The sequence below is a fragment of the Paenibacillus sp. MZ03-122A genome (assembly GCF_024213325.1).
Taxonomy (GTDB): domain Bacteria; phylum Bacillota; class Bacilli; order Paenibacillales; family Paenibacillaceae; genus Paenibacillus; species Paenibacillus polymyxa_B.
The window spans coordinates 1-57,671 of the sequence record NZ_JANAVI010000001.1; the positions used below are offsets into that span (position 1 = coordinate 1).

Here is a 57,671-nt window from a genome sequence, read left to right on the forward strand (position 1 = left end):
GTGTGCTCTGTCTTCACGGCTGCTTTCCAGCGGTAGTAGGTCGCTCTTGCGATCCCGAGCCATGTACAAGCCTCAGAGACCGTCACTTCGTCTCGAATGGATTCGACCCAGGCAACGGCAACTTCTGGTTCCACCTCCTTTCCAGTTCCTTGTACTTTTTTAGTAGGTCCAATTGCTGCTTCAGGAATCGGTTCTCCGCCTTTACTTTTTCAAGCTCCGAAGAGTGCTCCGGACCTTTTCCGTAGCTGTATTGTTTACCCACAGGTTGCTCCAGACGATGTACTTCGCCTTTTCGATACCACCTCATCCATGTTTTTAGTTGTGTCTTATTCCGTATTCCCAACTGCTCCATAACCTCTCTTACTGGAACTCTTGCCAATCTCATTTCAATAGCTTTCATCTTCACTTCTACTGGATAGCTAACTCTCGTTGCCAACGTAAAAACACCTCCAAGGTTATCTCCATATCTTACGACATGGCTTGATTCTCTTGAAGGTGTTTTGATTTGTCTCACGTTATGGGGTCAGTTCCTATAGTGGTCAGGAGGCTTTTGACATTTGCATGCATTAGGGTACTAATATATTTTTTAAATCTCAAATTTTGAAAACGTGATTTATATAAAGAACTTCAGAAAAGCAAAATTGCATTGTCATTTTTATATTTATTTTTGTAAGATATTTTAGTAAACATCGTGAATAATTCAAATCAATCGATACTGCCTGTTATTTTGAAATCGTTGTTTGCTTCTTTTTGGTAAGCTTGGTATTGGGGTCAGCTACTAATTGGGTATTCAGAAAGAAGTAGCTCATAGCCATTAGTAAGAATATTTCCGAACAAAAAGTAAAAGAAACATCGGATGTTACGGTCATAGTCTAGTTTCAGTATTTTAAAACTAGAATTATAAATTTCAATACACAAGTGTTTTATTCATTATGTGCATTTTTTCTGATGTATTTACATTATACTCTTAGGCAAGCGATCTCAACATAGACCAAAGGTCTATGTTTTTCCCAACCTTATAAGAGCTAGAAAGAGGTAACTCCTTAGATCACCAAGGGATACAGCTATTTTTCTTAGCACTTGGCAAGAAGCGACCTCCGGTTGGGAAAAAATTGCGAAACACTTGTGGCTGTAGTAAAATAACGACATTGCGATTTTGGAAAGCTTGATTTTACTAGCTTTAACCACAACATGTGATGTATTGAAATCTTCCAATACGACGTTGATTTCTACTATTAAAATATACTTTAACCACAACATGTGATGTATTGAAATCTCCTTTGACGTTCCGACCTTGCAGCACCGCAGTACCTTTAACCACAACATGTGATGTATTGAAATGTTCATCGAACTCAGCTAAACATCTAGTAATTGATCTTTAACCACAACATGTGATGTATTGAAATAAAAGTTATACAAACCCACCTTAACGTCTTTTGTATCTTTAACCACAACATGTGATGTATTGAAATGGGTGTAATCTTTCTCTTTTCGCTTACCTGAAAGGTCTTTAACCACAACATGTGATGTATTGAAATTTGAATGATTCGGTTCCCTGTAGCAAACCGATGAAACTTTAACCACAACATGTGATGTATTGAAATGCATTAACAGCAGCAGGCATCATAGCCATAATTATCTTTAACCACAACATGTGATGTATTGAAATCAAATTTGGGGTATTGTATACGCCGGACAAATCCGGCTTTAACCACAACATGTGATGTATTGAAATTTGGTTGTTTACGCAGACTTTCGGACGGTGTGAGCTCTTTAACCACAACATGTGATGTATTGAAACTACGAGTATTTCTTTATTTCGAACCCTTTGTATTTCCTTTAACCACAATATGTGATGTATTGAAACAGCCATGCCTGCCAATAATCGGCGGTGATATCTCCCTTTAACCACAACATGTGATGTATTGAAACAGCACTGCAAACACCTCGTCCAGTACGGTTTGTGAACTTTAACCACAACATGAGGTGTATTGAAATCCGGCAGCTACTGACACAATAGGAAGACATTAGCCGCTTTAACCACAACATGAAATGTATTCAGTCCTAAGCAGCGAAGCGGGCAGAATTGTTCTGGAGAAGCGTAAGCGTTTGCCTTTATCCCCGGATTTTAACCTTTGATGGGTTTATACAATCCAGAAAATCCGGAGATAACAGCAATCGGAAGAACAATCTGCACGTGTAGCGGCCTAAGTACCGTCGAACCTTATTTTAAAATAAGAATTATAACGAGAAAAATATTTACAAATCACGGATTGAGGTCTATACTCTATATCAAGTTAGGAGGTGAATATTTTGTATTTTGAAATTCAGATAACAACGTTAATGAAACAATCATCTCACCATCTGGAGATACCGGAGCGTATCGGAGCCTGGATTGGTCGAGCGGGGCTGAAAGATGAAACATTAAAGCAGGCGCACTACGATAAGGAGTACAAGCATTATACATTCGGGGCGCCTTTTCCGCGTGAAAACGAGGGGATGTACAAGCAAGGTCGTGTATACGTCATTACGATTCGTAGTTCCATAGAGCTTACGTTACGTCGAATATCCGCAGCTTTGCAAGCCTTGCAGGAGGATGAGTATTTCCAGTTTATCGCGGCATCCCCTGTGCAGTCCAAGAAGCTGGCCCATATTACCGAGCTTACCACTGTTACTCCTGCTATTGTGACCATTGAAGGCAAGCCGTGGGTACCGGGTCTGAGTGTGGAGCTTTTACTACAACGGATTCATGCTAATGCGGAGAAAAAATACAATCATTTATACCCGGATCAGCCTGTTCGATTGGAACAACCTTTTGTCGAAGGGATTCAGGTGTTGAACCATAAACCGATTGCCTTGGCCTATAAAGGACGTAAGCTATTAGGTAATAAACTGCGCCTGCTTGTCAGAGAAGATGAATATTCACAGAAGTTGGCAAGTGTGGTATTAGGTTCAGGAGCGGCAGAAAAGAATAGTATCCTTGGGGCAGGCTTTTGTATCGCCAAAGGACTGGAATAACGTGGAAAGGAGGCGTAGGGTATGCTGAAGGATTTGACGAACAGCTATCTATTGGCGAAGAATGATTTTCCCAACATCACATTTCTAAGACACCAACCCAAGGAAGGGCTGTATATTCGACTGCGACTAGATCAAAGCTGGAATGAACAGGTCAGCGTGTTTGATAGCGAGCATATGATTATTACCAAAGAAGAACCCGATCTATCACGCAAGGAACTTTTTGAATGGTTCCAACAAAAAGATTATGTGAGTTCTCTGATCTCTATGAACAAAGCTGTAGATCCCGGCAAACAGCTTCATTCTAATAACCCGTACACCCTATACGCAAAAAGGGATGTATTTTTAGCCGAGCCACTGGCAGATGGAACCACCGGGATGAGCACGCATCTTGCCCGTTTTCTGGACAAGACTCAGGCATCTGAGGTGCAGAAAAAGTGGGATGAGCTGATAGGTACCAAGAAGACTAGCAGCAAGAAAACCAGTAAGAAAAGCAGCACCGAGACTATCATCACCAGTCCTACGCAGCAATTTTTCTCTGATACGGATTATGCACCTGCACTGGAATATCTCGTAAGTGAGGAGCGCCGAACACGTATTGCACAGATTGAGCAATGGTACGCTACAAACCTGTCGGCTCTCATTGAACATATCCGAACCATTCCTTTTAAGAATTACGTTAAAATCTTTTTCACCTCAGAATCTACTCCACTTCACTCATCAATGGATCACCCATCTAACGAATCTTTCAGCTTTTACTCATGGGACGAAATGTATGGCTATGAATATTTGTTATATACCATCCCAAAAATCTTTAATAGTAATGACTACAACCAAATGGTAGAAGGAACTTTGACAGGTCTTCCCGGTTTTAACATGAGCATGAACAGTAAGAAGCCCTATTTGGAGCATAAAACAATGCGCGTTGGTGCGCCTGTCCGCTTATCATTGGAGGAAGCATTACGGGTAAAGGAAGCGACCGAATGGCTTATTTCTCAACCTAAGTTCAGAATGAACAAGTTTAGCTATTCTACGGATTTTTCCAAAAGTATCTCGGACGTAGCAGAAGGCTACTTTTTTGTTTACGTGGAGGGTAAGGATAACGAGGTACAAGACTTTGAAAATGTACCTTTCTCCAAAAAAGTTCATGTCAATATCCGACTCAAGAATGTATTGGGTGTGATGACCAAAAATAACGATGGCGAAGCGTTTGTGAAGGATTACGGCTATCTGGAAAATGTGGAGCAACTGCAAAAGGAAATCAGCAGACGCTTTTTTCGCGGACGGATGAACGGTGATTTTCTTCAAGATGAGCCGAAGGTGAGAGAAAAGGATTTTACCAGTGGGATGGTCGCGTTGTTTATGCAGAGCAAAAAGGGCTTTTATGACTGGATTTTCAAAGGAACGACCGCCACGATCCGCTCTCAATTTGCACGCGTGACGCTTCGACTCATAGAGGAACAGCTATTACGAGTAGAGCCAGTAGGGCAAGAGAAGTCGAAGCTGGATCTGAGTGGGTTGGCCGATGCGATGAATGTAAGGCTATCGTTAATGGCATATTTGGATGGGGAGGAATACACAGCTATGGGAAATCGTCTGATTGCAGTGTCTAATAAACTCAAAGAAAAGCTGGACACCTTGGATAAGCGAAAACAGAAGGAAAACGCAGATGGAGCAGGACAAACGGAGCAAACAGCCTATTCAGAGCCGATCTATGTAGTAACAGATGATGAGTTTTATTATTTGGCAGGGCAGCTTGCTTTTTATTTGAAAAGTCAGTCTGAAGCCCAGCAGAAAAAAGGAGATTTACTCGGGCCTTTTTTCATGGCAAAGCGCAGTGGACAGCTCAAAAAACGGATCGAAGAAGCGTATCATTTGCATCGTCACAAAATGCGATTACATCACACTAAATTAAATTGGGCTTTAGGCCAAGTGTACGGATACCAGCCGGACAAAGAATTCCAGCATGAAGATGCAAGGGAGATGTTCTTAGCGGGGCTATTTTCAGACAATTGGTTCTGGAAGAAAGGCGAGAGCGAGAAACCAAACAGCGAAGGGGAGAACGGATATGGCGAAGAAAACTAATCGTGTGGTGGGACTGATCGGGATTGTGAGCCGGATGGCTAACTGGAATGCGGACTTTAGCGGACAGCCGAAGACGACCAGCACAGGCGACATTTTTGGTAGCGACAAGGCGTTAAAATATAGCATCAAACGCTTATGGGCGGAGGAAGGACAGAAGGTACTGTATATTCGTTCGTATAAAGTAAGTAGCGGCAAGGACAAAAAGACGGACAAAGCGAAGGATGCGGACAAAGGGAAAGAAGAGAAGCTGCAGCCACGTAATCTTGCGGAACGCTATGAGTATCTCTTTGGTGAAGAGGTGTCCAAAAATTCACGTGAAGTGCTGAACAAGCTGTTTCAGTGTGTGGATGTGATGAATTTTGGTGCGACCTTTGCAGTGAAGGATCAGAATATCGGTCTGGCGGGTCCGGTACAAATTGGTCAGGGCTTTAATAAATATGAGTGGTCCAATCTGGAGGTGCAGGATATTTTGTCTCCGTTCCGTAACTCAAATGAAAAGAGCGAGGACAATGACGCCACCTCGATTGGTAAAAAAAGAACGGTGGACGAATCCCATTATATATATCCTTTTTCCGTCAATCCGAAGCATTATGATAACTATCTGGAACTGCTGGCAGCCGAGGGCTTTGAAGGGTATACGGAGGAAGCATATCAGGCTTTCAAAACAGGAGCTTTGACCGGGGCAACTTTGCAAAATACCAATAGTAAATCAGGTGCGGAAAATGCTTTTGCCCTATTTGTGGAATTTAAAGCGGGGAGCCCGGCGTATTTACCGAATTTGGACCCTTATGTGAAGGTAGATAAGGACAAGGATGGAAAGCAGACGGTTTATGATTTGTCGGCCCTTGCACCGCTTTTGAACGATGTAAACGAGGAAATTGAAACAGTAGAATTATACGTTAATCCGTATGCATCGCGTGTAGAGCTGGATTTTCCGGGGCTGCGGACGTTTAACATCTTTACGCGCAGCGAGCTTCCTCAAGGCTAGAGGATGATTACATCGGGGAAGGAGGGAAGAAAGCATGCAAGCGTTATGCTTTGAGTTGAGCGGAGAAACAGCGTTTTTTAAAAAGCCGGATGTTAACGTATATGCGTATTTTACATACAGTCATATCCACAAGGTTGCATTATATGGCTTGCTCGGTGCAGTACTCGGACTTGGCGGCTATACGCAGCAGTATGAACGGAATATGGCGTTGGGCGGTAAAGCCAAACAGGATAATCCGGCGATGCCGTACCCTGAATTTTATGAGGTGTTTCGTCATGCATCGGTGAGCATCGTGCCACACGGGGATCGAGGATATTTTTCAAAAAAAATCCAGATTTTCAACAACACAGTCGGTTATGCAAGCCAGGAAGAGGGCGGTGTGCTGAATGTGCGAGAACAATGGTTGGAGCGTCCACGCTGGACGATCTACGTGGCAGATGATGGGGGCGTAGATCGGGAGGTATTTGATCGGCTTGCAGATTATGTACAGCATTCCAAGGCTGAATACATTCCTTATCTGGGGAAAAATGATCATCCGGCTACGATATCCAAGGCTCGATTAGTTGAGTTGGAGCCAGCGAGTGAACCGGAATATATCGACTCCCTCCGAGCTGCACATGTACTTGTGGATACGGGAGGATATGTGAAAGATGATCAGATGCAATCCTACTTGCAAGAGTATCTCCCCGTAGGGCTGAATACAGCCAACAACGGTTACATTCTGGAGCCGCTTGTATTTTCTAATCAGGAAATAGATACAGATGAGCTGAAAGCCGAAGATCTACAAAAAATGTACCGGGATGCTGACAATGACCGCACCTTGTATTTTATCTAAAAAAAGGGCAGTCGCTTTCGTAGATGTAATCAACACCGGGTATTCTCCATTGTCAGGATGGGGAGCGCCTGGTTTTTTATATGGATTTTTTAAAATTGTACCCAAGAAAAAGAGGGAAGACGAATTGCGTATTCATGTATCCATACAACATTGGCTAACGGAGGAAGGGAAAGGGAGGCTGAAGGCGCACACGGCAAAAGAAGAGGGGCTTCAACAGGATGAAATGCTGGAGGAGCATAGCGATCTGGTCATGCATCATGCTAAGATACTGATGAGGGATAATGGTGTGGAAGCTGCTGTACATAGGGCGCTAGATCGTCTCGGCATAGATGGAGAACTGCTGGATGAATCATTAAGGCAAATGATCATGTACTATTTTAGACAAGCCATTTATTTGCATGATCTTGGCAAGGTGAACCCGGCCTTCCAACGTATCAAAATGAAGAACAATGAAGTTAAAAGGAACGCTGAGCTGGGAGACAGTAACCATTCCATGCTGTCTGCTGTGCTTTACTTGCATATTCATTTACGACAGGTGCAGGAATGGCATGATACAACAGAGCTGTATCCAAACCGTAAGAAGCATAAACGCAAAGTACTTGCATTCCTGCATCATCTTTTATATTCATTCGCATATACGATCTCCCGCCACCACACGTACCTGGGAAATATGGATGAAGATATGGGAGGGCAGGTAAACGAATTTGAGTTGAAAATAAAAAATCAATATAACCGGGTCAAAGAGAATCCTGATTATATTCGCTATTATCGTGATCAGCAGGACTTGCTACAGAACGATAACGTATTTGGGTGCATCCGTCTGGAAGGCAATAAACGTCAGAATAAAATACACAGCCCTTTTCCTTTCTATGTGTTGGTCAAGCTACTGTACTCCACGATGGTCGCATCGGATTTTCGGGCAACGTATCAATATATAGAGCAGCAAGTACCGGAGATGCATTATTTTGGAGAACGTCTACCACTGGAGCCCATGCTGGAGGCTTATCGTCAGACGGGAATTGTGCAGGGGATTGAGTCCTATCGCCAAAATGCTGATGCCTCTGGCTTGTCTGAGATGAATCAGCTACGGGCGGAGTTATTTATCGAAACAGAAAGACGGCTGTTGGAGCGACTACAAGAGCCTGTTTTTTATCTCGAAGCTCCTACTGGTTCAGGTAAAACCAACATGTCTATAAATTTGGCACTGCATTTGCTGAATAGCGGCTTGGGACTGAACAAGTTAATTTATGTATTTCCGTTCAACTCTCTGATCGAGCAGACAAGACAGACGCTAAATGGGATTTTCCACAAGGAGCAGGTAAACGACTATCGGGTGGAAGTTATTAATTCAATTACTCCGATGGTGACCGAGGAAGAACTAGAGGCAGAAGCTGCTTTGGAAGGGAAGAACAAGGAGCCAGACAACACGGATTTCAAAAGGGTGCTGTTGGAGCGTCAATTGCTGCAATATCCGGTGACACTGACTTCTCACGTGAACTTTTTTAATTATTTATTTGGGACAGGACGAGAGGCCAATCTAGCATTTGCCCATTTATGCAATAGTGTCATTGTACTGGACGAAATTCAGAGCTACCGAAATGAATTGTGGAAGGAAATTATTCATTTTCTGCGATCCTTTGCGGATATTCTGAACATTAAAATTATTATCATGTCCGCTACCTTGCCAAATCTGGATTTGTTACTGGAGCAGCGAGATCATGAGGAAGCAATACAAACCTATACACTGGTGCAGAACCGGGATCGTTATTTTACCCATTCGTTGTTTAGAGAGCGCGTGAAGCTGGATTTTAATTTGTTGAAACAGGGCAAGATGCAGCCGGAACAAGTAGTGGAGCATGTTGAATCTGTAATCAAGCAGCGAGAGCGGGATGGGCAAGGGAACAGGGTGCTGATCGAGTTTATCAAGAAAAAGACGGCACGCCAATTTTATAATTTGGTGCTAGAGCAGAATTTGGGCTTTGACGTCTATGAGCTTACTGGGGATGATAGCTTCTCCTATCGCCAAGAGCTGTTGCAGAAATTGGGGAAGGACGAACATGGGAGCTTTTATTTGAGTGATGTGATCGTTGTAGCAACACAGGTGATTGAAGCCGGGGTAGATATTGATATGGATGTGGGCTTTAAAGATATTTCTTTGCTGGATAGCGAGGAGCAATTTTTGGGACGACTGAATCGTTCTTGTCTGCGTGACTACTGCCAGGCTTATTTCTTTGATTGTGATCAAGCGAGCGGTATATATAAAAACGACTTGCGTGTTGCATTTGATCTTAAGGAAGAAGCGTATCAAAAAATGCTTGAAAATAAGGATTTCAGTGGATTTTATGAGAATGTTATTCATGAAATCAATAAGTCTCGTGAAAAGCCAAATCAGCAGTATTGGGGCGACTTTACCCAAAAAGTACAGAAACTTGAATTTCCAGATGTACAAAAGCATATGGGCCTCATACCTGATCAAAGTGTGACGCTGTTCCTGAACTATACCTGTCCAATGAAAGACGCTGCCCCGCTGAACGGTCAAGAGGTGTGGGATGAGTTTGTTAGATTGTCAGACAAGCGGTTGGAGATGGACTATTCCGAAAGAATGATTCGCTTGTCCGTGGTGCGTGCTCAAATGAATAACTTTACTTTTATTTATCCGGTTCCCCAAATGTATGCAAAATGGGGAAAGGTAAAGCCGGGGATATACACTTATAGTGTAGGTACTTTGTATTTCGTGGAGCACGGTGAACAATATATGGAATGGGATGAACTAACTAGAACTAAAAAGTTTAATCGTGCCAAGTATACCGAGGATGAAAGGGGGCTTTTCCTATGAGGATTACCGGAACGATGGTGAACTATTATGTACACTGTCGTAGACAATGCTGGTTATTTGCCAATGGAATGGGTTTTGAAGATGATAGCGAGGACGTGCGGATCGGCAAGGTCATGCATGAGCTACAGAGTGAGGGGAAGAAAAACCGCGAAGTCGCTATTGAGGGCATCAAAGTGGATAAGCTGACCAGTGATTATGTGACCGAGATTAAAAAGTCTGACGCCGATGTCGAAGCTACTAAATGGCAGACGCTGTACTATATGTATGTACTTAAGCAAAAAGGCATGGAGCGTAAGGGTAAAATCCAGTTCAGCGAGCGTAACAAGCAGGCTAGTAAAACTATAGAACTGGAGCTGGATGAAGCAACCGAACAGGCTATGACCCAGTTACTTTATGAATTGGAGCAATATTTGGGGCAAGAGCAGCCTGACCCAGCCGTAAGAGAGAAGAAATGCACTCGCTGCGCATACCTCGCCTACTGTTTTTTATAAGAAAGGAGAATAAGTATGTCCAAAACAGCGCCATCTACTAGATATATACGTACTCCGGGCACTTTGGGACGTGAAGATAATTCACTGACATTTCGGAGTGAAGAAAGAGGAATCGTACACCTGCCGATTCATGGATTGAAGGAGCTATATTTACTCAATGAGATAACGTTGAACAGCAAGCTCCTGTCTTTTCTGTCGATGGCGGGGATAACAGTCCATTTCTTTGATTACTATGGTCATTTTAGAGGAACCTTTTATCCGAAGGACGCAAGAGTGAGCGGTAAGGTTAAGCTATTGCAAGCGAAAGCCTGTTTGGAGAGAAGAATACCTATTGCTGCTGCTTTTATTGGTGCCATTGCAGCTAACATCCATGAAGTGCTGTATCACTATTATAAACATGGCAACAAGGAGATCAAACCATATCTGGACTGGCTGAAAAAAGATGTACCACGATTGTTAGATAAAATGGAGGATATTCCGAGACTGTTGAGTGTGGAAGGGGAGATTTGGAGACGGTTTTACGACACATTTAAGACGTTCCTGCCTGAAGATTTTAAAATGAATAAGCGGGTCAAGCGCCCGCCGGACAATCCGCTGAATGCACTAATTAGCTTTGGTAATACCATTTTGTACACGAAAACGATTTCGCAAATTTACCATACCCATCTGGACCAGAGTATCAGTTTCCTGCATGAACCGAGTGATCGACGATTTTCCCTCAGTCTGGATTTGTCTGAGCCGTTCAAGCCATTGTTGGTGTACCGTACTATTTTTGAATTGGTGAACAATCGAAGAATACAGGTTAATAAGCATTTTGAAAAGGATTATAATTACTGTATTTTAAATGGGACGGGTCGCGATGTATTTATCACCGCGCTTGAAGATCGGATGAAGCAGGTGTTCGATCATGGCACGCTTAAACGGAAGGTCAGCTATTTATCTGCTATTAAATATGATGCTTATAAGTTAAAAAAGCATATTGTCGAAGGAACGCCTTTTGTTCCCTTTTTGGAAAAGGAAAAGAGGTAAAGGATATGGAGAAAAATTATAACTATGTCATTTTGGTGTATGACATCGGAGAAAAGCGAGTGGGTAAGGTATTTAAAATATGTAAAAAGTATCTCGTTCATTTCAGAAATCCGTATTTCGAGGTGAAATTACCCCTGCTAATTTAATTCAGCTACGCGCTGAGTTAAAAAAGGTTATTGATGAAGGGAACGACTTTGTTGCCGTTTTTAAGATGACAGGTGATTATGTTTTCGACGAGGAAATCATCGGTGTCCGCATGAATGATTCGGAGTCCTTATTGCTGTAATTTTCCCAACCGCCCTAAAGAGGAGGAAAGCAATTAACCTTACAGCGCCAAGGGTTTGAGAGGATTTGTCAATTGTTTTTAACAAACCCTCTTCGGTTGGGAAAATTTTGTGAAACCCTTGCGGCTGTAGTAGAATAGGCATAATAGTATTTATAAGAACGTTGATTTTACTAGCCTTTAACCACAACATGGGATGTATTGAAATTTGCCGTAAGATCGGTTGGCAGGCTTTGTGACAACTTTAACCACAACATGGGATGTATTGAAATCAGAAGAATGACAAAGAGCATCGCAGCCTTATGGGACTTTAACCACAACATGGGATGTATTGAAATTAAGCTGTGTAACGGTGTATAGCTGCCTATCTTTGTCTTTAACCACAACATGGGATGTATTGAAATTAGGTGACTTCTGTTCCGTCTACACCATGACGGAACTTTAACCACAACATGGGATGTATTGAAATATCCGGTGGTGACATGTATCTGTCCACCCATGCGTCTCTTTAACCACAACATGGGATGTATTGAAATATGCCTTCCAGGATGCCATAACGTGCGTAATCCCAACTTTAACCACAACATGGGATGTATTGAAATGCGATGTAGATCTCTCCGCTGATTCTAATGTACCACCTTTAACCACAACATGGGATGTATTGAAATGAAACAGTCGATGGAGCATCCGTTGTCCAGTCTATACTTTAACCACAACATGGGATGTATTGAAATCCGTGATGAAGATACGTTCCATCGAATCGACCTCTACTTTAGCCACAACATGGGATGTATTGAAATTAGTTTAATTTTTCAAATAGCTCTTGCTTCCGATCCCTTTAACCACAACAGAGAAGTATTCAAAATGCTCTTAACCTGAAGGCACTGAAGTAGATTTTTTTCTCCATCCCCAGCGTAAGATGTAATCAAATTACTGGCAGCTGCTAGTCCCTATATTATACTGAAAGAGTTTATAATCCGATGTTTGGAATACAGTGTTATGATATCCGGGACATGCCTCATATGAGAGATTGGGTATGCGAATCACGCTGCGGTACAGGACCGTCAATAAAGGAGAGCGACGATGTTTGTCATACGAGGAACACAAAAACTGCTGAAGGAATGGGAGACTGAACCACTTCAAGTTGATATTTATCCGCCTTTGAATAGTTGGCATGCCAGCTTGTTTTTACTTAATCGAAGAAAAAATATAGTGTTTATGCATGATATATCCGGCTTAAGCATCACGCTTTTTGGGATTAAAAAATCGCAGTACAAAAACTTGCCAGCTCTTTTTATGCAAGCCTTGAAGGAATTTATGATCAGCGAAGGCTTTGATGAACAGATCGTAAAGGCCTACATACAGGAAGGCGAGCAGATGCTGGCTACTACGACGAATAGTCATAGTGTAATAAGAACCTTAGATGAGATTATTTTTATCATGAAGGAACTGGATATGGAGCATGGGTGCGAGCTGGAAAAAAACCAGTGGAATAACCGGATTGTTTTCAAAACAGTCGAATACAAGTACCCTGTTGATGTTTTTAAAGAAATGCTAGAAAAGCATTATAAACTAGAGAGTATTTGAGAATTTTATGATTTTACGAAATGAGTTCCATTTATTCCCTCTGTCCTATATAATCTAATATAGTTCTAAAAGACTATATAAAGAGAGGTAAGGGGTAAATGAAGATTAAATTGAGAAATAAAACTGGAATGATCAAGGAACGCAAAGTAGGTTTTTCATGGACTACGCTCTTTTTTGGTTTTTTCCCTGCGTTGTTTAGAGGGGATTGGAAGTGGGCTGTTATTATTTTTCTGGTGTCGATCCTTACGAGTGGGGCATCCAACTTTGTATTTTGCTTCATATATAACCGCTTACATATTAATGATTTGTTGTCCCAAGGCTATGGCCCTGCTACTAAGAAATCCCAAGCTATCCTGATTTCTAAGGGATTTATTGCTGAAAATTACGCTGCTAACTTTGCAGGTTAAATTGAGAGCTGTTTGTTAAACGAGACGTATCAAAAGAGCATCCACCAAAGTCCATGCGGGCGGGGAATGCTCTTTTTTTATAACTCACATGATAGCAACGCTTGCGATGAAATGAATCATAGCGCAATAAGCGGCACACTTTGGTAAAATAAAACGATACAGGGTTTGACACCATCGGTCAGACTTATAAAACGGGGGGTACATAACGAAAGATGAAGAGGATTATTGATATAGCCAAGGAAGCAGGCATTGAAGAAGAACATCTGGAGACGTATGGAAAATATAAAGCGAAGCTGAATCCGTCCCTGTGGGAGCAGTTAAAGGATCGCCCGAATGGAAAGCTGGTGCTGGTTACGGCAATGAATCCCACGCCGGCGGGAGAAGGAAAAACGCTGACAACCATCGGGCTCTCACAGGCGCTGAATGCGCTGGGACATAAAACCGTTGCTGCATTGCGTGAGCCGTCCCTCGGCCCTTGCTTCGGCATGAAAGGAGGAGCAACCGGGGGAGGACAAGCCCAGATTGTTCCGGCAGAAGACATTAACCTGCATTTTACAGGTGATATTCACGCGATTTCGGCAGCGCATAATTTGCTGGCAGCGATGATCGATAACCATTTATTTCATGGAAATGCTTTGCGGTTGAAACCGGAGCGGATCGTGTGGAAACGCGCTGTTGATATGAACGACCGGAGTTTACGAAATATTGTGACCGGATTGGGGTCAGGTAATGGAGCAGTGAGAGAAGGTGGCTTCCTCATTACCTCGGCTTCAGAAGTGATGGCGGTATTATGTTTAAGTGAAGATATGGACGATCTTAAAGTGCGATTGGGTCGGATGGTGATTGGTTATAACGAAGATGGCGAAACGGTAACAGCTGAGGAACTACATGCGGTGGAAGGTATGGCTGTGCTGCTTCGGGAAGCATTGAAACCCAATCTGGTGCAAACGTTGGAGGGAACTCCAGTTATTGTGCATGGCGGACCTTTTGCGAATATTGCGCATGGATGCAGTAGTTTGATCGGTACGAAGCTGGCCCTGAAGCTGGGAGAGGTGGTCGTCACGGAGGCTGGATTCGGGGCCGAGCTGGGAGCGGAAAAGTTTTTTGACATCAAGTGCCGTCAATCCGGTTTGCAGCCAGATGCGGCCCTGTTGGTCGTAACCGCCAAAGCGCTGAAATATAACGGCGGTGTAGCTAAAAATGAGCTGGACGCAGAAAATCTGGAGCAATTGCAACTTGGATTAGTCAACATGAATCGGCATGTACGGAATTTGCAAAAGTTTGGCGTGCCAGTACTAGTAGCAGTCAACCATTTTGTAACAGATAGCGATGCCGAGCTGGAACTGATTTTCTCGGAATGCCGCAAGCTGGGTGTACCCGTAGAACTGTCACAGGTGTGGGCACAGGGAAGCCAAGGTGGAGAGAAGCTGGCCCAAAGCCTGCTCAACCTGCTTCAGGAGAACAAAGCCCATTTTGCACCATTGTATGAGCATACACTTGATTTGCAAGCGAAAATTAGTGTTATTGCGAAGGAGCTTTACGGTGCGGCAGAGGTAGCTTACACTCCTGCGGCCAAACGGGCGTTGGCCGGTATGGAGCAGCTTGGTTTTGGACAACTGCCTGTATGCATGGCCAAAACACCGTATTCTTTCTCAGATCAACCTTCTCTACTAGGTGCACCGGAGGGCTTTACCATTCACGTGTCCAGCGTTTCTTTGTCCGCAGGGGCAGGCTTTGTGGTCGTGGAAACAGGCAATACTATGACGATGCCAGGATTACCCAAATCCCCAGCAGCTGAGCATATGTCGCTGGAGGCAGATGGAAGCATCCATGGTCTAATGTAGTATCTTTAGAAAAATGACAGCTTATCAGGTTGAAGTGACGAGCAGTTTGGGCAGTGCAGTAAGCAGTTTTTGCCGAGTCATGGCATCGCTCCAGATGAAGACGGAGGCTGTTTCTCCGGCTGTGATTTGCGTACCGAGCTGCTGCCACATTGCCAGATTACGGGCTGTGAAGGTAGACAACCAGCGTTCGGCCTCCCGCTCCTTACCGAGCCAGGTGCCAAGTGTACGCATCCGTTCCTCCAGCGTGGCGAAGGAGTTGAAGGTGACCGTGGGAGCGATACTGGCAATGCGCTCATATTCCTGTTCATCCGAATTGGCGATGATAATTAGATCAGGATCGAGAGCACTGGTCAAGCGGGTATCCAGTGGAAGGCCCACATCGGCGACATTCACAAGACGATGTTTATAGACGCTGTATTCACTGGGTCGCAGACTTCCGCCGATGGCTTTGGCCCCTAATGCCAATAGATCGCTCATCGTTTCTCCATGATAGATGATGCGGCTTGCTCGGCGCGGAATATGAATATGGTGACCCGTCCAATCCTTGACGCGCACAGAACCGGAGACAGAAAGCGCGTACTTGCACGGGGGAATCCCGGTTATTTGCCTAAACCGCCGATTAAAATAATATTCGTCAGAGAAACCAACCTGACGGGCAATTTCACGTAAAGGCCGTTTGCAATCCAGCAGCAGCCGCTTGGCATGATTCAAGCGCAGCTCAGTGAGGTAATGCAGCGGCTTTTTGCCTGTCATTTTACGAAACATTTGGGAGTATTGCCATATGGAAACGTTCGCCTGCTCGGCAAGCTGCTTGACGGTAATGGGCTTTTCATAGTTGTTTTCCATATATGAGAGAGTGCCTTCTACCGATGCTGGCAATGCCGGATTAGAGGTAGTATTTTGATCAATATGGGTGTGGTCTTCCTGCCACAACAAGAGCAACTCTTGAAACATAATTTGCTGCCGTAATACAGATATCTGGGTATGCGGCTGTATCGTTTGTTGGGTACTATGAAATAGCTCTTCAGTCAACTGAATAAGTTTGGAGGAAGAAGAGGAGACGATGCATTCGCGCGGTCTCGGCAGGACAGGTCCATGATATATGGATGGCATACGCGATGCGTGTTCACCTAAGGCCATGTCCGCTTGTGGTTCTGACGGCAAAGCGATGACCTCAAACGTGATTTTGTAGTATTCGGGCACAGTTCCATTCAGGGGAGCGATTTGATAGGATTCACCTGGAGCTAGCCAATATCCATGACCTGTATGGAATAGATACTGCTCTGAGCCAATGTCCACCATACCTGTCCCACCGATGAACATAAGCAGACAGTGATATGAATTGGGACGTGATAATAATTCATCGGTAGGCTCACCAATCAACGCAATTTCTTTAAAATGAAAAAGCAGTGAACTGAACGGGGGAGGTTCTCAGTCTTCAAAAGATTCTATAGCATTACACAAGGATACGTTCAAGCTTGTCATGCCAGTCTGCATAAATCGAACAAGTCCTTCATAGACATGTACTAATTCATTTAAAACATGTGCTGAAGGGGTTGATGACATGCGCCGGATTTCATGGATGCTTGCCATGGTCATGTGTGTAACGCTGCTGCTGGCCGGGTGCGGCAAGAAGAGCGCGGACGATGTGGTTAAAGATTTGAGTGACGTGGTGAGCGACCTGAACAGCTACCACGGTACAGCTTTGATGACGCTGCATACCGGCGACACGCCGCAGGAATACAAGGTGGATATTTCCTACCGCAAGCCGTCCTATTACCGAATTGCCATGACGAACGAGAAAAAGGATGTTACGCAAATCGTGCTTCGTAATGATGAGGGTGTATTTGTACTGACACCCAGCCTGAACAAAAGCTTCCGTTTCAAAAGCGACTGGCCAAACAATCAGGGTCAAGTATATTTATATGAAACGTTGGTTCGCAGCATTATCGGCGATGCCTCCCGTCAGTTGGCTACCGACGATAAATCCTATGTGTTTGATGTGGCAGCGAATTACAACAGCCATGCGCTGGTGAGACAAAAGATATGGCTGTCCAAAAATGACTATGCACCCACTCAGGTACAGGTGTCTGATGCGAATGCCAAGGTAGTTGTTGATCTGAAATTCGATCAATTTGCTTTTGATACGAAGTTTGACAAAGACTCTTTTGATATGGAGCGGAACATGGCTTCAGGTAAGACGAGTACGGGTAGCGAAGGGGCGCCATCTTCTGGAGCAGTTGAGCCCAGCGGTCAGCTTGATCCTTCCGGTGCGATGGATGGGACGACTGGCGTGACGTCTGGCGAACCCGGACAAGAGCAGGGAACAGCAGGGGATGCAGTCCAGCAGCCGTCAGGGGAAGCGAACGTGGACGGTACTGCCACAAATGATACGTCCAAACCGGACGCAGCAGCCAACGCAGATGCGCAGCAACAAACCCCGGGCACATCGGATGCCGCAAACGGAACGTCAGCGGGAACAGATGCGGCAGAAGCTGTGATGGGTGAGTTCGGCTTAATCGAACCGTCCTACACGCCAGCCGGAGTACAGATCAAGGATACGCCGGAGCTGGAGGATAATGGTACACATGCCGTGATGCTGCGGTATAGTGGAACGTATAATTATACCATTGTGGAGGCGCGTCCAAAAGATCGGGCAGTCGCACTAGCCGCAGGCGAACTGGTTGATATTGGAGGAAGCTTTGCCGTTCTGACCGGAAGCGAACAGCAGACGATGACCTGGATGAATGACGGAATCGAGTTCAGAATCACCAGTGCTGACCTGCCTGTGAGCGAAATGATACAAATTGCCGCTTCTATACAGGATCAATCGGGTAAATAAAACTTTATAGACGGATGCAGACGGTCTAGAGTGTAAAAATGCTCTGCTGCCGCCCGTATCCGTCTTTTGTTCATTCGCAGTCTAAGATGTGCATCGCTTGTATATCCTGTTCTATTGTAGATATGGTAGAGGAGGCTGGCAAAGTCCCCCTGCCATTGACAGCCACGTTTTTGAACATTACCATTAACCTTTGGAAGCAAGAACTTTGCCACACTCCGAATGGTAAAAGGTTATGTTACAGGCTAACAATTGAAGAAGGTGACTGGATTTGCAAGCACAATACAGATCGACCCGGGCCGAAATCAACCTGGATCACCTTGGCGCCAACTATGAAGCTTTTCGCAAGGCATTGCCAGAGGATAAGCTGATACTGGTCTGTGTCAAGGCTAATGCCTACGGACACGGTGCCGTGGAAATTTCAAAGGAATTGGAACGCCTTGGTGCGGATTATTTGAGCGTCGCTTTTCTGGATGAAGCGTTGGAGCTTCGTCATGCGGGGGTTCAGCTACCAATTCTAGTACTCGGTTATACCTCACCGGAAGCTGTACAAACGGCTTGGGAGCATGATATCTCATTGACAGTGTTCAGTGAGGAAGTGCTGGACGGTATCCGTAGACTGGACCGCCAAGGAAACGAACGCAAGTTGAAGGTGCACATCAAAATAGACAGCGGCATGGGAAGACTGGGTTTGCTGCCTGGAGAAGAGGCTATGGCTTTTGTCCGGCAGGCTTACGAATTAGAGCAAGTGCTGCTGGAAGGCATGTACACCCATTTTGCCCGCGCGGATGAAGAAGACAAAAGCTATACACTGCTACAATATGATCGGTTTCGGGGCGTGGCGGAAGCGCTAAGGGAACAAGGTATCACCATTCCCATTATACATACGGGCAACAGCGCCGCCACCATTGATACCCCTTCTCTTTCCCCCAATTTGGTGCGGATTGGTATCAGTATATACGGTCTGTACCCGTCTGATGAGGTTAACCGGCAAGCTATTGAGCTGCTGCCTGTATTGTCATTGAAGACGGCGGTGGTTTATACCAAGACGCTTCCTCCCGGCTGGGGAGTTAGCTATGGCACCCGGTATGTAACCTCCAGTGAAGAACGGATCGGTACATTGCCAATCGGCTATGCGGATGGATACTCCCGCATGCTGAGTGGGAAGATCGAAGTGTTGATACGCGGTCGCCGCGTCCCGGTACTCGGTACGATTTGCATGGACCAGTGTATGGTATCCTTACAATCTTTCGCAGAAGATGCGGAAGAAATCCAAACCGGCGAAGAGGTTGTTCTCATCGGCCAGCAGTCCGGCGAAACTATCGCGGCGGATGAGCTGGCATCCAAGCTTGGTACGATCCACTATGAGGTGATCTGCATGATCGCAGACAGGGTACCGCGTGTATACACACGAGGTCATGTTCCTGTTGTTCGAGTGAACTCGCTTCTTCCAACCCGCTGGAATTAATTTCATAACGCAAATTACCGAATAAAAGCAGGAGTTTTCGCAGAACGTCCCGAAATATGTACAAAGGAAAGAAAAGAGCGCTATAACTGTCAAAAGACGCATTAGGCTCCGCTGACACTTGTATTTCGGGGATCAAACGCCTGTACGAAAACGAACTGCGTAGTTTATAATGGAATGCAGCATAGATGATATACGAATGTCATATACATTCTCTTGTATTCCGTTTGAATAAATTACCGGGAATAACGTTATAATGGTACAATGGCGACAAGGTTTTGGGGGTGGAAGAGAAGTTGGCCAATTTGCAGAACACCAAAAGAATAATGATCAGTTTGCCAGATCATCTCTTGCAGGAAGTGGACGGGATCGTAGCTATGGAAAATTCCAACCGCAGTGAATTTATCAGGCAGGCCATGAAGCTGTATGTAGGTGAACGAAAAAAACGTTACATTCGTGAAGCTATGCAGCGTGGATACATGGAAATGGCTAAAATTAACTTAACCATGGCATCCGAAGCCTTTCACGCGGAGGAAGATGCAAACAGCACCTTGGGCCGTACAGTTAGCGGGGTGTAATCCATATTGATCGTAAAGCGCGGCGACGTTTTTTTTGCAGACCTTTCACCCGTAGTCGGTTCCGAGCAAGGTGGCGTCAGACCTGTGCTGATCATTCAAAATGATATCGGCAACCGGTTTAGTCCTACTGTGATCGTAGCAGCCATCACCGCCCAGATTCAGAAGGCAAAGCTGCCTACACACGTGGAAATCGACGCGGCGACGCATGGCTTTGATCGTGATTCTGTTGTTCTTCTGGAGCAAATTCGGACGATCGACAAGCAGAGGCTTACCGACAAAATCACCCATTTAGACGAAGAAACCATGCGCAAAGTGAGCGATTCGCTACAAATCAGTCTCGGTTTGATTGATTTTTAGCGTGATGGAACGACGAGTGAAACGGGAAAAGGGCAGCGCTTGGGCGCTGTCCTTTTGCGTGTCCAATGAAAAATGCAGGTAGGGCTTGCTTTAACGTCACCTGCTGGCGCTTTGAATCATTTTTTGTGATAATGAAAGACATGGTGTAAGACAAGAGCTGTGAGGAAGAAGGGATAGGTTTGTCTAACGAGGAAACGAAGACGGAAATCCGGCAGGAGCCGAACGAAGCAGAACGCCAAGAGCGGATTGTCAAACAAGTGGCGAGAGAGCTGTCGCTGGCACTCAAGCAAATCCGGACAACGATCAGTTTGTTGGATGAAGGGAATACAATTCCTTTTATCGCGCGTTATCGTAAGGAAATGACAGGAGAGCTGGATGAAAATCAGCTACGTGAAATTGAAGATCGTGTGGTGTATTTGCGTAATCTGGAGGATCGTAAGGTAGAGGTCATCCGCATTATTGATGAGCAGGGCAAGCTGACGGAAGACCTGCAGGCTGCTATCACCTCTGCGGTTAAACTTCAGGAAGTGGAGGATCTGTACCGTCCGTATCGGCAAAAGCGTAAAACCCGCGCCAGTGTAGCAAAGGAACGGGGACTGGAGCCGCTCTCCATCTGGATCTGGAGCCAGCCGAAGCAGGGCGATGCTTTGAAAGAAGCGGAATCCTATGTGAATGCTGAGCTGGGAGTTGAAAATCCCGAGGCGGCCATCCAAGGTGCCTTAGATATTTTAGCTGAAAATATAGCGGATGATGCGGCTATTCGCCAATGGGTACGCCGATATACGCTGGACCATGGTATGTTGACCTCCGAAGCGAAGGATGCGGAGCAAGAATCCGTGTATGAGAACTACTATAGCTATCGTGAACTTGCTAAGAAAATGCCACCTCACCGTATTCTGGCGATTAATCGCGGAGAGCGGGAGGGCATTCTTAAGGTTGGTCTGGAGGTAGTGCCAGATTCCATTTACAATTACGTGGCAGGTCAAGTGATTAAAGGATCATCAGTCGTGCAAGATCTGCTCCGCAGTGTCATTGAGGATGCGTACAAAAGACTTATTGCGCCGTCTATCGAGCGTGAAGTGCGCGCTGAAATGACGGAGAAGGGCGAGCAGCAGGCCATCTCCATCTTTGCAGGCAACTTGCGCAGTCTGTTGCTACAGGCTCCGATCAAGGGCCGACGTGTGCTCGGTGTCGATCCGGCCTATCGGACAGGCTGTAAGCTGGCGGTTGTCGATGACACAGGCAAGCTGCTGGAAGTGGCAGTGACGTATCCGACACCGCCGAACAACAAGAAGCGCGAGGCTGCTGAAAAGTTCAAGCAGCTGATTGCCCAATACGGGATCGAATTGATTGTCATTGGTAACGGAACCGCTTCGCGCGAGACAGAGCAATTCGTAGCGGAAGTCATCGCTGACATTGGTGACAGCAGTCTAGCGTATCTGATCGTCAATGAGGCGGGCGCGAGCGTATATTCTGCCTCCAAGCTGGCACAGGAGGAATTTCCTGATTTGGACGTGGCCGAGCGCAGTGCGGCTTCCATCGCACGTCGTGTGCAGGACCCGCTGGCTGAGTTGGTCAAGATTGAGCCGAAGGCTATTGGTGTAGGCCAATACCAGCATGATGTGTCGCAGAAACATCTGGATGAAAGCTTAAAGGACGTTGTCGAATCAGCCGTTAACCATGTCGGTGTGGATGTGAACACGGCTTCCTCTGCGCTGTTATCCTATGTAGCAGGGATCAATGCGACGATTGCCAAAAACATCGTTAAGTACCGTGAGGAAAACGGAAAATTCAGCAACCGTCGTCAATTGCAGAAGGTGCCGCGTCTTGGTGCAAAAACCTACGAGCAATCTGTAGGCTTTATCCGTATACCGGGTGGAGAAAATCCGCTGGACCGTACACCGATTCACCCTGAATCGTATGCTGTCGTAGACCGCCTGTTGGCGGAACTGAACATCAGCGCTCACGATCTGGGTACTAAGACTGCAATGGAAGCACTGAGGGTGTCCAACATTGACGAACTGGCCGCCAAGCTGGAAGTCGGCGTGCCGACACTGAAGGATATTCTGGACAGCCTCCAGCGTCCGGGCCGTGACCCACGTGACGAGCTGCCGTTGCCGGTATTCCGCAAGGATGTGCTGAAGATCGAGGATTTGGCACCGGGTATGGAACTTCAGGGAACCGTCCGCAATGTCATTGATTTCGGCGCGTTTGTCGATATCGGTATTAAAAGTGACGGGTTGGTTCATATTTCACAGCTGCGCAGTGGCTTTGTAAAGCATCCGATGGATGTCGTATCTGTCGGTGATAACGTAACGGTGTGGGTGTTGAATGTTGATTTGAAAAAAGGCAGGGTTGGTCTGACGATGAAACCTCCTGCAGAGGCGCAATCGCAGGCATAATACTTTAAATAATGCTGTACAACCTTCTTGTGAAGGTATAACAAAAGCCGGAATCTCCGAACTGTATCGGAGATTCCGGCTTTCATTTTTGGATGCCTTTAGCTTTTACCCGTTGTTGGCATCGAACTCCACGCCAGGTGCTTTATGATAAAAAAACCAACAATCGTTCAACAGTTTAATTTGACGCCGGTCCTTTTTGTAAAAGGCCCGCATGAGCTGGTTGCTGAGCCATTGAGGCAAGCCGATCTCCTCCTCTGCGTTACATCTGTATGTTTAGCATATGGGGTGGGTACCTAAAGTGTGCTTATGAATTGGGGGTTAGACTTCGGTCGTTATTTTATAATATGCTTGTCAGTAAGGAGCAAAGGAGGAGAGACCGTTAGGATGGAGTCCAAGTCCCTGAGCAATTCAATGAACCATTCAATGAGCCGTTCTATGAGTAATGAAGAGCTTCAAGAATGGGTAGAGCGCATTTCGCTGGAGAGCTTCGGCGTGCCGTTTCGACATCAAGCCACCTTTAATGCGCGCTTGTCTTCCACAGGTGGTAGGTATTTTATGAAAAGTCATCATATTGAAATTAATCCACATCAACTCGCAGCTTACGGACGTTCTGAGGTGGAGAAAATTATTAAGCATGAGCTGTGCCATTATCATTTGCATTTGCGCGGGATGGGCTATCAGCATCGAGATGCTGACTTCAAAGCATGGCTGGCCCGTGTAGGAGGAAGCAGGCATTGTCAGACTCTGCCGGGAAGAACGGAACGTAAGCCTCAGCCTTATCGTTACAAGCTAGTATGCGTTTCCTGTCAGCAGGAGTATATGCGCAAGCGTAAGATGAATCCTCAGCGGTATCGCTGTGGGAAATGTGGAGGGAAGCTTCGCCTGTTGGCACTTGACGGCACCCCCTGAATCATGGTAAATTAACCATACTGTAAGATAATTTACAGTAATGTTCCCTGATAGCTCAGTTGGTAGAGCACTCGACTGTTAATCGAGTTGTCACAGGTTCGAGTCCTGTTCGGGGAGCCATGGAGAGGTACCCAAGTGGCTATAAGGGGACCCTCTGCTAAGGGGTTAGGCTGCGAAAGCGGTGCGAGGGTTCGAATCCCTCTCTCTCCGTTGGTATTTTAAGTAGAAAAAGGACGCTCGTATGCATTGTAATGATGCTTGCGAGCGTCCTTTTCGTCTATATCTGCTTTGAGAATAACGGTGGACTGAAATCGTTTAAATGGAGAGGGGACGTGCTGCGTACAGCTTGAAGCGGCGTTAGCCTGTCTTGTACGCAGCCAATGACGTCTATTTCACGGTGTCAGCCTCGACTGTCTTGAGTATGTTCAACAGAGCATGAGCGACGCCATCTTCCGCATTAGTCAGAGTCACTTGGGAGCAGACGGCCTTGATGTCGTCTTTTGCATTGCCCATGGCAATGCCTGTTCCTGCCATTGTTAGCATGGAGATATCATTGTAGCTGTCCCCAATCGCTACGGCTTCCTGCATGGGAATGTTCAGATGATTCGCCAAATAACGCAATGCATTACCTTTAGACGCATCCCTATGCTCGACTTCAAAGTTACGGTCTGAAGAGATGACCATGTTCAGGCCCTGAAAACCTCGGTAACGCTCACGACCCCGCTCCAATTTGGCTTGATCAAAGGAGAAACAGAGCACGTTATAAATCTCTACATCCAGTGGAATGTCCTCATATGAAGCGATGCGGGTATGTCCGGTCTGTTCATATTGTTTTTCAGCTGCATGTAATAAAGTATCCAGCGAAATATCCGGGTTGGAGCTCAGCAAGCGGTCCATTTCAACAGCAAGCAGCTGATGTCCGTTTTGTGGAGAATAAATAGCGCGGTCTGTCATGACCTCATAGTAAAAGTCGTTGTCATGCAGCCAGCTCAGCACTTCAAACGTTTCACTGCGGCCCATAGGAGTAGAGGTTAACTGACGACGATGCACATCGTGTACGGTTGCGCCGTTTGCTCCAATGACGGGAGTTACAAGCTCTGCTTCCTCTAGCTTCGTCCAGGCGTCATAAGCGGCTCTACCAGTGGCGATTGTCACCTGAACGCCTTGCTGCTGTGCTTGGCGTATAGCCTCCGCGTTTACTTTGCTTATTTTTCCTTCCTCGTTCAGCAGTGTTCCATCCATATCAATCGCAAACAGTTTCATTTCTCTCCAACTCCTGTCTTTCGATATCTCTGTGATAAATCTTGAGTTCTAGCTAAGCAGTTTCATATTTTATGAGGGTACAACAACTTCAACATCATAATGTTGCAAAATTTCCAGCATCGCTGGTTCTGGCAATCTGTCGGTAATCACGATATTAACTTCAGACAGATCGGCAAAACGATATGGAAAATTGATTCCGAATTTCGAATGGTCCGCAAGGATGATCACCTGATCTGCCTGCTTCATCATCTGATGCTTCAGCATACCGTCTTCTTCATGAATTAGGCTTAGTCCGTGGGCAGATATACCACCAATCCCGATAAAGGCTTTGTCTACAAAATAGTGAGACAAAGTGGCGATCACGGAGGAGCCATATACATATCGGTGTTCTTTTTGCAGGCGGCCTCCCAACAGATGTATGGAGACACCGTCTTTTCGAGATAGCACGTCAGCCTGATTGATTGAATTGGTGATGACCGAACATTCCTGCACATTCAGTCTTTCTGCACACGCCTGTACGGTGGTAGAGGAATCCAATATAATACGATCCTTATCTCGTACCATGCTGGCAGCCAGCTGTCCGATCACTTGTTTCTCCTCGGATACAGTAAGCAGTCTTTCGTTATAATTTCCAATTGGATCGTGATGAAGTGTAGGGAGAAGAGCGCCACCGCGGGTGCGAATAATTTTTTGATGTTCTTCAAGTTTTACGAGGTCTCGACGGGCCGTATCTCGTGAAACATTAAAAAATTCACAAATATCATCCACCGAAATACGTTTATGAAGCTGTAAGTAATCAACGATTTTTAACATTCGTTCTTCCTGATACATAGAAAGCTCCTCTGATATATAATTATTTCGGTATCTTGTAAGTGATTATAAGTAAATACAAGTGATATTGCAATCATTTATCGCTATTTTCAGGATTTTAATGATTTGATATAAGGGATTGTAAGTTAATATGCATTTTGTACTTATAAAAACTGCTTTTTTTAAAATTTTAGAAATAAGTATTGCCATTCGTTATTCTATTTGATATACTCTTTCTTGTCGCCAAGTTGGCGCATAATAATAAGGCCCGTTGGTCAAGGGGTTAAGACACCTCCCTTTCACGGAGGTAACAGGGGTTCGAATCCCCTACGGGTCATTGTTGTCTTTATAGACTACATGTTGCATGCTTAAGGGAAATTCCTGAGGTCTGGTCTAATGGCGGACAGCTTGGATGAACAGCATGAGCCATTAGCTCAGTTGGTAGAGCACCTGACTTTTAATCAGGGTGTCGAAGGTTCGAGTCCTTCATGGCTCACCATTTATATTTTGTTATGCGGTCGTGGTGGAATGGCAGACACGCTATCTTGAGGGGGTAGTGAGCGTACGCTCGTGGAGGTTCGAGTCCTCTCGACCGCATCAATGGAATAAACGGAAAAGTCTCTCGCGGTAGAGGCTTTTTTTATTTGTGTAGTGATGTAATAAAGTAATGATTATGATGAAATAATGATTCCATAGTATAATATAATGCCATAATGTTATAGAATGATAAGTATAAACTTGTGAAGTGACGGTGAAAAATATGGACACTCAACTGTTAGGAAATATATCAGAAAATATTTTGGGCTTGTTTCCGATTGTGAAGAAGAAATTTTTCACCTACGGTCCGCTCGATTTCCCATTACATTTGTCGCCTAATAACTTTCAGGTATTACTGCTTCTGCGTGAGGTGCGCTTGTCTACGGTATCTGATTTATCCAAACAGCTCAATGTCTCACGTCCGAACATGACTCCTCTTCTGGACAAACTGGTGGAGCATGGGTTGGCTGACCGCCAGTCGTGTGATTCGGATCGCAGAGTCGTGAATGTGGCGATTACACAAGAAGGCGATGCTTTTTGTGAACAGGTATTTCATACCTTCTCCAATAAAATTCAAGAAAGACTGGTGTATCTGCCAGAAGAAGATTTATTGCATCTGAGTGAAACTTTGAATGAATTGAAGCATATCTTACTTAAAATCGACAACGCTGCTACGTGATTGGCGTAAGTGAACTGGCTTAAAGACCGCCCTTTCTTCGGAAAACAGGCGGTTTTTGTTGCGTGTTGTGGTATAATGGAAACCAACATACATAATTCGGTAATTTTAGCATACGTGATCTTTGAAATGGGAACAGAGAACATGATATCGTTATTTGAGAGCCTGCTAGGGAGGAAGGAACTTCTATGCAATCTATTTACCATCGCATTGAGGAACTCATCAAGGAACGGGGAATGACGAAAAAGGCGTTCTGCCAGCAGTTAGGCATTAGTACAGGGAACTTCGGGGATTGGAAAAGAGGAAAAACGACGCCGGGCACGAATAAACTCATTGAAATCGCTTCTTTTTTTGATGCCAGTCTGGATTGGATTATGCTGGGTCGAGATGTACAGGGTGAGGTGCTGAAGGAGTCGCAAGACCCTTATTTTTTTGACGCTTCAGGGCAACTGAATTGCCAGGGGGAACCGCTTAGTGAGACGGAAAGAAATTTTTTACTTGAGTATATTGAATTTACCCGCTTTCGTAAAGAGAAAAACCAGCGCAATTCTACTATGGGGTAATGGTTGCTTAGGATTTGATGAGGATTACTAATGAGTAAGGCTGAAAAATGAAAATTAATTCAGAAAAAGTTACTGTGTCGGAGGGGAAACATTTTGGGAGATCAAACTATTTATCAGCGGATTGAAGCTTTGATTAAGGATCGCGGAATGACCAAGAAGGCATTTTGTGAAAAACTTAAAATCAGTTCAGGGAATCTCGGTGATTGGAGAAGAGGTAAAACAACGCCGGGTACCGCCCATTTGATTCAGATTTCGGACTTTTTTAATGTATCGCTTGATTGGTTAATGAAAGGAATTAAGCCAGGGGAAGGCGTACTTCAGGAGCAGAAGGCTGCTTATTTTTTTGGAGTGATGGGGCCACTGAATTGCCAGGCAGAAGATCTTGAGACGGAAGAACAGAATTTTATTTTAGAATATGTTGAATTTGCGAAATACCGTAAGCAAAAAAGTGACAAGGATAAAACAAAGCCGGAATAATTTTTTGGCTAAAGATCGTCTGGGTTGAAAACCCGTAAACGAACTGGAGGGGTTCGCTTTACGGGTTTATTTGGTTTCTTGGTGATATGGAATGACCTATATGTAACTGGAATGCTTGTTGGATTTAGAGTGGCGGTGCCTCCTTATAATCGTTATCGTCGATGTTCAGAATTGCAGCAACTTGTTTTCTGTACCTTTGTGCTTTGCGGGTGCCGTGAATCAGATTGGACAAGCGTGAAGGCGGAATGTTGTGTGTCTCACAAAATGTTTTCTGATCCAGTCGAAGTTCGACAAGCCGTTGTTTGATGGCCCACCCGAAGGAGGTGACAGGCATTTTGTTGTTCAAGAGAAATCGCCCCTTACGGATTCTTGCGGAATAATTGGTGTGTTATAATAATCATCAGTAAACATGTTAGAATTAACCATCTAAAACTATGATACACTTTTATACGTGTTTTTACAATCGTAAATACGTTATTTTGTTGAATTAATTACTTAATTAAGTGCTAGGTGGTTCTGATAACCCGTCTAGAGTCTACTAATAGTGTGAATTTCGATTATATGTGGATAAAAAACACTCTGCCACCTGAGGAAAGGGGCAGAGTGTTTTTGGTGTTGCTGCCACATTAGCGAAACGACGCATCAGGGGGATGCTGGAAGGCGTTTGAATAGACCTGAGGGGGAAAACAGTCTAGGCTCATCCAATTGGCTATTATGGCTCATATAAAGCGGTAGAGTGATGTAGGAGTTGTACCAATGTCTGTGAAGAAGGCGACGCTGAAATGCAGTTGGCTCAGGTTTGTTAAGCTTCTTCCATGCGGAGAGCAGCTCGCTGGTCATACGCTCCATAAAAGGGTTCTTTTCCTCATAAGGAGGATTGAGTAGTTTGAAGGCATCTTCCACGCAGAAGGACACCGCTGCGCCAAGATAGCCGTGAACGGTCTGTTCTACATCGTTTCCGAGGAGGAAGTTAATCCAGGTGTGAACGGTAGCGAGTGTGCCAATTGCATTGTATTGAATGAGTATGGATTCCAACTGGTCAAATTCAAGCCAAGGATAAAGAGCCTTAGCGAGCTTAAGTAGACGCTGACCGGATAGACGCAACTCCTTCACATGCTGCAAGGAGGGACGTTGGGTATGCAGCATCTTATCAATAAGAGCGATTCGCCAACTGTCATTCTGCTGGATGGCGACATACAGACTGTTGATAGCCATGCCGTCAACGGTTGTAAATTGAGGATACAAATCATCCAGCATGTAATGTTCCAGGTCTTGTAGACTGTTCAAATGTCCGTTGCGGAATAGTTTCTCCAGTCCGTTAAAACGGGTGAAGCCACCAACAGGTAGGGAAGGGTCCAACAATAATGCATAGTTCAGCAAGCGGTTGCCTTTATGCAGGGCGGTTCGCCTCCTCGAAGTGAATCATTATGTTATATTATTTTACTCTTTACTTAGGGATAACGAAAAAATTCGAAATATATGTAATATATATTTACATTTTAGCGGCATTTGTGTCAAATTAAATATTATTATCGCTCATATATGTTATATAAAATAACATATAAAATAATTATTATATTTGTGTTTACAAATAGTCGATGAGAGAGTATAATAAATCTGTTGCCTCAATACATTATGATTTGCGGTCGTGGTGGAATGGCAGACACGCTATCTTGAGGGGGTAGTGGGCGTACGCCCGTGGAGGTTCGAGTCCTCTCGACCGCATTATATGCAAAACCTAGTTAAAAAAGCATCCTGACACGGTTTACGTGAAGGGATGCTTTTTTTGTTTTAATAACTGTGATAAAGAAGAATATCAGTTTTGCTGCAAAAGCTTCTCTATATCTCCCGCCAACTTATCTGGAGTGGTTTGCGGTGCATAGCGCTTAAATACGTTACCTTCTCGTGTAATTAAGAATTTAGTAAAATTCCATTTGATCGCTTTGGACCCTAGTACCCCCGGAGCTGTTTGGGTCAGGAAGCGAAATAAGGGGTGCGCTTGATCGCCATTGACATCTGTCTTGGCGAACATCGGAAAGGTAACACCATAATTGATCTGGCAAAACTCGGAAATCTCCTCGCTGGAACCTGGCTCTTGTTTGGCGAATTGGTTGCTGGGAAATCCCAAAATTTCGAGCCCCAGTTCATGGTACTGGTCATATAGCTCTTGTAACGCTTTGTATTGGGGGGTTAACCCGCATTTACTGGCTGTGTTCACAATAAGCAGAACATTCCCTTTATATGTGGATAACGGAATTGGTTTCCCTTGCAGGGTTTGCGCATCATATTCATAAACGGTCATAGTATCTCTCCTTATTCAATATTCAGCAATTAAATTGTAAGCAATTCAAAGTAAGGTTGCAAGTCTGGAAAAGCTGTATTAAGCCTTTAGCCGCTGTAAAATCGTATTTTGTTCAAAACAGTAAATCGCACTGCAAATGGAGCGAATTAAGGTGTTTCTTCTTATAAAAGCGGGTTCAATCGGTGTTTAGCTGGTACATATAGCGTATTTTCTTCTCTTTTTACAAAAAAAGGCCAAAAACGCTCTACCCTACGCCAATATTGACATGCTTGTCATTTTCGAAAAGGGATGAAAAACAGAGATTGAGTGAGCTGTGAGAAGCATAGTCGCATTGTAAGCGTTATTATTAATCTTCTATGCTCTAAAGGCCGATTTATAACCCCGCAGTTGAGCTTTACAGTCTTCCATGCGCGGGTGTATGATTCAAGACGTAATTTCAAATTAATTTGAATGAAGCAACAACGAAATGTCTATAGCGCTGAATTTTGCAGTTGCAAAAGCGGGGGAACCAATCGAGACTGTACGGCTTGCCGTGTGTCTCATGGGGTGAATTTTCCGGTCAAGTGCCAGAAATAGGGCGACTCTCACGTCCGAATCCGACAGCTAACCTCGTAAGCGTACAGGGAGAGGCAACAAACCGCCGTGTGCAGCCATGGTTTATTTTATCATGGATATGTAAGAAGCCGGAGGAAAGCCTTTTTCCTTCGGCTTCTTTTTGTTGTCTTTTTATACCGGGAGAGGAGCTACTGATGGAAGGTCGGTTAATTATTGTCACTGCACCGAATGAAGCGGGCAGAAGTTTTGTGAAATTGCTTATTTTCAAAAAATTGGCGTTTGCAGTTCTGACGAATAGCGCCCAGGAGGAACGACAGCTCAAAAAAATGGGTGTGGAGCACATTGTCCGCATCAATACCATGCAAGCGGGAAAATGGAATTTTCCAAAAAAAGAAATTGGTAGTGTGTATTTGTTCGAGAACAGCTTGAATCTGACTTGCCGTTTCCTGCAAATATGTCGGCCGCTAACATCGGAATCGATCTATGTTATTACGCACGGCTGTAATCCACAAGGAATTTATCGAGGATTGGGAGCGGACCATGTGATCTACACATTGAACGGAGAGGTGGGTTTTCTGCTGAACGGATAAGCACTTATAACATAGTTGTTTTATGATTTTATGATGAAATAGGAATGGCGATCTGAGGACCGATACGGAGGGTATGAACATGATGGATATATACATGCTGCTCGTCATGGCTGTGAGTTATGGAGTGATACTGCTGTTTGTACGCTGGTGTGATGCGCAGACCTCTAAAGGAGGACGAAGAGGATGATCGTTATACTTGGGCTTACGGCTATTGTGTTTATGTATTTAATCTACGCACTCCTGAACCCTGAAAAGTTCTAGTCACTGGTAGGGATAGAGCGGGCGGGAACAACAGATCATGAATATTAAGCATCATAGGTAGCAGGTCTGTTGTTCCAAACGCAGGAGCATTTTGGAGGAGGAATAGAGGATGGAGCTGCTTCAAATTGGAATTGTGATCGTTATATTGCTGCTCTTGGTAAAGCCAGTGGGCACCTATATGTATCATGTATTCTCGAATGAACCCAATCGGACGGATCGGATTTTTGGCGGAACAGAAAAGCTGATTTATAAGATAGTAGGATTGAAGAAGCTGGAGAGCATGCGTTGGACTACGTATGTTATGAGTTTCATTGCTACGAACGCCGTGCTTGTGGCAATCAGCTACTTGCTGTTGCGTTTACAGGGAATGCTTCCCGGTAATCCGGCTGGAAACAGTAATATGGAAGCATCACTAGCTTTTAATACGGTAATCAGCTTTATGACGAATACGAATCTCCAACATTATAGCGGAGAAAGCGGGCTTACGTATCTGACACAGATGGCGTTCGTCACGATGATGATGTTCACTTCGGCTGCTTCCGGTTTTGCGGTTGCTGCGGCTTTTATGAGAGGATTGACGCGGCGCGGTGAAGGAATGGGCAATTTCTTTCAAGATTTTATTAAAGCCATTATAAGAATTTTCCTGCCGCTGGCCTTTGTGCTTACGCTGGTGCTGGTTGGATTGAAGGTACCCCAGACGCTACAGCCTACGGCGGATCTTACGACGCTGAGCGGAACACAGCAGCAGATTTCTATGGGACCCATTGCTTCTCTGGAGTCCATCAAGCATTTGGGGACAAACGGGGGTGGTTATGCGGGAGCTAACTCTGCGCATCCTTTTGAAAATCCAAGTCCTTGGACGAACGTGCTGGAAATTTTGGCAATGTGGGTAATGCCGGCTTCGTTGCCGTATACCTTTGGATTGTTTGCCCGTAATCGTAAGCAGGGCTGGATTATTTTTAGCTCCATGATGGTATTGTTTCTTATTTTTCTATCCATTACGTACGTGTCTGAAAAGACAGGTAATCCGTTAATCCAGACACTGGGTGTGGATGCTTCTCAGGGAAGCATGGAAGGGAAAGAGGTTCGTTTCGGCATTGGACAATCGGCTTTATTCACTGCGGTCACAACAGCGGCAACGACAGGTTCGGTCAATAATATGCACGATACACTAACCCCACTGGGTGGCATGGCTGCTTTGGGAGAAATGATGCTAAACGTCATTTTTGGCGGCAAGGGTGTCGGACTGATGAATATGCTGATGTATGCGATTCTGGGTGTGTTTATATGCGGACTGATGGTCGGGAGAACTCCGGAATTTATGGGAAGGAAAATTGAAGGTAAGGAAATGAAGCTGATCGCGATTGCCATTTTGGTACATCCGTTTCTCATTCTCGCCCCAACTGCACTTGCATTTATGAGTCATTGGGGATACGATGCGGTCACTAACCCTGGCTATCACGGGTTGACTCAGGTGCTCTATGAATATGCGTCATCTGCCGCAAATAACGGTTCGGGATTTGAAGGTCTTTCGGATAACAACGTATTTTGGAACATGACAACGGGGATGGTTATGTTCTTCGGACGATATGTATCTATGATTGCATTGTTGGCTGTGGCGGCTTCGTTGAATGCCAAAGCACCGACTCCGGTGACGACGGGGACACTGCGCACGGATAACAAGTTATTTGGAGCCATTCTGATCGGGATCGTGCTGCTGATTGGTGCGTTGACCTTTTTACCCGTCATCGTATTGGGACCTATTGCTGAATTTTTGACCATGTGAAGAAGAAAATGAGAATGGATGAACGGGGTGTTTGATCATGAAGGAACAACGCAAACACATGCTGGACAGAGGCATCTTGAAGCATGCGATCAAGGATAGCTTTATAAAGTTAAATCCGATGATTATGATGAAAAATCCTGTCATGTTCGTCGTGGAGATCGGTACATTGGTCGTGCTGCTCATGTTACTGTTTCCCGGTTATTTTGGAACTGGCAAGGAAATGGGCTTTAACCTGACCGTGTTTGTTATTCTGTTGTTTACGTTGCTTTTTGCTAATTTTGCCGAAGCACTCGCGGAGGGGCGGGGTAAGGCACAAGCTGCCTCTTTAAAAAAATCCAAGCAGGATACACAAGCTAACAAGCTCATCGGAAATGACATTCAAGTGGTTAGCTCAACCGAATTGCGTAAGGGTGACGTGGTTATTGTCTCCCAAGGCGAAATGATTCCAAGCGATGGTGAGGTCATTGAAGGTCTGGCTTCGGTGGATGAATCTGCAATTACGGGAGAATCGGCTCCGGTCATCAAGGAATCTGGTGGTGATTTTTGCTCGGTAACCGGCGGGACGCGAGTAGTCAGTGACCGGATTAAGGTGCGAATTACGACAGAGCCAGGCGAGACATTTATTGATAAAATGATTTCGCTCGTGGAAGGCGCACAGCGGCAAAAGACGCCGAATGAGATTGCACTGAACACTTTGCTGATTAGCTTGACGATTATTTTTCTAATTGTGGTGGTTACACTAGCGCCGATTGCCCGTCATTTTAACATTGATTTGCCTGTCCCTGTGCTAATTTCGTTGCTAGTCTGTCTGATTCCAACCACGATTGGAGGACTGCTGTCAGCTATCGGGATTGCTGGTATGGACCGGGTCACCCAGTTTAACGTACTGGCCATGTCAGGCAAGGCGGTAGAAGCTTCTGGGGATATCAACACGATGATTCTGGATAAAACAGGTACAATCACCTTCGGTAACCGAATGGCGAGTGAATTCGTGCCTGTGGAGGGCGTGGAGAAGGCAGAGTTAGTGAAGTGGGCAGCGATTAGCTCTATGAAGGATGAGACGCCAGAGGGCCGCTCGGTTCTCGAATTGATGCGCAAACAGGAGCATACGTTGGATGCATCCTTGGCAGCAGGTGGAACCTTTATCGAATTCAAGGCGGAGACACGGATGAGTGGTCTGGATCTGACCGATGGACGAAAGGTACGCAAGGGCGCGGTGGATTCTGTTCGGCAATGGATTGTATCGCAAAACGGCAGTATTCCAGCCGATCTGGAGGAAAAAGCCAATCAGGTAGCCTCTGAAGGAGGTACACCGCTGGCAGTCGCGCTGGATGATCAGATATACGGCATTATTTATTTGAAGGATACAGTGAAGCCAGGTATGAAGGAACGGTTTGATCAGCTCCGGGAAATGGGTATCCGTACGATCATGTGTACCGGAGATAATCCGCTGACAGCAGCTACAATTGCACGAGAAGCGGGTGTGGACGACTTTGTAGCTGAGAGCAAGCCGGAGGACAAAATCGCGGTTATCCGACGTGAGCAGGAACAGGGAAAGCTGGTTGCCATGACCGGAGACGGCACGAATGATGCACCTGCACTGGCGCAAGCGGATGTCGGTCTGGCCATGAATAGCGGCACAGTCGCGGCCAAAGAAGCAGCTAATATGGTGGACCTGGATTCCGATCCGTCCAAAATTATTGAGGTGGTTGCGATCGGCAAGCAGCTGCTTATGACGCGCGGAGCATTGACAACGTTCAGCATTGCGAACGATGTTGCCAAATATTTTGCCATCATCCCGGCGATGTTCATGCTGGCCATTCCACAAATGGGCGCTTTGAACGTCATGGGGCTTGGCTCCCCGCTGTCCGCTATTTTGTCGGCGCTGATCTTTAACGCGGTTATTATTCCGCTTCTGATTCCGCTGGCCATGAAGGGCGTGAAGTATAAGCCGATGAGCTCGGATCGCCTGCTGGGACGGAATTTGCTGATTTACGGTCTGGGCGGTATGGTCGTACCGTTTGTCGGTATTAAGGCCATTGATTTGCTGGTGCATTTGTGGATTTAGTGCAGAAAGGGTGAACGACATGAGTGGTTTTTATCGGATGATGTCTGGACGCAGATTTGCTGCGCACGAAAAAGCCGAATCTGGCGGGCAAGGTCATAACAAACGTACAGGGACCGGGACAGTGTCGGAAGGACAACCGGAGAGACAAGAGATGCGAGGAAGTACAGTTATTGGAGTAGCTTTGCGAACTTCGGTGCTGATGATTCTCTTGTGCGGTTTGGCATATCCGCTAGTCAGTACAGGAGTAGCGCAGGTTCTGTTTCCGCAGCAAGCAAACGGCAGTATGCTCCGTGACGCAGAGGGACGGGTGGTCGGCTCCGAACTGATTGGGCAGTCCTTTGCCGATTCGGCATTTTTTCAAGGTCGGGTATCGAGCGTTGATTACAATGGGGCTGGTTCAGGCTCAAGCAACTACGCGCCGTCGAATCCGGCCTTGATACAGCGAGTCAAGGACTCTATTGCGGATTGGCAGAAGCATAACCCGGATGTACCCGTCAGTCAGGTTCCGGTGGACCTGATTACAAACTCCGGCTCCGGTCTGGACCCGCACATCTCGCCACAGGCGGCACGGGTGCAAATTCCGCGCATTAGCGGCTTGACGGGTATCCCGCAGGATCAACTGAGAGCACTGGTGCAGGAGCAGACAGAAGGCCGCAGCGCCGGGGTATTCGGCGAGCCGCGTGTGAACGTGCTCAAGCTGAATCTCGCGCTTGAGGCGCAAATAAAGGTGGAGCCTGCCAAGCGTTGAGTATTCTTTATGTATACAGGATAAATAAAATAGGATGAACAAAAAAAGGTATCTCGCTGCCATGGGGCTAGTGAGATACCTATTTAATATATTCATATTTTGGCTACCGATTAACCTGAAATCGTTTGGATGATGAGCACTACATTCAAGATGATAATGACAGCGGTCACGATCCAGGTTAATACTTTTTGCCACATTTTATTTGCGAATTCACCCATAATCTTTTTGTCGCTGGTAAAGAGCAGTAATGGAATGATGGCAAAGGGAAGCTGGATGGACAGGATGACCTGGCTCAGCACAAGTAGTTCCTCCGCACCTTTTTCACCTGCGATAGCAGTGACGATAACCGCTGGAATGATCGCGATGAGGCGGGTCACCAGACGACGCAACCAAGGTGAAAGACGAAGATTCAAAAAGCCCTCCATCACGATTTGTCCAGCTAAAGTGCCTGTAACGGTTGAATTTTGACCTGAGGCGAGTAACGCAACCCCAAATAGTATGCTTGCCAGCGTGGTTCCCAGTAGTGGCGAAAGCAGATAATAGGCATCACTAATTTCGGCTACATCTGTTCTTCCTGCCGTATGGAATACAGCAGCTGCCACGATCAAGATGGCCGCATTAATAAATAAAGCGAACATCAGCGCTATACTGGAATCCCAAGTTGCAAATGTAATAGCTTCCCGTTTACCTGCTGAAGTCTGCTCAAATTTGCGAGTTTGTACAATAGAAGAATGCAGATACAGGTTATGCGGCATTACAGTAGCACCCATAATACCGATGGCAATATACAGCATGCTTGGATTCGTCAAAATTTGCGAGTCTGGTACAAAGCCGCCCAATACGCCGCCCCATTCCGGTTGTGCCAAAATGAGATTAATCCCAAAACAGCCGGCAATCGTCGCCATCAGTACAATGACAAGTGTTTCCAATGCCCGAAAACCTTTGTTTTGCAGCAGTAAAATAAGCATGACGTCAAATGCGGTAATGATGACTCCGTATAGTAACGGTAGACCAAACAGCAACTTCAGCGCAATGGCTGAACCGATGACCTCGGCCAAATCCATGGCTGCAATAGCAATTTCGCACAAGAGCCATAAGCCGATGGCGACAGGACGACTGTAAGCATCACGGCACATTTGAGCCAAGTCTTTACCTGTGGCAATGCCAAGCTTGCCAGATAAGGCTTGTAGCAGGATGGCCATCAGGTTGGAGATTAGAATGACACTAAGTAACGTGTAGCCGAATTTCGATCCGCCAGCGATGTCTGTGGCCCAGTTGCCGGGGTCCATATAGCCGACTGCGACCATATAGCCGGGTCCAGCAAAGGCAAGAAACTTCCGAAACCAGGTTCCGTCTTTCGGGACGCTCAAGGAACGATTCACTTCCGACAGTGAAGCGATTTCCGCGAAGTTACCCTTTGTATTTTTCATACGCTTCACCTTCTTTATTGATGTTGAAATATATTATTAGTGACATAACGATTGTGTTATCCCTATTGTACACTTACAATAGTTTTTGTCTAGTGCAACTTTTGTGTGGTCAAGCAAGTTAATCGTATTTTTGAAGCAATATGGGTATCGTATAAAGCCGAACACTAGAAAAAACCAAGCTATATCGCTCTGAGGGGAGCAGCTTGGTCGTTTTGGATTTTTTTAAATTGTTGTCCATCTTCCGGGTGAACGCTGCTCCATATTTTATCAATTTCCTTGTAGTTATCCGGACTGAAACGATAAATAGCCCGGTGAATCGGAAGCATTTTGGTCATTTCTACGCCTGTAAGCTTTTCCAACGCTTTGGCATAGGCCATCACATGGACTCCACCCCGCACCAACAAGTAGCCTACGATCTCGCGTACGACAGGGTTGTCAGTCATGGAAGTCTGAGCAGATACAATAAAATGATGCGAGTGAGCCTTCAAGACATATGTTGACGGCCCATCAAGCTAGGGGCTTATAACATATAGTGTAAACAAGGTGAGGTGGAACTAAACGGTAAATGTACAGGTTAACAACCTTATTTCAAATGATTCATTTTGTGTAGTTCGTTTAAAGTACATACGAGAAGGAAATCATGTATTAACATGACGATAGATTCCTGCGGAAAACATATGATATAGAGAAGGAGAGATGAAATCATGGAAGCATTATACACAGCATCAGCAACGGTACATGGTGGAAGAGACGGTTCAGTCGCTTCATCCGATGGAGTTTTGAAGCATAAGCTCAGCACGCCGAAGGAACTGGGTGGCGCAGGCGGAGAAGCTACGAATCCGGAGCAATTGTTTGCGGCAGGCTATGGTGCCTGCTATGAGAGCGCATTGGCTAATGTGGCCCGGAAGGCTAAGGTGAAGGTAGACAATGTTGAGGTCACCAGCCACGTATCTATCGGCAAGGACCCAAGCGATGGCGGCTTCCAGCTGGCGGTACGTCTGGATGTGAAAATACCCGGTATTGAACGCGCCCAGGCCGAAGATCTGGCACGCCAAGCGCATGATTTTTGTCCGTATTCCAAAGCAACACGCGGTAACATTGATGTCGAGCTTAATGTCATTTGACTGCATTTCTATAACTTTTACACTCTGGCCGCCGATTTATCGGTGGCTTTTGCACATAGATCTTGATTCGTTGAGATTTGCGACCATTTGACATCATCGCCAAAATTCATTAAGATGGCTTAGGTGATTCTGGTCATCAGGTACGAAACAAATTTGAAAAATACGGGTGATATGATGTCTTACAGACCGAATATTGTTAATTTCACGCTGGCTGGCAGCAACGAAAAAGAAGGGCTTTATGAGTTTAAAATGAGTTTGGCCGATGGAACGGAGTGCCGCGTTTTTTCTCAACGTAATCCGGAGTGGACCTTGACGAATATTAGTCGACTGCTAACGACGCCTTGCCCGGTATGCCATAAGGATTTTATCTGCAAGTGTATGGATAAGTTCCATGAGGAGTTTTTAGAGCAAATTAATACGAAACAGCTGTTTGAGAAAGCATTGAGCTAGTTTTTCGAACAGGTAAAGACTATACATTTCTAAACAAGCGTCGGATACTTTCGGCGTTTTTTTGTTTATATTCATATGGTTGCGTTGCTGGTATTCATGCCGTTGATTTTCTTGGAGGTGAAATGCATTTATGAACCAGACTGATCATGCTCATTCAGATCATTCCATTGTGTTGGTAGATGGGGTATGCCACTTTTGTCAGGGAGCGGCCCGCTTTATTATCAAGCGTGACCCCAAGGGAACATTTCATTTTGGTTCCCTGCAATCGGAGGCAGGACAAGAACTATTACGTGCAGGAGGACTATCTACAGATCAGCTGGATACGTTCGTGCTGATTGAAGACGGTACGTATTATACAAGGTCCACCGCGGCTTTGCGAATTGCCAAACGTCTTCGTTTTCCATACCCGCTGGCCTATGTGTTCATCCTGGTTCCCCGCTTTGTGCGCAACGCTGTCTATAACTGGGTGGCGCGTAACCGATATCGTTGGTTTGGCAAGGATGAAGAGGATCAGTGTCAGATCCCCCCACCAGAAATCAGACAACGATTTTTTTAGTTGCTTTTTTAAGTTTCTTTTTTGGAGCGATGTCTACGAATTAGTAAGATCACAGCGATCACGATTAGTATCAGGCTCGTAACAGCTACATACACGATATGTCGTACATTGGGTACGTTAACAGACAATTTTAGCTCGTTAGATTCCAAAGGAGCAATGTCCCAATACAGTGTTTTTCCGTCTTCCGACACACGGTCCGCATTATTGGTAGCAGGTTGGATGGGTAAGGATAGGCTGAAGTTAAGATCCAGCTGCCGCTCCAGTAATTTGCGCGCAAACACATTCATTTGCTCAAATTTATCACTCAGTCCTTGAGCTTCTTCAGGAAGCATCCGTGGTAGATCGAGCTTCATGGTAAGATCAATATTCGTTGTGAAAAAATGTTGGCTCACAGCGCGCTTTATTTCTAATCCCTCAGGTAGATTTAATCCCTGACTGGGATTTTTTTTGTTTGTGCTCCAATCTCCTTGATAATGCCCCTTGATTTGATATCCCTTTCTTCCCTGTTCAGCTAGCGGCTGTACATCTACATTGTTGCTTTGAATACGCTTGACTAATCGATCTAGCAGCCCGGGATTGTCCAACATCATCAGTGTCTGGTTGTTTACACTGAACGTTGCATCCAGATCTACACTTTGATCGAGATGAACATCTACATGGATGTCACCTCGAGCACAGGAAGTTAGGGCAAGCAGACAGCACACCAGCATAAAAATAAGCAGTATTTTTCGTATCCGAACTTGCCGACGTTTGTTCCGATAAGGGCTGTATCCTGTTGGCTCCATGACCTGCACCTCTTTATATGTATTCTTTGGTTTAACGATTGGATATCTTCTATATATTACACATTGGGAGAACGAAAATCGAACGGTATAACGAAATAGATAAGAATTATATTTTTTAAAAATGTTTCCCTAGGTAAAAACTTTAGTGTATACTCTAAAATATAGTATTGATAAAAAATAATTGAATCAAGGAAATAGTTTGTCCCAAAACGAAGTTCAAAGGAGGATTTTAAAACATGAACAAGCAGTTTAAGAAGGCTTTGCCGCGATGGGTAACGACAGTTGGAGTATTGTCTCTAGCTCTGGTTTTAGCGACTGCATGTACCGATGCTAAGAAGAAGGAGCAGGGAACTGCGAGAGAAACAGGACAAAAAATAAAGGCTACGGCTACCATCGGTATGATCTCTGACATTGTCGGCAAGGTCGGCGGTAATCATGTAGAGGTCACGGGAATTATGAAGTCAGGCGTTGACCCGCATTTGTACAAGGCTTCTCAGGGAGATATGCGCAAGCTGGATCAGGCCGACGTTATTTTTTATAACGGGTTGCATCTGGAAGGAAAAATGCAGGACATTCTGGAGAAGATCAGCAAGCAAAAACCCGTCATACCCGTGTCCAAAAACATCGCACAGGATCAATTGCGTGCAGGTAGCCCGGAAATGGGATCTGAGCATGATCCACATATCTGGTTTAACGTACAGAATTGGATGTCTGCGGTAGAAACCGTCAGAGATGAATTGTCGGCGCTAGACGCTGTTCATGCGGAGGAATATAAGGCCAACGCAGAAGCCTATCTTACTGAGCTGCGAGAGCTGGATGATTACACGAGAGAGCAGATTGCCAGTATACCGGAAGCCCAGCGCGTGCTTGTCACGGCACATGATGCTTTCGGCTATTTCGGAGATGCCTACCACATTCAAGTGAGAGGACTTCAAGGTATGAGCACAGAATCAGAAGCGGGTTCTCAAGATGTGACCAAGCTGCGAGATTATCTGGTCGAACATAAAATCAAGGCTATATTCGTAGAATCTAGTGTTCCGAGAAAGGCCATAGATGCGGTTATTCAGGGGGCCGCTCAGCAAGGTCATACAATTAAGGTTGGTGGCGAGCTGTATTCGGATGCCATGGGTGAAGAAGGCACAGAAGATGGCACATATATTGGAATGGTCAAGCATAACGTCAATACGATAGTTAAAGCTCTTAAATAAGGAGGCAAAGATACATGGGGCATTCACCACTTGTTGTTCGTGATTTATCGGTAGCTTATCAAAAAAAGCCCGTTTTGTTCGATGTTTCCTTTGAGGTGCCGGAAGGCAAGCTGATTGGTATTATCGGCCCGAACGGGGCTGGGAAATCTACGTTGATCAAGGCAGCGCTTGGACTGATTCCAAAGCTTAGGGGCGAGGTGCTGGTCTACGGCAAGCCCTATAAACATCAGCTGCTCAAGGTTGGCTATGTACCGCAGCGGGAGTCGGTGGACTGGGATTTTCCGACGAACGCATTGGATGTGGTTATGATGGGACGGTATGGCAGATTGGGCTGGTTTAAGCGTCCGGGTGCAGCAGATCGTCAGGCTGCGATGGAGAGTTTGGACAAGGTTGGAATGAGCAAATATGCAGACAGGCAGATTAGTCAATTGTCTGGCGGTCAGCAACAACGTGTTTTTTTAGCCAGAGCACTCGCGCAGGATGCTCAGCTTTATTTTATGGATGAACCGTTTGTCGGTGTGGACGCTGCAACAGAAAAAGCCATTATTTCGCTGCTCAACGATCTGAAACAGCAGGGTAAAACCGTGCTTGTTGTTCATCATGATTTATCTACAGTCACGGATTATTTTGATCAGGTTATACTGTTGAACGGGCATCTTATGGCGTTTGGAGAGACGACAGATATTTTTACCGAGGAAAATCTGCAGCGTACGTATGGCGGGCGTCTGAGTATACTCAAAACAAGCCCGGATTCCGGTACGATACTCGGAGTGAGGTGAGCAGTATGACAAGCTTGGCAACGCTTTTGACCGACCCGAATTTGCAGTGGATTTTGCTGGGCTGCATTTTGCTCGGTTTAAGCAGCGGAGTGATTGGCAGTTTTATGTATTTGCGCAAGCAGTCGCTCATGGGAGATGCTTTGGCACATGCGGCTTTGCCGGGGGTATGTGTGGCTTTTATGATCACAGGTACAAAATCCGTGTTTGGATTTATGATTGGGGCCGCCATTGCAGGAATTGTTGCGACCTTTGCCATCAGTGCGTTAACCCGGTATTCACGAATTAAAAGCGATTCCGCGATTGCAGCGGTGCTGTCGGTATTTTTTGGCTTCGGCATTATGTTGTTGACCGAAATTCAGCATAGTGGCGCAGGCAACCAAAGCGGATTGGATAAATTTCTATTTGGTCAAGCTGCGGCAATGGTATTGTCTGATGTCTATACGATGGCGGTAATTTCGGTGGTACTCATCGGAATATGTATATTATTTTTCAAGGAATTTAAGTTGCTCAGCTTTGATCCCGGCTTTGCCCGCGGACTTGGTTACCCGGCAGGTTTGCTGGATAAGTTGTTGATGCTAATGATTGTCATTGCGGTGGTTGCTGGCATTCAGGCCGTGGGAGTCATTATGATGGCTGCCCTGCTGATTACCCCGGCCGTGTCGGCAAGATACTGGACAGAGAAGCTGGGTGTCATGGTGTGCCTATCAGGCTTGTTTGGTGCTATAGCAGGCCTTGGTGGGACGCTCATTAGCTCTCTGGGGCAAAATCTGCCTACAGGACCGTTATGTGTGTTGTGTGCGACTGTGGTGTTTGGAATGAGCTTGATTTTTGCGCCGCAGCGCGGGATGATCTCCAAGGCTATCGTTCGGTTGAACGCCAGAAAAAATCTGGAGCAGACAGTCGGAACACAGCCAAGGGAGGAGCGTGCCCTATGAGTTCATTTTATGTAATTTTGACGGGAATGTTAGTGGCAGGGGGATGTAGTATCGTTGGGTGCTTTCTCGTGCTTCGAAAAATGGCTATGATCGGTGATGCAATCAGTCATGCGGTATTGCCGGGGATTGTCATTGCCTTTCTCATCAGCGGATCGAGGGATTCGGTGTGGATGATGTTTGGTGCGGCTGTGCTGGGTCTTCTAACGGTGTACCTAATTCAGCTATTCCAACAAAGCGGTCTGCAAAGTGATGCTGCCATTGGCGTGGTGTTTACGACATTGTTTGCTATCGGTGTTTTGCTGATCAGTGTGTTTGCTTCCAATGCCCATCTGGATATGGATCACGTTTTATATGGGGAAATTGCTTATGTGCCATGGAATACGTTCGAGATTGCTGGCTTCGATGTCGGTCCGAGGGCTGTGTGGATTACGGGCGCGATGTTTTTGATCAATTTGCTCGTGATAGGGGGTTTTTTCAAGCAATTTAAAATCACTTCCTTCGACCCCGCCCTGGCAGCTTCATTAGGCATTCCAGTTGTTTTTTTTCATTATCTGCTGATGAGTCTCGTCTCGTTAACGACGGTGGCGTCATTTGAGAGCGTGGGTGCAATTCTGGTGGTTGGCATGCTCGTTGTACCGCCTCTTACCGCTTATCTGCTGACGGAGAAGTTGTCCCGTATGATTGTATACAGCGTCGGATTTGGAGCCATCAGTTCGGTCGTAGGCTTTTACACAGCAAGTGTATTGGATGCTTCTATTGCGGCATGTATGCTATGTGTATCGGGTGTGTTGCTGCTTTTGGCTTTTCTCTTTTCCCCGTCTCACGGTGTGATATGGCAAAAGTTATTTCAACAACGGGGGATCGTTGGCGAAGATAGCAAGTGATTGTAGGAAGTGATCCCATATGAGTTACCTAAAATAGCGTGTATTCAGGCATAAGAGACCTGAATGCACGTTTTTTTGCGCTTATACTGCCCTGCGCGGCTTTTTTTGGAGCAAGCTTGATTGATCATCTTGAATTGATTGGGACACGGGAGTACATTCATTACAACCATATAAGAATGAACGGAATGAGCGGTTACGCTGGGGGAGGAACGAAAGTGGAGAGCTTCAAACGTAAATCACCAGAGGAAATACTGGATTCGATTAACAAACTGCATCGAGGCAGACTCAAAATTTACATGGGTGCGGTCAGTGGCTCGGGCAAGACGTATCATATGCTGCAGGAGGGACAATCGTTGCAGCATGAAGGTATTGATGTTGTGATTTGTGCGGTCTCAACCATGCAGCGGCCTGTGACCGTCGAACAGGTCGGCACGCTGGAGCGCGTGCCTAGTATTCATTGGATAAAAGATGGTGAGGAGCAAAAGGATCTGAATGTGGAAGCTTTGGTGACACGAAATCCCGAGGTGGTACTGGTGGATCATTTGGCACATCATAACCGGAAAGACGCCCCATTTCCAACACGGCTGGAGGATATTCGGTATTTGCTGGAGCAGGGAATTAGCGTCATTACGACGGTTAATGTTTATGAACTCGAAGGAATTACGGAGTGGGTATATCAGCTAACAGGCTTTGAAGCGGAATATACGGTTCCGGTTGATACACTGGAACTGGCGGATGAAATTCGTCTGATCGATGCCACCCCGGAGATGATTTTGGAACGGCTGGCGAAAGGCTACATGCATACGCCCAATCCTGAGATGTTTCACCGGGGAAATCTCGGTAAATTGCGTGAGCTTGCTCTGCGATTGGTAGCAGAGGATGTGAATGATTCGCTGGAACGACACCGGGAGGAGTTAGGCTTGCACGGGGCGTCAGGAGCGGCAGAGCGTATTTTGGTACCTGTTCAATATCATTGGAATGGGTCTATTTATGTACGTAGGGGAGAACAGGTCGCCAAGCGGTTGGGTGGAGATATGCTAGTGGTCTCCTTTGTCAGCTCGAAGCGCAGGCTGTCCAAGGAATCAGCAGCCTTCAAGCGTTCGATTGAGCAGTTGGCTGACAAGATCGGATCAACATTTGAAGAAATCCCGCTTTTTTCCCGCAGAAGGTTGCCTCGTCAACTGATTCATTATGCGGTGACGCACAATGTTACCCGAATTGTTATGGGGCATTCTCGGCAGACTCCGTGGCAGGAGCTGATGAAAGGATCGCTGGTGAACGGGATTTTAAAACGAATGAAAAATATGGATTTGCTGCTGATTGCGGACCGGGCCGAGCAGGAGGGTGAGCGAATCTTGCCAACAATGAGACAGGAAGAGGGAGATAATGATCCGTATCATCGTTTGAGCGTTGAGGAAGCACAGGCTGAGGCAGCCAAAATCCTGCGGGGCAAGCTCAAGGTATACATTGGCGCTGCTCCGGGGGTCGGCAAAACATACACGATGCTGAGAGAGGGGAATGATCTGCTGGAAAGCGGGATCGATGTAGTTATCGGACTGCTGGAAACGCATGGAAGAGCAGAAACATTGGCACAAGTAGGCTCTCTGGAGATGATTCCCCGTCAGTCCATTGAGCGTCATGGCGCACATTTGGAAGAGATGGACACCGAAGCCATTCTCAGGCGTAATCCCGAGGTGGTGCTTATTGATGAGCTTGCACATACCAACGTGCCCGGAAGTATGAGATCTAAGCGCTATGAGGATGTGCTTACCATTTTGGAACAAGGTATTTCTGTGATATCCACAATGAATGTACAGCATCTGGAGAGCTTAAATGATGCGGTAGAACAGATTACTGGCATACGTGTGAGAGAGACTGTTCCCGACCATATGATGCGTCTGGCCGATGAAGTGCAGCTTGTTGATGTGGCTCCCAAATCGTTGCAGCAGCGTATGCGTGAGGGCAAAATATACGATCCTGCGAAGGTGGAACAGGCACTTAGCCACTTTTTTAAACTGGGCAATCTGATTGCGTTGCGTGAACTTGCTTTGCGGGAATTGGCAGATGACGTAGATGAGCGGCTGGAATCCTGGGATCGAAACGAATCACTTCGGGGACCGTGGCGCAGGGAGGAAGTGATCTTCGTAGGCGTGACGCTAAGCGAAAATGCTGAAAGGTTGATCCGCCGTGGTTTTCGTATCGCCTTTCGGCTAAAGGCTGTGTGGATTGTGACGTATGCTCATGTCGGTGAGTGTATACCCGAGAGACTGAACCCTCGTCTGGAACAACTAAAGTTGCTGACCCACCGACTGGGGGGAACCTTTGAGATGAGGCTTGTTTCCAGCCGACGCGAGATTGCCGACATTTTGATTGCTCCGGTGGAAGGATATTCAGGTACGCAGCTCATCGTGGGGCAGTCTTCCCGAAGTAGCTGTTGGGGGAAGTCTGCGGTTGTGCCGAGGATTCTCCGTCAAGCACGTCATATGGATGTTCTCATTGTGGCGGATTATGATCCGGATATTAAGCTGGAGGTAGATCATTAATTCGCCCAGTAAATTCATAAATAGTCATATGCTGGTTACCGATGGTTCGCTGCTTCCATAGTATATTCTATCTCAAAGAAATGGAGGCGAATTTGAATGTATAAACATCGTAAGCATGATTGTCATTTTCCAAAGCCAAAAAAACGTGTCTTTAAGAAGATCATTAAGGTGACTGTCATTAAGTTTAAACCTAAATTTAAACGTGATCACTGGAAACATGAAGATTTTGATAAGAAATGTCATTGCCGGAAACGTCATCATCGCCATCATCGCCATCATGACTGTCATCGTCGTCACCACAAATTCTACTAAGATGAAGATGGTAGGAGGCGGGGCTAGACTGCCCGCCTTCTCCTAGTACGAGGATTTTGGAAGATGATACTTGCACAAAAAATACTTGCTCTAATATAAGCGCTATGCTATTCTACCAGTAAATAGATTGCACGTGACGGAAGCACCGTTCACCAACCGTATGTACTTACGGATGGATGAACGGTGCTTTTTTGCGTTGTTGTGTTAGGGAAAGGGATGAGCGTTATGGTTCCAGTGAAAGTGGTATTGGCTGTAGAAGGCCGGGATTATATTGAGCCGCTGCTGAATTATGTTCACGGAAGCGAGTACGCCAGAAGGCTGAGAATAACGGCTTTTTCGCAACCGGAGGCATTTCATCAATACATGATGGAAACCAGCGGAATGAAAAGACCGGACGTGGTGGTTGGTGAAGCGGCTTTTTTGAATCTATGGACAGATAGGGAAGCTGCTGATATTCCTTGTTTGGTATTGCATGAGGGAGAACAAGTGAGCGAATATGGACAGCCTTTATTAAAATATCAGCCCTTATCTGAGCTGGTCGGTTTTATTTTGGAAACGGCGAGACAGAAGTCGAACGGTCGGAAATGTGTAAACAGCCGGGAAGGTGGACTGATTATCGGCATGGTAGCAGCTTCCGGCGGACTGGGCAAGACAACGGCCGCGTTGAATATGTCCAAACAGCTGGGGAATGAGGGATATTCGGTATTCTATCTGAATCTGGAGACGGTGGATTCAAGCTCGTTGTTCACTGGTTCAGGAAGTGCTAGCGGAGCAGAAGGAGAGGGGCTATCCAGGCTGCTCTATGATCTCAAGGCGGAGGGGAATGAGGGCATTCCATTATCTGTGGCAGCCTATTGTGTTCGCCGCCCTGAAATTCAGGCGGATACTTTTCAGCCTGTCTATAATCGTAAGGAACTGACGGACATGACTTGTGATGAAGCGAAGGAACTGATTCGAACGGTTGCCGAAAGCGGACAGTATGATGTAGTGATCGTAGATGGCGATTCTGAAAAAGGTGACCGGGCTCAAGCTGTGCTTGAAGCTAGTCATAAGCTGATCTGGCTGCTGGCAGACGATTTAATGAGCATGCACAAGTGCGGATTATGGCTGGATGTTTTAGAAACCACGCAGCCTGAAGGGCTTGAAGATATGATATGCAAAACCAGCTTTGTGGTGAACCGCTATATGGGAACTATGATCAACTCGTTACCTCGTGACTTCATGGAGCTAAACGGAGCGTTACCCTATATACCTTCATGGAAGCAGATGCAGCACCGTGAGCTACTGCTTAGTTCACCGATTTATCAGCGGGAAATTCGTCATCTGTGCCACGAGCTGCTGAATGTGGACAATGTAACACATCCGCCCGCCGTTTGGTCTTAAAAGGGGCTGATGAACATGAATGAGGAACGGTTTAAGGCATTGCGAGCAGATATCCGAAACGGGCTGGACGTAACGTCTTCGGTAAAGGATACCGATCTGGTTCGGCATATTGAAAATCGAATTTTACACGATGTAGAGCTGGCGGGCTTAACTTCCCGTGAGAAGCACGCACTTGTCCGCAAGATTTTTAACTCTTTCCGTGGGCTAGATGTACTCCAGCCATTGATTGACGACCCGACCGTACGGAAATTATGATCAACAGTCACCGGGAAATCTTTGTGGAGCGGGCTGGTGAGGTGATGCAGGTACCCGATCAATTTGAGTCCCGCGAGCGACTGGAGGATTTAATCCAGACGATTGTAGCCGGGGTGAACCGAATTGTGAATGAGGCTTCCCCCATTGTGGATGCCCGGTTAAAGGATGGGTCACGCGTAAATATTGTGCTGCCTCCAGTTGCTCTCAAGGGTCCGACGATGACAATACGGAAGTTTCCCGAGCGTCCTATGACGATGGATGACTTGATACAAATGGGTGCGCTGGATGCAGAAACCGCTGCTATGCTCAAGGACTTGGTACGTAGCAAGTACAACATTTTTATCAGCGGGGGAACGGGTTCTGGTAAAACAACTTTTCTGAATGCATTATCCCAGTTTATCCCGTCGTCTGAACGGATTATTACTATTGAAGACTCAGCAGAGCTACAAATTGTGACGGTCCCTAATCTGGTTTCCATGGAAACAAGGAATGCGAACACCGAGGGAAAGGGAGAAATCACGATTCGTGATCTGATTCGTTCCTCCCTGCGTATGCGGCCTAATCGCATTGTGGTGGGTGAGGTCCGGGGAAGTGAGGCGCTGGATATGCTGCAAGCCATGAATACTGGCCATGATGGAAGTTTGTCAACTGGGCATGCGAATAATATCCGCGATATGGTCAGCCGGCTGGAAACGATGGTGCTCGCAGGGGCAGAGCTTCCGCTTGGAGTAGTACGGCAGCAGATCAGCTCGGCCATTGATATATTCGTTCATCTGTCACGGATGCGCGACAAATCCAGACGAGTGCTGGAAATTAGCGAAGTGATTGGTTTTGAAAATGGTGAGGTGACGCTTAATCCTCTTTATCGTTTTCAGGAACGAGGAGAGAGTAAGGGGCGAATCGTGGGAGGTCTGGAAAGTTGTGGCGAGGGTCTGCAACATACTTTGAAGCTGCAAATGGCTGGGATCAATCCGGAAAGCTGGCACAGGGGAGGAGTATCAGCGTGAAGTCAGGAAAAACGACTGCCAAGCAAGTATCACGTGAGGTCCCTTCTCTGCCAGATTATACGATATATACATTATCGACAGTACAAAAAAGTCTGTGCATATTGTTTAGTGGCGTGCTGTTTGCGATGATCGGCTATCTATTTTATCACCAATGGATATTATCATTGCTGTGCGCTGCCGGGGCTGTGGTGACGCCTCGTTATTTTAGGCAATTTTTGCTGCAACGACGCAGATCTGCTCTAAGCATCCAATTCAAGCAGGCTTTATATTCACTCTCATCTTCTCTTTCAGCGGGAAGGTCGGTGGAGAATGGTTTTCGTGAGGCTGTAGAGGATTTGAGATTGCTTAGTCCAGATGGAGATCACGACCTGATTTTTGAATTTAACATCATTACCGCCTGTCTCGAAATCGGACAGCCTGTAGAGGCTGCTTTGCAGGATTTGGCCCGTCGGGCGCAGATGGAGGACATTACGAATTTTGCGGACGTATTTGCGGCTTGCAAACGAACCGGAGGTGATCTGGTGGAAGTCGTACGACGAGCTTCAAATGTCATTGGTGAGAAGTTGGAAATTCAGCAGGAGATCGGTGTAATGATTGCGCAGAAACGTTTTGAATCGAGGGTTATGTTTGCGGCCCCTTTTTTGTTTGTATTGTTTATGACGATGACGGCGGGTGATTACATGATGCCCTTATACAGCGGTACAGGTATGATTTTATCAACCTTTTGTTTATTGGTGCTTGGTGGGTGTCTTGTGTGGATCAACCACATTATGAAGATTGAAGTGTAAGGAGAGATGGGTGTGGTGATGTTGGTTTGTCTGGTCATGCTGGTTCTGCAAGTGGGAGGTTGGGTGGTGCTGAACCAGATGCATAGTGCTAAGTATGCGCATTTTCGCCATATGAAGCTGGAGGGACTGCGGCTGCAAAGACTTTCAGTCCCATTTGTACACATGATTCATGCTTCACGTGCTACTCACCGGCTGCCTTTGCTGATGTTCAAGCTCCAGCGTTCGGTGCAGAAGCTGTATGGTATGCGCAACAGCGGAGAAAAAACGATGCTTTTTCTGGCAGAAATGTTGGGTTACGGATATATGATGGCTGCTGGTGGAGCTTTAATATCGCTTATGCTGGGCGGGGATGCGACTGGGCTGGTGCTCGGATTGGGACTTGGTATTCTGGTACCCATCGCGCTGATCAAGGATTTGCATGGGAAAGTACAGAAGCGGGATCAGCAAATTTTAATGGAACTGCCTGAACTGTTGAGTAAAATGATGCTTTTAGTAGGTGCAGGTGAGACGGTACAACGGGCATTGCTACATTGCGTGGAACGTAAAGGGGAGGATACGGAACATCCGTTGTATCGAGAACTGAGGCAGACGGTGGCGGAATGGGAAAGTGGTTTTTCCTTTCAACAGGCATTTGAGCACCTGAGCAAACGTTGTGGTATTCAGGAAATGACGGTATTTACGACGACAGTTTTGTTGAATATGAGGCGCGGCGGGAGCGATTTCGTGATGGCTTTACGTGAGTTATCCCAGACGTTATGGGGCAAGCGGACTTCAATTAGCCGCACAAGGGGGGAGCAGGCTTCATCTAAGCTAGTATTCCCGATGGCGCTGATTTTGCTAACGGTAATTGTGCTGGTGGGCGCTCCGGCTTTAATGATGATGAATATGTAGGAGGAATACAACGATGATGACATTAGTAACAGGCAGTATTCGTAAATTGTACAAGGATGAGGATGGCCTGGGTACGTTAGAAATGATCCTGATCATTGCCATTCTGATTGCGGTGGCAATTATTTTCAAGGATCAGATCAAGAAAATTGTAGAAGGGCTTTTGAAAAAGGCGGATAAGAAAAGTAACGATTTTATGGATTCATAATGCTGCGCAAATTGGCACAAAAAGAGGACGGGAGCTTCTCCTTGGAAGCTTCCCTCGTCTTTCCCATTCTACTGCTGGTCATTTTTGTGATGTTATTTTTTTGCCTGTACATATATCAAAAATCTATATTGGTGCAGGTCGCTGCTACTGCTTCGGAAAGGGCCGCTTACAGTTGGGATAACAGCTTCAAGGACCCGCGTACGGGAGCATTTACACAAGGGCAACGGGATTCTCTCTATTGGCGCTTGAAGGATGATGTTATGCTGGGAGCCCTGTTTGGCTGGACCGGAGCCAACAATCAGGAAAGTGTACAGGTGCCGGGCGGAAATGGGGGAGGCTCGTTACCTGCTCAAAAGCTGTCCAATGCAGAAAATAATATGCCTGCGGGCATGCAGGGGCAGATGACATATGAGAACAGTATGATTCACCGTAAGGTGACCACAAAGTTAAATAAGATAGTGAAGGTACCTTTGCTGAATCAGTTTTTAGATCAGACAGATTTGCAAGGGGAAATGAGTTCTGGCGTGGTCGAACCTGTAGAATGGATTCGTACGGTGGAGTTGGTCCGTTATTATGGTGCGAAGTTTATGGGCAGAGGATCAGGTGAAAAGGTAGATTCGGCAGTTGTAGGGAAAGTATTGATGCAATATGGTCAAAACGGTCAGTGAGAAGTAAGTAATGGGAATGTAACTAGAAAGGAGGAAGCGGGTGTTTGATAAGGGACACAATACAAAGGACGGGGAATCAGGTGCTGTCACGGTCTTTTTAATTCTGATTTTGGCGGTCATGTTCGGTTTTATTGCTGTATTTATTGATTACGCGAGAATTGCTGCACTGCATGTGCAGACCGAACGGCTGACCCATGCGGCGGTTCGTTCAGTGATGTCTGCTTATGATCCGACATTACAACAAGAGTACGGTTTGTTTGCTTATGGCGAAGGCGGCGGAGAACAAATTATGGTCAAAGTGCTCAATGACAGCGCGCGGCGTACGGCACGCGCAGAAACGCTACCGCTTATGAATATGAAGCTGGATTCTAGTTCCCTGCAAATGGAAAGGGAGCTTGGTAAATATGCCATATTTAACGAGCAGATCCGTGAAGAGATGAAGTATAAAGCACCTGTCGATTTTACGTTTGAAGTGCTCGAAAAGCTAAAGCCGCTCTCTCAAAATATGAAAGAGGCTTCTCATACGGTAGATTTGCTGAAACGGCTGCAAAAGCTGTACGACAGACGAGAGGCCAAACTAGATGACATGCTGGAGAAGCAGCGTAAGGCAGGAGCTTATATGGAAGAGGTACGTAAGCGGATTATTAAACAGAGGGGCACCTATATGCCCAATCAGTATATATGGGACCCGCTTGAGGTTGTAGCCGATATTGCCGCTCAATATAAGCATTACGTACATGTATATGAAGACAATAAGAAGAGTGTGGATGACGTTAAAATCATGCAGATGGAAAAATATGCACGTAGAGCGAGGGCAGCGCTTGATCGCCTGCGTCAGATCATGGCTCAGGCTGGAGAAGAACATGATAAGCTGCTTCTGGAAGCCAAGGAACCGTTAAATGAGGCCCGGCAGATTAATGAAGAGATGCGCAAAGTCATTGCCCAGTATAAGCAGAGGGCGGCCAATGCAGGCTACGATGAGGTTTCAGCAGCGCCTACTCCAAGCGGAGCAGGCTCCAGCGCAGATCCGTCGGTAGGAAGCGCACGGCAAAAAGCAGAGGATTTGTTGATTCCAGACAAGGAATTTGAGCAATGGGAAGCAGAAATTGAAAAGCAACGGACTTCTATAAATACTGCTAACAATAGAATAACGAGTATGATGCGCACATTATCTTTTTATACAGATCCATTTTTGAATGCAGACATGCTCAAGCAAGAAGTCGCTTCAACGCTCAAAGAGATAGATAAATACTTGAGTGCGTATGCTTGGACGGGACCTGCGAATGTACTCGACGGTGAAGCCAAAATGATGGATACGCGACGTGGACCGGACAAAGAACGCAAGAAAATGGAAAAAGAGGCGAAAAACAAGCTCAAACAAGCCTATCGGATCATTGAGGTTCTTTCCAAAGGTAAACAAAGTGCAGAACAATTCAGAAATCTGGAGCGGTATTACAATGAAAGTATTTCGTTTAACCAGTCTACATCCAGTCCAGCTGTATCCGCTGATTTGTCCTATGACACCTATGATGCAGCGGGAGCTTCCATGGATAGTATGGATGGTCTATACAGGTCGGCATCCAATTTACTGACTCAACTGGGAGACGAGTTTTACCAGAATGAATACGCGCTTTCTTACTTCCATCATGTGGATTTTAGCCGTTTTGGCAGTTTGGCCGGATCGGGTGGAAATGTGGGGAATGCTGCACAGATTTTGGGAGATCAGCTGGAGGTGAATAATCAGGAAGTTGAGTACATCCTGTATGGGTTCCATAATCCGACGGGTAATCTGGCATCCGCCTATGGAGAAATTTTTGCTATGAGACTTGCCATTCGAACAATGGAGGGATTGGTTAAAAACAGCTCAAAAGGTAATCCGCTGGTCGTTTTGGCGGCAGCTTTGTTATATGGAGTAGAAAAAGCGATAGAAGATATGATTATGCTGGCACAAAAGGGGGACGTGCCATTGTCTGATTTTCTGAAATTTCGAATGACATACAAAGATCATTTGCGATTGTTCCTGATGCTCCATAGCAATAATGAACGAAAAATGTCCCGTATGCTTGCTCTGATCCGCCTGAATACAGATGTCAATCCTGCTGAGCGGCAAACGTATGCAACGGGTGAGGTCAAAAATGGGATGAGGCTGTGGTTTCTACCTGGGGTAATGAAGATGCTCGGGACCGCCTCAAAAGAAGGAGAGAGCATTAAGGGTAGTGTGTACTATGTCACGAAAACAGCGCATTTTTCCTATTAATCAGTATCTACGGCAGGTTAGTGGGCAGGAGCGGCGTGAACAAGGAAGTATTGTTTTAGAAGCGTCACTCGTGTTGCCAATGTTTCTGTTTTTTATTATTTTTCTCATTTATATGGTTCAGATGACGCTGGTATCCACAGCCTTGCAGACCACCGCTTCAGAAGTGGTTAAGCAGGTTTCGACTAAAATCTACCCAGTTTCTCTAGCCGTGGAGGCGGCGTCCGCGAAAATAGATGCAGTCCGTGAACCGCTGGATGAATTGCCCAAGTTATCTGTGAGTGAATATGCAAGCCAATTCGCTGCCCAGTTGCCACCTCCAATGGGTGATTGGGTAGAGAGCGCTGTTCAGGGCGGTCAAAAGCCGATGGAGGAGCTGCGGGGGCGATTTACGGAAGCTGCACTTGACCCTGTTCTGAAGCCGATGCTAAAGCCTTTTATGGAGGAAAACATTCTGGAGTATGACCGTATTCATATAACGAGCGTACATGTACCTGCTCTTACAGGAACTAAGGACCCTTATTTTAGAGTAGAGCTGTCGTATGAACTGCCGATGAAGGTCCCCTTTCTGTATCGTAGCATTGTGCTTCAGGCGGCGGCAGAGGAACGTCTTTGGATTGGCGACACAGGGGAAGGAGCAGGTACAGGAAATGCGACAGGAGATAAGGATGCGCAGCATTCCATACAGTTGCTCGTCAAGCCTGAACCTGCTGTGAAAGGTGTGTACAATTTGATCAAGGCCAAGGTTGAGCCTGGGACGACTGCTAACCTTTCTGTACTTTATAAGTCGGGTGAGAGCACAGCTCAGCACTTGGGCTGGACCTCTGCCAATGCGGACGGGATTATTGAATGGAACTGGTTTGTGGGAACGAATACAACACCCGGTCAATGGAGCTTTGTGATTGAAACGGAGGACGGTCAACGTATAGAAGTTCCGTTTACCGTGGAAAAGCCAGCTGATGGATAGATAGGATCGACTCGACATAGACGGACAGGAATAACTACGATGGAAAATGATTTGGTAGTCTGCTAGTTCTATTTTTTAAAGGGGGAAGATCGCATTGACGTGGATGTATATTGTATGCGGAGTACTGCTCGCGATTGCGTTAGTTACGGATTTACGTAGCATGAAAATCCCTAATAAGCTTACATTGCCCGGTATAGTGGTAGGCTTAGTGTTCAATACTCTGTTTGGAGGGTGGCACGGTTTTTTATTTGCTGTTGCTGGACTGGGTACCGGATTTGGGTTCATGCTGATTTTGTACTGGATGGGACCTGTTGGTGCAGGAGATGTAAAGCTGTTCGGCTTGATTGGAGCATGGACAGGTGCCGCTTTTGCATGGCAGTCAGCTTTATATTCGATTTTTTTTGCAGGTATTATTGGCATAGGAATTTTGCTATGGAAGAGGGAAACGATCATGAGACTGCGGCGCGTGGCTTTTAATTTAGGAGGATTTTTTCTATTTCGCAGCGGCAAAGCGCTGACCAGTGGAAATGAAGCGCACCTCAGGTTTCCTTTTATGACGGCAGTCATTCCGGGAGCGATCAGTGCTTATCTTTACTTCTTGCCATGACATGTCCGCTGGGGGAGATCATGCTACCTCACGGAGATAGGAAATTGTTAAGGAGGTCATGAATTGTTGGGTTTAAACAGGGATTTTGCCCGGAACGGCGGGACATTTATGATTCTAAACAAGGAAGACGGGCTCAAGACCGATGATTTAAATTCCGTACAGACCGGAATGATGACTGGTAATCGTATTCCCGGTCTGCTGGAACTTAGAATAAAGGAAGTCGATTTTCAGATTGAGTTACATTACGACATTTCGGGACAACGCATGCTTTCCCAGTTATGGAAAGGTGGGGGCGTGTCGACTTCTGAATTCTACCGGATTCTTTATGAAGTGGCAGATGCCCTCCATCGCAGCCCGCAATATATGTTAGATATCCGCCAGTTTATTTTGCATGAGGATTATATTTTTCTAAGTGGTTCAGGTACTAGGGAAACCGCCAGTTTAACCTATGTTCCTTTACGCAGTGTACAGTATGCAGGGCAAACAGGCAGTCAATTTAAGCAGATGGTTATTCGTTTAATGACTCGTGTGGCCCACTTTCAGGGAGAATATATACAACGTATACTGGATCTGTGTGATAGAAATGAATTTGAATTGGGATTGCTAAAGGAACTGTTATTACAAGGAATGAAGGCCGGTACAGAGAGTGCTAGCGTGCAGGGAGAAAGTATGGAGGGGCGAGCTTTTTCATCAGCCGACCCTATCATATCTGCTCATATCTCTCATGTCTCTCATACCTCTCAGGGGAACTATACTGATCGTGGCGGAACATACGGGCAAGAGCATCGGGAGACTTTGCAGGAGATTCAGGAGCTTAAACGGATCAATCGGCTCAAACCGTCCATGAAACCAGAGGAGAATTCTGAGCTAGTAACAGAAAACGAGGTAGAAGATGTGGAGCTTGGATTGCAAAAATATAAAACGTACATTGCTCTTGGATGTCTGCTCGCTTCGGCCATCGTATGGCGTTATATTTATCTGGATCATCCAGAGACGGTACCGTTGATCATTTCCGTGGTGCTGACCTTGGTACTTGCCGCCGTTGCTTATATAA

General features: G+C 45.9%; 50 protein-coding genes, 6 tRNA genes, 4 pseudogenes, 2 CRISPR repeat arrays and 1 riboswitch (1 of these 63 running past the window's edge). Of the genes and pseudogenes, 49 read left to right on the forward strand and 11 right to left on the reverse strand.

Annotated features, from left to right (window positions below):
- Positions 1 to 436: pseudogene (locus NLX74_RS00005) on the reverse strand (IS3 family transposase); the annotation flags it as partial.
- A 742-nt stretch (positions 437 to 1,178) separates the two neighbouring features.
- Positions 1,179 to 2,064: direct repeats of the CRISPR family, unit length 30 nt; unit sequence CTTTAACCACAACATGTGATGTATTGAAAT.
- Between the two features lie 240 nt (positions 2,065 to 2,304).
- On the opposite strand from NLX74_RS00005, the gene NLX74_RS00010 reads away from it, so the two are divergent.
- The 11 genes and pseudogenes from NLX74_RS00010 to NLX74_RS00060 all read left to right on the forward strand — a co-directional run bounded on the left by NLX74_RS00010 (position 2,305) and on the right by NLX74_RS00060 (position 15,400).
- Positions 2,305 to 3,018, forward strand: coding sequence for a CRISPR-associated protein Cas6 (locus tag NLX74_RS00010; RefSeq protein ID WP_254327615.1), 714 nt, complete (start codon positions 2,305 to 2,307; stop codon positions 3,016 to 3,018).
- A 21-nt stretch (positions 3,019 to 3,039) separates the two neighbouring features.
- Positions 3,040 to 5,100 carry a hypothetical protein gene (locus NLX74_RS00015; protein WP_254327616.1) on the forward strand — a complete coding sequence of 687 codons (2,061 nt, stop codon included), beginning with the start codon at positions 3,040 to 3,042 and terminating at the stop codon, positions 5,098 to 5,100.
- On the forward strand, positions 5,084 to 6,088 hold the full coding sequence (locus NLX74_RS00020) for a type I CRISPR-associated protein Cas7 (RefSeq protein ID WP_254327617.1): 1,005 nt from the start codon (positions 5,084 to 5,086) through the stop codon (positions 6,086 to 6,088). The genes NLX74_RS00015 and NLX74_RS00020 overlap by 17 nt, the downstream gene beginning before the upstream one ends.
- A gap of 34 nt (positions 6,089 to 6,122) precedes the next feature.
- The gene (gene cas5b, locus NLX74_RS00025) at positions 6,123 to 6,923 is read left to right on the forward strand and encodes a type I-B CRISPR-associated protein Cas5b (protein ID WP_010349458.1); all 801 of its coding nucleotides are present in this window, start codon (positions 6,123 to 6,125) and stop codon (positions 6,921 to 6,923) included.
- Entirely contained in the window at positions 6,898 to 9,759 is a 2,862-nt protein-coding gene (gene cas3, locus NLX74_RS00030; RefSeq protein WP_254327618.1) for a CRISPR-associated helicase Cas3', read from the forward strand. The genes cas5b and cas3 overlap by 26 nt, the downstream gene beginning before the upstream one ends.
- Positions 9,756 to 10,250: a CRISPR-associated protein Cas4 gene (locus NLX74_RS00035; protein ID WP_134904548.1), complete on the forward strand. Its 495-nt coding sequence runs from the start codon at positions 9,756 to 9,758 to the stop codon at positions 10,248 to 10,250. Before cas3 ends, NLX74_RS00035 begins: the two co-directional genes overlap by 4 nt.
- Before the next feature lie 15 nt (positions 10,251 to 10,265).
- Positions 10,266 to 11,279 carry a type I-B CRISPR-associated endonuclease Cas1b gene (gene cas1b, locus NLX74_RS00040; protein ID WP_010349455.1) on the forward strand — a complete coding sequence of 338 codons (1,014 nt, stop codon included), beginning with the start codon at positions 10,266 to 10,268 and terminating at the stop codon, positions 11,277 to 11,279.
- 5 nt (positions 11,280 to 11,284) lie between these two features.
- A pseudogene (cas2, locus tag NLX74_RS00045) lies at positions 11,285 to 11,565 on the forward strand (CRISPR-associated endonuclease Cas2).
- A gap of 175 nt (positions 11,566 to 11,740) precedes the next feature.
- Positions 11,741 to 12,362: a CRISPR direct-repeat array (repeat unit 30 nt; unit sequence CTTTAACCACAACATGGGATGTATTGAAAT).
- Positions 12,363 to 12,645: 283 nt separating this feature from the next.
- Positions 12,646 to 13,149 (forward strand): DUF6933 domain-containing protein, encoded by a 504-nt coding sequence (locus NLX74_RS00050; protein WP_254327619.1) that lies wholly within the window; start codon positions 12,646 to 12,648, stop codon positions 13,147 to 13,149.
- A gap of 98 nt (positions 13,150 to 13,247) precedes the next feature.
- Complete coding sequence (locus tag NLX74_RS00055; protein WP_013309242.1) at positions 13,248 to 13,556, forward strand: hypothetical protein; 309 nt, start codon at positions 13,248 to 13,250, stop codon at positions 13,554 to 13,556.
- A gap of 212 nt (positions 13,557 to 13,768) precedes the next feature.
- Positions 13,769 to 15,400, forward strand: coding sequence for a formate--tetrahydrofolate ligase (locus NLX74_RS00060; RefSeq protein WP_254327620.1), 1,632 nt, complete (start codon positions 13,769 to 13,771; stop codon positions 15,398 to 15,400).
- Between the two features lie 24 nt (positions 15,401 to 15,424).
- On the opposite strand, the gene NLX74_RS00065 is transcribed toward NLX74_RS00060, so the two are convergent.
- Positions 15,425 to 16,702: an AraC family transcriptional regulator gene (locus NLX74_RS00065; protein WP_254327621.1), complete on the reverse strand. Its 1,278-nt coding sequence runs from the start codon at positions 16,700 to 16,702 to the stop codon at positions 15,425 to 15,427.
- Between the two features lie 262 nt (positions 16,703 to 16,964).
- Here NLX74_RS00065 and NLX74_RS00070 point away from each other — a divergent pair, with 262 nt between their 5' ends.
- The 5 genes from NLX74_RS00070 to NLX74_RS00090 all read left to right on the forward strand — a co-directional run bounded on the left by NLX74_RS00070 (position 16,965) and on the right by NLX74_RS00090 (position 23,041).
- Positions 16,965 to 18,242, forward strand: coding sequence for an outer membrane lipoprotein-sorting protein (locus NLX74_RS00070; RefSeq protein ID WP_254327622.1), 1,278 nt, complete (start codon positions 16,965 to 16,967; stop codon positions 18,240 to 18,242).
- 268 nt (positions 18,243 to 18,510) lie between these two features.
- Positions 18,511 to 19,707, forward strand: a complete 1,197-nt coding sequence (gene alr / locus NLX74_RS00075) for an alanine racemase (RefSeq protein ID WP_254327623.1) — start codon at positions 18,511 to 18,513, stop codon at positions 19,705 to 19,707.
- Positions 19,708 to 20,000: 293 nt separating this feature from the next.
- A complete protein-coding gene (locus tag NLX74_RS00080) occupies positions 20,001 to 20,282 on the forward strand; it encodes a CopG family ribbon-helix-helix protein (protein WP_007429334.1) in 282 nt (93 codons plus the stop codon).
- A gap of 6 nt (positions 20,283 to 20,288) precedes the next feature.
- The gene (locus NLX74_RS00085; protein ID WP_007429335.1) at positions 20,289 to 20,639 is read left to right on the forward strand and encodes a type II toxin-antitoxin system PemK/MazF family toxin; all 351 of its coding nucleotides are present in this window, start codon (positions 20,289 to 20,291) and stop codon (positions 20,637 to 20,639) included.
- 179 nt (positions 20,640 to 20,818) lie between these two features.
- Positions 20,819 to 23,041, forward strand: a complete 2,223-nt coding sequence (locus NLX74_RS00090) for a Tex family protein (RefSeq protein WP_254327624.1) — start codon at positions 20,819 to 20,821, stop codon at positions 23,039 to 23,041.
- Positions 23,042 to 23,146: 105 nt separating this feature from the next.
- Here NLX74_RS00090 and cmpA read toward each other — a convergent pair whose 3' ends face one another.
- Complete coding sequence (gene cmpA / locus NLX74_RS00095) at positions 23,147 to 23,281, reverse strand: cortex morphogenetic protein CmpA (RefSeq protein WP_007429337.1); 135 nt, start codon at positions 23,279 to 23,281, stop codon at positions 23,147 to 23,149.
- A gap of 144 nt (positions 23,282 to 23,425) precedes the next feature.
- On the opposite strand from cmpA, the gene NLX74_RS00100 reads away from it, so the two are divergent.
- The 3 genes from NLX74_RS00100 (at position 23,426) to NLX74_RS00110 (ending at position 24,160) form a co-directional block, all read left to right on the forward strand.
- Positions 23,426 to 23,950, forward strand: a complete 525-nt coding sequence (locus NLX74_RS00100) for a SprT family protein (RefSeq protein WP_254327625.1) — start codon at positions 23,426 to 23,428, stop codon at positions 23,948 to 23,950.
- 44 nt (positions 23,951 to 23,994) lie between these two features.
- Positions 23,995 to 24,070, forward strand: a tRNA-Asn gene (locus tag NLX74_RS00105).
- A gap of 1 nt (position 24,071) precedes the next feature.
- Positions 24,072 to 24,160, forward strand: a tRNA-Ser gene (locus NLX74_RS00110).
- A 177-nt stretch (positions 24,161 to 24,337) separates the two neighbouring features.
- Here the strand turns inward: NLX74_RS00110 and NLX74_RS00115 are convergent.
- Together NLX74_RS00115 and NLX74_RS00120 are read right to left on the reverse strand one after the other, a co-directional pair.
- Positions 24,338 to 25,213, reverse strand: coding sequence for a Cof-type HAD-IIB family hydrolase (locus NLX74_RS00115; protein ID WP_235307729.1), 876 nt, complete (start codon positions 25,211 to 25,213; stop codon positions 24,338 to 24,340).
- Positions 25,214 to 25,282: 69 nt separating this feature from the next.
- Positions 25,283 to 26,044, reverse strand: coding sequence for a DeoR/GlpR family DNA-binding transcription regulator (locus tag NLX74_RS00120; RefSeq protein WP_254327626.1), 762 nt, complete (start codon positions 26,042 to 26,044; stop codon positions 25,283 to 25,285).
- 244 nt (positions 26,045 to 26,288) lie between these two features.
- On the opposite strand from NLX74_RS00120, the gene NLX74_RS00125 reads away from it, so the two are divergent.
- From NLX74_RS00125 to NLX74_RS00150, 6 genes are all read left to right on the forward strand, one after another.
- Positions 26,289 to 26,360: transfer RNA gene (locus tag NLX74_RS00125), tRNA-Glu, on the forward strand.
- An 86-nt stretch (positions 26,361 to 26,446) separates the two neighbouring features.
- A tRNA-Lys gene (locus NLX74_RS00130) sits at positions 26,447 to 26,522 on the forward strand.
- Between the two features lie 15 nt (positions 26,523 to 26,537).
- Positions 26,538 to 26,620: transfer RNA gene (locus NLX74_RS00135), tRNA-Leu, on the forward strand.
- A gap of 163 nt (positions 26,621 to 26,783) precedes the next feature.
- Positions 26,784 to 27,239 carry a MarR family winged helix-turn-helix transcriptional regulator gene (locus NLX74_RS00140; protein ID WP_061829577.1) on the forward strand — a complete coding sequence of 152 codons (456 nt, stop codon included), beginning with the start codon at positions 26,784 to 26,786 and terminating at the stop codon, positions 27,237 to 27,239.
- Positions 27,240 to 27,424: 185 nt separating this feature from the next.
- Entirely contained in the window at positions 27,425 to 27,799 is a 375-nt protein-coding gene (locus NLX74_RS00145; RefSeq protein WP_254327627.1) for a helix-turn-helix domain-containing protein, read from the forward strand.
- A gap of 93 nt (positions 27,800 to 27,892) precedes the next feature.
- Positions 27,893 to 28,276, forward strand: coding sequence for a helix-turn-helix domain-containing protein (locus NLX74_RS00150; protein ID WP_254327628.1), 384 nt, complete (start codon positions 27,893 to 27,895; stop codon positions 28,274 to 28,276).
- A 124-nt stretch (positions 28,277 to 28,400) separates the two neighbouring features.
- Here the strand turns inward: NLX74_RS00150 and NLX74_RS00155 are convergent, their stop codons facing one another.
- Entirely contained in the window at positions 28,401 to 28,622 is a 222-nt protein-coding gene (locus NLX74_RS00155) for a Rha family transcriptional regulator (protein ID WP_069291380.1), read from the reverse strand.
- 296 nt (positions 28,623 to 28,918) lie between these two features.
- On the reverse strand, positions 28,919 to 29,656 hold the full coding sequence (locus NLX74_RS00160; RefSeq protein WP_254327629.1) for an urease accessory protein UreF: 738 nt from the start codon (positions 29,654 to 29,656) through the stop codon (positions 28,919 to 28,921).
- Positions 29,657 to 29,918: 262 nt separating this feature from the next.
- Here NLX74_RS00160 and NLX74_RS00165 point away from each other — a divergent pair.
- Positions 29,919 to 30,001: transfer RNA gene (locus NLX74_RS00165), tRNA-Leu, on the forward strand.
- A 91-nt stretch (positions 30,002 to 30,092) separates the two neighbouring features.
- On the opposite strand, the gene NLX74_RS00170 is transcribed toward NLX74_RS00165, so the two are convergent.
- Entirely contained in the window at positions 30,093 to 30,578 is a 486-nt protein-coding gene (locus NLX74_RS00170) for a glutathione peroxidase (protein WP_254327630.1), read from the reverse strand.
- Between the two features lie 466 nt (positions 30,579 to 31,044).
- A riboswitch (cyclic di-AMP (ydaO/yuaA leader) is annotated at positions 31,045 to 31,212 on the forward strand.
- A gap of 115 nt (positions 31,213 to 31,327) precedes the next feature.
- On the opposite strand from NLX74_RS00170, the gene NLX74_RS00175 reads away from it, so the two are divergent.
- The 5 genes from NLX74_RS00175 to kdpC all read left to right on the forward strand — a co-directional run bounded on the left by NLX74_RS00175 (position 31,328) and on the right by kdpC (position 36,586).
- Entirely contained in the window at positions 31,328 to 31,723 is a 396-nt protein-coding gene (locus NLX74_RS00175; RefSeq protein ID WP_023987603.1) for a hypothetical protein, read from the forward strand.
- A gap of 183 nt (positions 31,724 to 31,906) precedes the next feature.
- A complete protein-coding gene (locus tag NLX74_RS25755) occupies positions 31,907 to 31,984 on the forward strand; it encodes a potassium-transporting ATPase subunit F (RefSeq protein WP_071559652.1) in 78 nt (25 codons plus the stop codon).
- Between the two features lie 109 nt (positions 31,985 to 32,093).
- A complete protein-coding gene (kdpA, locus tag NLX74_RS00180; protein WP_254327631.1) occupies positions 32,094 to 33,770 on the forward strand; it encodes a potassium-transporting ATPase subunit KdpA in 1,677 nt (558 codons plus the stop codon).
- A 37-nt stretch (positions 33,771 to 33,807) separates the two neighbouring features.
- The gene (gene kdpB, locus NLX74_RS00185) at positions 33,808 to 35,838 is read left to right on the forward strand and encodes a potassium-transporting ATPase subunit KdpB (protein ID WP_254327632.1); all 2,031 of its coding nucleotides are present in this window, start codon (positions 33,808 to 33,810) and stop codon (positions 35,836 to 35,838) included.
- Between the two features lie 19 nt (positions 35,839 to 35,857).
- Positions 35,858 to 36,586 carry a potassium-transporting ATPase subunit KdpC gene (gene kdpC, locus NLX74_RS00190; RefSeq protein ID WP_061829573.1) on the forward strand — a complete coding sequence of 243 codons (729 nt, stop codon included), beginning with the start codon at positions 35,858 to 35,860 and terminating at the stop codon, positions 36,584 to 36,586.
- Between the two features lie 110 nt (positions 36,587 to 36,696).
- Here the strand turns inward: kdpC and NLX74_RS00195 are convergent, their stop codons facing one another.
- Both NLX74_RS00195 and NLX74_RS00200 read right to left on the reverse strand, forming a co-directional pair.
- The gene (locus NLX74_RS00195) at positions 36,697 to 38,016 is read right to left on the reverse strand and encodes an Nramp family divalent metal transporter (RefSeq protein ID WP_061829572.1); all 1,320 of its coding nucleotides are present in this window, start codon (positions 38,014 to 38,016) and stop codon (positions 36,697 to 36,699) included.
- Between the two features lie 212 nt (positions 38,017 to 38,228).
- A pseudogene (locus tag NLX74_RS00200) lies at positions 38,229 to 38,459 on the reverse strand (manganese catalase family protein); the annotation flags it as partial.
- A gap of 261 nt (positions 38,460 to 38,720) precedes the next feature.
- On the opposite strand from NLX74_RS00200, the gene NLX74_RS00205 reads away from it, so the two are divergent.
- From NLX74_RS00205 to NLX74_RS00215, 3 genes are all read left to right on the forward strand, one after another.
- Positions 38,721 to 39,140 carry an organic hydroperoxide resistance protein gene (locus NLX74_RS00205; RefSeq protein WP_013309264.1) on the forward strand — a complete coding sequence of 140 codons (420 nt, stop codon included), beginning with the start codon at positions 38,721 to 38,723 and terminating at the stop codon, positions 39,138 to 39,140.
- A gap of 123 nt (positions 39,141 to 39,263) precedes the next feature.
- The gene (locus NLX74_RS00210; protein WP_025722703.1) at positions 39,264 to 39,590 is read left to right on the forward strand and encodes a hypothetical protein; all 327 of its coding nucleotides are present in this window, start codon (positions 39,264 to 39,266) and stop codon (positions 39,588 to 39,590) included.
- Between the two features lie 130 nt (positions 39,591 to 39,720).
- A complete protein-coding gene (locus NLX74_RS00215) occupies positions 39,721 to 40,146 on the forward strand; it encodes a thiol-disulfide oxidoreductase DCC family protein (RefSeq protein ID WP_061829569.1) in 426 nt (141 codons plus the stop codon).
- Between the two features lie 8 nt (positions 40,147 to 40,154).
- Here the strand turns inward: NLX74_RS00215 and NLX74_RS00220 are convergent, their stop codons facing one another.
- Positions 40,155 to 40,931, reverse strand: a complete 777-nt coding sequence (locus tag NLX74_RS00220) for a DUF3153 domain-containing protein (RefSeq protein ID WP_061829568.1) — start codon at positions 40,929 to 40,931, stop codon at positions 40,155 to 40,157.
- Positions 40,932 to 41,167: 236 nt separating this feature from the next.
- On the opposite strand from NLX74_RS00220, the gene NLX74_RS00225 reads away from it, so the two are divergent.
- From NLX74_RS00225 to NLX74_RS00295, 15 genes and pseudogenes are all read left to right on the forward strand, one after another.
- The gene (locus tag NLX74_RS00225) at positions 41,168 to 42,139 is read left to right on the forward strand and encodes a metal ABC transporter solute-binding protein, Zn/Mn family (RefSeq protein WP_254327633.1); all 972 of its coding nucleotides are present in this window, start codon (positions 41,168 to 41,170) and stop codon (positions 42,137 to 42,139) included.
- Positions 42,140 to 42,153: 14 nt separating this feature from the next.
- Positions 42,154 to 42,918 (forward strand): metal ABC transporter ATP-binding protein, encoded by a 765-nt coding sequence (locus NLX74_RS00230; RefSeq protein WP_254327634.1) that lies wholly within the window; start codon positions 42,154 to 42,156, stop codon positions 42,916 to 42,918.
- Between the two features lie 5 nt (positions 42,919 to 42,923).
- A complete protein-coding gene (locus NLX74_RS00235) occupies positions 42,924 to 43,853 on the forward strand; it encodes a metal ABC transporter permease (RefSeq protein ID WP_254327635.1) in 930 nt (309 codons plus the stop codon).
- On the forward strand, positions 43,850 to 44,737 hold the full coding sequence (locus tag NLX74_RS00240) for a metal ABC transporter permease (RefSeq protein ID WP_061829564.1): 888 nt from the start codon (positions 43,850 to 43,852) through the stop codon (positions 44,735 to 44,737). Before NLX74_RS00235 ends, NLX74_RS00240 begins: the two co-directional genes overlap by 4 nt.
- A gap of 215 nt (positions 44,738 to 44,952) precedes the next feature.
- Entirely contained in the window at positions 44,953 to 47,280 is a 2,328-nt protein-coding gene (locus NLX74_RS00245) for a histidine kinase (RefSeq protein WP_254327981.1), read from the forward strand.
- Positions 47,281 to 47,817: 537 nt separating this feature from the next.
- On the forward strand, positions 47,818 to 48,975 hold the full coding sequence (locus tag NLX74_RS00250; protein WP_254327636.1) for a P-loop NTPase family protein: 1,158 nt from the start codon (positions 47,818 to 47,820) through the stop codon (positions 48,973 to 48,975).
- Between the two features lie 15 nt (positions 48,976 to 48,990).
- A pseudogene (locus NLX74_RS00255) lies at positions 48,991 to 50,237 on the forward strand (TadA family conjugal transfer-associated ATPase).
- On the forward strand, positions 50,234 to 51,025 hold the full coding sequence (locus NLX74_RS00260; protein WP_254327637.1) for a type II secretion system F family protein: 792 nt from the start codon (positions 50,234 to 50,236) through the stop codon (positions 51,023 to 51,025). The pseudogene NLX74_RS00255 and the gene NLX74_RS00260 overlap by 4 nt, the downstream one beginning before the upstream one ends.
- Positions 51,026 to 51,031: 6 nt before the next feature.
- On the forward strand, positions 51,032 to 51,916 hold the full coding sequence (locus tag NLX74_RS00265; protein WP_254327638.1) for a type II secretion system F family protein: 885 nt from the start codon (positions 51,032 to 51,034) through the stop codon (positions 51,914 to 51,916).
- A gap of 13 nt (positions 51,917 to 51,929) precedes the next feature.
- Positions 51,930 to 52,121: a Flp1 family type IVb pilin gene (locus NLX74_RS00270; RefSeq protein WP_013309278.1), complete on the forward strand. Its 192-nt coding sequence runs from the start codon at positions 51,930 to 51,932 to the stop codon at positions 52,119 to 52,121.
- Positions 52,121 to 52,789: a TadE family protein gene (locus NLX74_RS00275; protein ID WP_165176294.1), complete on the forward strand. Its 669-nt coding sequence runs from the start codon at positions 52,121 to 52,123 to the stop codon at positions 52,787 to 52,789. Before NLX74_RS00270 ends, NLX74_RS00275 begins: the two co-directional genes overlap by 1 nt.
- Positions 52,790 to 52,829: 40 nt before the next feature.
- Entirely contained in the window at positions 52,830 to 55,046 is a 2,217-nt protein-coding gene (locus NLX74_RS00280; protein ID WP_254327639.1) for a DUF5702 domain-containing protein, read from the forward strand.
- Positions 55,015 to 56,010, forward strand: coding sequence for a TadE/TadG family type IV pilus assembly protein (locus tag NLX74_RS00285; protein ID WP_254327640.1), 996 nt, complete (start codon positions 55,015 to 55,017; stop codon positions 56,008 to 56,010). The genes NLX74_RS00280 and NLX74_RS00285 overlap by 32 nt, the downstream gene beginning before the upstream one ends.
- A gap of 94 nt (positions 56,011 to 56,104) precedes the next feature.
- Positions 56,105 to 56,617 carry an A24 family peptidase gene (locus tag NLX74_RS00290; RefSeq protein WP_254327641.1) on the forward strand — a complete coding sequence of 171 codons (513 nt, stop codon included), beginning with the start codon at positions 56,105 to 56,107 and terminating at the stop codon, positions 56,615 to 56,617.
- A gap of 63 nt (positions 56,618 to 56,680) precedes the next feature.
- A protein-coding gene (locus tag NLX74_RS00295) for a DUF6382 domain-containing protein (RefSeq protein WP_254327642.1) crosses the window boundary here: on the forward strand, positions 56,681 to 57,671 show its 5' portion. It continues 830 nt past the right edge of the window; only the first 991 of its 1,821 coding nucleotides appear in the window; its start codon is at positions 56,681 to 56,683; its stop codon lies beyond the right edge, outside the window.

What these genes read in the sequence shown, in the direction of transcription:
- NLX74_RS00015 (WP_254327616.1), top strand. Translation starts at nt 3,040, where the DNA reads ATGCTGAAGGATTTGACGAACAGCTATCTATTGGCGAAGAATGATTTT.
- NLX74_RS00020 (WP_254327617.1), top strand. Translation starts at nt 5,084, where the DNA reads ATGGCGAAGAAAACTAATCGTGTGGTGGGACTGATCGGGATTGTGAGC.
- cas5b (WP_010349458.1), top strand. Translation starts at nt 6,123, where the DNA reads ATGCAAGCGTTATGCTTTGAGTTGAGCGGAGAAACAGCGTTTTTTAAA.
- cas3 (WP_254327618.1), top strand. Translation starts at nt 6,898, where the DNA reads ATGACCGCACCTTGTATTTTATCTAAAAAAAGGGCAGTCGCTTTCGTA.
- NLX74_RS00035 (WP_134904548.1), top strand. Translation starts at nt 9,756, where the DNA reads ATGAGGATTACCGGAACGATGGTGAACTATTATGTACACTGTCGTAGA.
- cas1b (WP_010349455.1), top strand. Translation starts at nt 10,266, where the DNA reads ATGTCCAAAACAGCGCCATCTACTAGATATATACGTACTCCGGGCACT.
- NLX74_RS00050 (WP_254327619.1), top strand. Translation starts at nt 12,646, where the DNA reads ATGTTTGTCATACGAGGAACACAAAAACTGCTGAAGGAATGGGAGACT.
- NLX74_RS00055 (WP_013309242.1), top strand. Translation starts at nt 13,248, where the DNA reads ATGAAGATTAAATTGAGAAATAAAACTGGAATGATCAAGGAACGCAAA.
- NLX74_RS00060 (WP_254327620.1), top strand. Translation starts at nt 13,769, where the DNA reads ATGAAGAGGATTATTGATATAGCCAAGGAAGCAGGCATTGAAGAAGAA.
- NLX74_RS00065 (WP_254327621.1), bottom strand. Translation starts at nt 16,702, where the DNA reads ATGGTGGACATTGGCTCAGAGCAGTATCTATTCCATACAGGTCATGGA.
- NLX74_RS00070 (WP_254327622.1), top strand. Translation starts at nt 16,965, where the DNA reads ATGCGCCGGATTTCATGGATGCTTGCCATGGTCATGTGTGTAACGCTG.
- NLX74_RS00100 (WP_254327625.1), top strand. Translation starts at nt 23,426, where the DNA reads ATGGAGTCCAAGTCCCTGAGCAATTCAATGAACCATTCAATGAGCCGT.
- NLX74_RS00115 (WP_235307729.1), bottom strand. Translation starts at nt 25,213, where the DNA reads ATGAAACTGTTTGCGATTGATATGGATGGAACACTGCTGAACGAGGAA.
- NLX74_RS00120 (WP_254327626.1), bottom strand. Translation starts at nt 26,044, where the DNA reads ATGTATCAGGAAGAACGAATGTTAAAAATCGTTGATTACTTACAGCTT.
- NLX74_RS00140 (WP_061829577.1), top strand. Translation starts at nt 26,784, where the DNA reads ATGGACACTCAACTGTTAGGAAATATATCAGAAAATATTTTGGGCTTG.
- NLX74_RS00145 (WP_254327627.1), top strand. Translation starts at nt 27,425, where the DNA reads ATGCAATCTATTTACCATCGCATTGAGGAACTCATCAAGGAACGGGGA.
- NLX74_RS00170 (WP_254327630.1), bottom strand. Translation starts at nt 30,578, where the DNA reads ATGACCGTTTATGAATATGATGCGCAAACCCTGCAAGGGAAACCAATT.
- NLX74_RS00175 (WP_023987603.1), top strand. Translation starts at nt 31,328, where the DNA reads ATGGAAGGTCGGTTAATTATTGTCACTGCACCGAATGAAGCGGGCAGA.
- NLX74_RS25755 (WP_071559652.1), top strand. Translation starts at nt 31,907, where the DNA reads ATGATCGTTATACTTGGGCTTACGGCTATTGTGTTTATGTATTTAATC.
- kdpA (WP_254327631.1), top strand. Translation starts at nt 32,094, where the DNA reads ATGGAGCTGCTTCAAATTGGAATTGTGATCGTTATATTGCTGCTCTTG.
- kdpB (WP_254327632.1), top strand. Translation starts at nt 33,808, where the DNA reads ATGAAGGAACAACGCAAACACATGCTGGACAGAGGCATCTTGAAGCAT.
- kdpC (WP_061829573.1), top strand. Translation starts at nt 35,858, where the DNA reads ATGAGTGGTTTTTATCGGATGATGTCTGGACGCAGATTTGCTGCGCAC.
- NLX74_RS00195 (WP_061829572.1), bottom strand. Translation starts at nt 38,016, where the DNA reads ATGAAAAATACAAAGGGTAACTTCGCGGAAATCGCTTCACTGTCGGAA.
- NLX74_RS00205 (WP_013309264.1), top strand. Translation starts at nt 38,721, where the DNA reads ATGGAAGCATTATACACAGCATCAGCAACGGTACATGGTGGAAGAGAC.
- NLX74_RS00215 (WP_061829569.1), top strand. Translation starts at nt 39,721, where the DNA reads ATGAACCAGACTGATCATGCTCATTCAGATCATTCCATTGTGTTGGTA.
- NLX74_RS00220 (WP_061829568.1), bottom strand. Translation starts at nt 40,931, where the DNA reads ATGGAGCCAACAGGATACAGCCCTTATCGGAACAAACGTCGGCAAGTT.
- NLX74_RS00225 (WP_254327633.1), top strand. Translation starts at nt 41,168, where the DNA reads ATGAACAAGCAGTTTAAGAAGGCTTTGCCGCGATGGGTAACGACAGTT.
- NLX74_RS00230 (WP_254327634.1), top strand. Translation starts at nt 42,154, where the DNA reads ATGGGGCATTCACCACTTGTTGTTCGTGATTTATCGGTAGCTTATCAA.
- NLX74_RS00235 (WP_254327635.1), top strand. Translation starts at nt 42,924, where the DNA reads ATGACAAGCTTGGCAACGCTTTTGACCGACCCGAATTTGCAGTGGATT.
- NLX74_RS00240 (WP_061829564.1), top strand. Translation starts at nt 43,850, where the DNA reads ATGAGTTCATTTTATGTAATTTTGACGGGAATGTTAGTGGCAGGGGGA.
- NLX74_RS00250 (WP_254327636.1), top strand. Translation starts at nt 47,818, where the DNA reads ATGGTTCCAGTGAAAGTGGTATTGGCTGTAGAAGGCCGGGATTATATT.
- NLX74_RS00265 (WP_254327638.1), top strand. Translation starts at nt 51,032, where the DNA reads ATGGGTGTGGTGATGTTGGTTTGTCTGGTCATGCTGGTTCTGCAAGTG.
- NLX74_RS00270 (WP_013309278.1), top strand. Translation starts at nt 51,930, where the DNA reads ATGATGACATTAGTAACAGGCAGTATTCGTAAATTGTACAAGGATGAG.
- NLX74_RS00275 (WP_165176294.1), top strand. Translation starts at nt 52,121, where the DNA reads ATGCTGCGCAAATTGGCACAAAAAGAGGACGGGAGCTTCTCCTTGGAA.
- NLX74_RS00285 (WP_254327640.1), top strand. Translation starts at nt 55,015, where the DNA reads ATGTCACGAAAACAGCGCATTTTTCCTATTAATCAGTATCTACGGCAG.